The organism is Thiomicrorhabdus sp. Milos-T2 (assembly GCF_000702325.1).
In the GTDB taxonomy this organism is placed as follows: Bacteria; Pseudomonadota; Gammaproteobacteria; order Thiomicrospirales; family Thiomicrospiraceae; genus Thiomicrorhabdus.
The window spans coordinates 2,080,250-2,137,920 of sequence record NZ_KL370891.1 but is presented as its reverse complement, the minus strand read 5'-3'; the positions used below and the strand labels follow the sequence as shown (position 1 = coordinate 2,137,920).

The window sequence follows — 57,671 nt, the reverse complement described above, 5'->3', positions numbered from 1 at the left end:
ATAGGCATGACTTAAGATCGTTAGGCTATGATTTTCGAATCACTTTTATTTATTTTTTATCTTCGTGCCTCTGTGTCTTCGTGGTTAATTTTTACAATACTGGATAATCAATCACAAAATACGGATACCCATAAGTTTTAGGTATTTTTTAGGCATAAAAAAACCCGGTCTTTTGAACCGGGTTGGTCTCAAATCTATCTGGGTAAGACTTATTTGATTTTTGCTTCTTTGAACAAGACGTGTTTACGAACTACTGGATCGTATTTCTTGATCTCGAATTTTCCAGCCATGTTTCTTTTATTTTTATCAGTTGTATAAAAATAAGCAGATTCAGTTGACTGTAATTTGATTTTATCGCGCATGGTTAGTCTCCTTAGACCTTCTCACCACGTGAACGCATATCTGCGATCACAGCGTCAATTCCGTTTTTATCAATGATACGCATGCCTGCAGCAGTAACGCGTAACTTAACAAAACGACTTTCAGCTTCAGACCAAAAACGATGCGTGTGCAAGTTTGGTAAGAAACGACGACGTGTTTTACGGTGAGAGTGAGAAACATTGTTACCTACGACAGGACGTTTCCCTGTAACTTGGCATACTTTAGACATTTCACAATCCTTCTTAAAAACAGTTTAAAACCTTTAAATAGGTTTTAAATAAATAAAAATATTCGAATATTTCTATATTTCATTACGTTATGTGGGTAACGTTAAAAATAAGAAGCGGAATTATCCACAAATTAAGCATCGATTGCAAGTTTATATTTCAACTGTTTATGAATTAAGAGGTTTTGATGGAGGGTTTTTAATAGAAAGAATGATGAAAAGCTTACTTTTTCACTAAATAGTAATAATTTAGTGAATGAAATCAGTAGATAATATTCAAATATTTAATCAAGGATTTGTACGCTCTACTTATCGTGCAATATTCTTAATGTATCCAATTTAATTAATGGTAATGGCAATGTTTAAAAAGAATCAGTCGCAAAATCATACACAAAACACTCTATCTCTTTCGGCAGATGAGATCGATGAAATCGTTCGTCCAGCACCTGAGAAAACCGATTTTGATGAGGTCGTTGAAAAAGCAATGTCACGACGTGACTTTTTTAAGGGTGGAGCTTTGTTAGTGGGAACCGGCTTATTTGCAAAATCCACCTTAGTAGCCGCCATGTCAAAAAATCAGAAATCAGAGTTTGATATCTATGCTTTTGAAAATGTACCTGCGAATAGTAAAGATACCATTACTTTACCTAAGGATTATCAATGGAAACCACTTGTTAGTTGGGGTGACCCATTGTGGTCCAAAGCAAGTCAGTTTACTAATACTGAAGATTTTGTAGCAGAAAATCAAGAGTGGGCTTTTGGTGATAATAATGACGGCATGAAACACTTTACGATTGATGGCCGAGAAGTGCTGGCAATTAATCATGAGTATGTGAATATGGCCTCGTTTTTTCATCATCATGAAAGCAAATCGCCTCAAACAAAGGATGATATTGTAAAAACCCAGCAAGCTGTTGGGGTGTCGATTGTTGAAGTGAAAGAAGGTAAAGATGGCTGGCAGGTTGTTAAGGATTCTGAATTTAATCGCCGAATTACTGCGTTAACCCCAATGCAAATCACTGGGCCGGCACGTGGTCACAATTTAATGAAAACTCAGCATGACCCTCAAGGTATTCAATCTTTTGGAACCTGGGCTAACTGTGGTAGCGGTAAAACGCCTTGGGGAACCTATTTAACGTGTGAAGAGAATTTTAATGGCTATTACGGCAGTAAAAATGATTTGGTTAAGGTGAGTGATGAATTAAAGCGATACGGATTGTTTGCAAAAAACTATGGTTACGATTGGCATTTAGCGGATGAGCGTTTTGATTTAGAGAAGACACCAAATGAACCTAATCGTTCAGGTTTTGTGGTGGAAATCGATCCAGCTAATCCAAACAGCACACCAAAAAAACGTACAGCTTTAGGGCGTTTTAAACATGAAAATGCTGAGATGGTGATTGCTGATAATGGCCAAGTGGTGGTTTATTTAGGGGATGATGAACGTGGTGAGTATCTATACCGTTATGTTTCTAAAAATCGTTATCACAAAAATGCTGACATCGATGATTTGATGGAAAACGGTACTCTCTACGTTGCTAAGTTTAATGAGAATGGCTCTGGAAGTTGGATTGCGTTAACTAAAGAGGCAACGGGAATGGATATGGCAGAGATATGCATTCATACACGTCAGGCGGCCTCTAAGGTGGGGGCAACCACAATGGATCGACCAGAGTGGATTGCTGCAAATCCCCATAAAGCAGAAGTCTTTTGTGCTTTAACCAATAACAAAAATCGAGGCATTAAACCTAACGCTGGGGGCGATGCTCAGCCAGTAGGTGGGGTTAATCCTCGTCAAGAAAATCACTATGGTCAAGTCGTTCGTTGGGTACCCAAAAATAATGACCATATAGCAGACAGTTTCAGTTGGAACTTATTTGTGCTGGCGGGCAATCCAACGGTACATAAAGAGGGACTTTATGCGGGTTCCAAAAACGTGAACAGTGATAATATGTTCAATTCACCAGACGGTATTCACTTTGACAGCCAAGGTAAGTTATGGATTCAAACCGATGGTAAAACTTCTAATAAAGATGAGTTCGCCGGTATGGGTAATAATCAGATGTTACTGGCGAATCCAGAAACGGGTGAAATTAAACGGTTTATGGTTGGGCCTCAGGAGTGCGAGGTTACCGGGTTTAGTTATAGTGAAGATGGTAAAACCATTTTTGTCGGTATCCAGCACCCTGGTGACAAAGGAAATTCAACCTTTCCATATGGGGGTGTTGCACGTTCCACTGTAATTGCGATTTCTCATAAAAAAGGTTATCAAATTGCTTAGTGAAAGCCTTGCCTGAGTGTAAGGCGTGAAATCTTAGGTGTAAAAGTTTCAACTTAATCTGACAAGACACCAGCTAATTACTAACCTAGCTTGATGAAAAATTCATTATCAGATTTGAGTTATTTTCTACTTTTGTGATGCTTAATATTGAAGCTTGGGCAAACGCCTTAAGTCCCCTTGTAATAAATGGTACAAGGTTCTTAGCGTAGTGAACGGTAAAAAAACGCTGCTGTTTGAGTACCCCAAGGGCATTTCCTACGGGGCACCAGCGAGTTCAGCGTTTTCAGTTCACAAGCTTAGAACTTGTCCATTTATGGAGTGGGGTTTGTTTTTTCTTGTCTCTGCAGCCAAGTTCTTCGTTTGGTTACTTTTTGCCAAATTGCAAAAAGTAACGGGAAGTCTATGTGACAATATTTAAGGCAAAGATTTATATTTAAAAAGGCTTCTCAATCGCTGTTCTGTCGGATTAAATCTAAGCTTTTACATATTAGGGCATTTGATTATGCTGTGCTAGTGAATGCCAGCGGCCTTTATCGCCAATAATAATATGGTCTAAGGTTCTTACTTCAATCAGTTCAAGTGCCGAGCTTAAAGATTGGGTAAGTAGAATGTCAGCCTGGCTTGGGGTTGGATCGCCGGAAGGGTGGTTATGTGCCAAAATAACGGCTGCTGAATTGGCACTTAAAACCGCTTTTACGACCTCTCTTGCATGCACTTCAGCTTGATTTAGAGTGCCTTCAAAGAGTATTTTCAGTTCAATCAACTGATGTTGTTGGTCTAATAGTAATATGGCAAAACGTTCTCTTGTTTGGTGAGAGAGTTCGTGTGATAAATAATTTGCGACGAGCTCTGGACTGGTAAATGCATCACTTTTTTGTAATCCTGATTCAAAGTGACGGCGTGACATTTCTAACACAGCGCGCATTTGAACATACTTGGCTTGACCAAGCCCTTTAGCTTTACAAAACTCAGTTTCATTGGCATTAAGCAGGTTATGCAAGCTGCCAAATTCATTTAGTAGGTCTTGAGCTAAATCTACGGCACTTTTTCCTTTGACGCCGACTCTTAAAAAGATGGCTAATAATTCTGCATCTGAAAGATGTTGTTCTCCAAACTTAATCAGCTTTTCTCTTGGTCGGTCATTTTCGTGCCAATCGGTAATTGCCATCTGTTAATTCCACATTAAAACGGATTTTGGTAATATGTAGGCCGGTTTTCCAAACTTTACCAGGCCTGGTAAGTCGTCGTTATTCATAGTCGACTAAATATAACCCAAATCAATGTTAGGTAAAAGAGCGTATTTAAGCAATGTTTAAAATAGAGATGATAGTTCGTGACTACGAATGTGATATTCAAGGTGTGGTAAATAATGCCGTTTATCAAAATTATTTAGAACACAGTCGTCATGATTATTTGCTCGCTAATAATGTCGATTTTGTGCAGTTAGCCAATGCTGGGATTCATTTAGTTGTAGTGCGTGCCGAGTTAGACTACAAGCAATCGCTTAAACCTGGTGATGTTTTTTATATTACCGTTGAAATGGAAAAAGAGTCACGAGCTAAGTATGCCTTTATACAAAAGGTTTACCGTAGTGCAGATGATAAACTCATGTTGCAAGCGCGCACTTTAGGGGTGGCGTTAAATGAGCGTGGTCGACCAACCGCTTTTGAAGCCTTAGACAATATATCATTGTGATACCTTTGCACGATACTACTAACTCGGCATTAGCCGAAAAACAATCAACACATAAATAACAGCTATAATCCTCTATCTTGAGGCTAAACAATCTAAAGAATTCTCTCTTGCTTTGTGCACTCTTGCCCCATGTAATATGCAAAGTGTAAATAGCAATAAAATTCAAACCATCTCACCAACCCTCTTTTATTTAGGACTGATTTTACAATGATAGCGGTTTATTCGTATTTTTAGAATGACGGAACTGCGCCCTAATTTTGGGTAAATAGATACATACATTAGGGGCTCTTGGTACATTTGTCCTGTAAGACATTTGCCCACTATTCTTTGGGGTTTTAATCTTCTAAGATTGAGTCAACTTTTTAAAAAAGTGAACATGAAAATCTTAATCCGAATAGTTAACAAATTTTAACTGACCTTGTTTGTTACTGCATTAGACAAGAACTATTTACTCAGTTGGTGGTAATCGTCGATACGAAACGCCTTCGGAAATATTCTTGTGAAAATAATGCCAGTCACAACAGCAGAAAAAATTCAAGAAACATTCGGGTTGAAATTAAGGAACGGTTATGAAACTTTATAAAGCCCCATTTATTTTATCCAGCCTAACCATGGCTGTAATGTTAGCATCATGTGGCGGCGGTGGTAGTGATTCAACTACGACATCGACATCTACATCTACCTCAGCAAGTGTTGTAACGGGTACCGTGCCAGGTACTCTGATTGAAGCATTTTGTGCTGATGGAACCTTTTACTCGGAAAATTCTACAAATAATGGTACCACTAAGCACCCATTTTCAATCTCTTTACCCAGTAATGTAGATTGTAGATTGGTGATGACAACCAACGAAAATGATCCCGTTAAACGTGTGGTAACACCCATTAATTTAGATAACAATGGCACGATTAGTGGCCTGATAAACTTATCTGGCGATATCGATTTAGGCCATGTACCTCTTGCGCTGAATGCACCTAACGTCGATTTAAACCACGATGGAGTAGAGGATACACCTTTAAAGGTCAGCATTAGCTCAGCTTCCGTTACCACAAAACAAGTGACCTATGACCCGTTAGATACCGATGGTGATGGGATTCCAAATGTCTATGAAGATGATGACAAGGACGGCGTTAGTAATCATTATGATAATGATTACCTAAGCAGTCGCAAAAGGGATGACCGTGATGGCGACGGAATTAATGACCTTTATGATCGCGATAATGATAACGACGGTTTAACCGATGATCGCGATAATGATGATGATAATGACGGCATAAAAGATTCAGAAGAAGTCGATCATGACGATAGTCAAGATACCAACGCCTCCACCAGCACTGTTCCAACTCCTGTACAAAATTACACCGCCACAACTGGGCGTTTATTGGTATCGCAATGTGCGCAGTGTCATGGCACTAATGGTCAATCTGTGACTAGCTGGGACAGTATTACTGGCGAAGCTAATGAATTGGCAAGCGAAATGTTTGATCAGGGCGGAATTATGCTCGCTCAAGCACATGGTTATTCATCAACTGAAATTCAAGCGATGGCAGCATGGTTAGGCTCACAGCCTAATGCTTCTAATGACCAAGATAACTAATAGAGGATTGCAGTAATGATTACACGATTATCACGTAGAAGTTTGTTAAAAGCACTGGGTTTAGGGGTGGTTACAGGTTCAATGCCAGGTTTGGCGCATGCTGTAACGGCTAATATCCCTCATGTTATTGTTGTGGGCGGTGGATTTGCTGGTGCAACGGCGGCTAAATATTTAAAAATGTGGGGTGGTTTAGGCGTTCAGGTTACGCTGATTGAAGCCAACCCTACTTATGTATCTCCGATTTTAAGCAACCTGGTGTTAAACGGTCAAAAAACGACCTCAGGGTTAAGTTTTGGCTATGCTAGTCATAATCAAAAATATGGGGTCAATATCATCCATGCCACGGTAGATTCTATTGATAAAGTTAACCAAACCGTAAGTCTATCAAACGCGCAAAATTTAGCTTATGACCGTTTGATTTTAGCCCCTGGAATTGAATTTGATGCAGTTCAAGGCCATGACTTTAACAAGGTTCCACATGCTTGGAAAGCGGGTGCACAAACGAATCTATTAAAGACACAAATTGATGCTATGGTTGATGGGGATAACTTTGTTATGACTATCCCATCCGCACCTTATCGTTGCCCTCCCGGCCCTTATGAACGTGCTTGTGTGGTGGCAGATTATTTACAAAATACCAAAGGTTTGAGCAATTGTAGCGTAACGGTTTTAGATGCCAATCCAGCCATTACTGTTGAAGCCACAACTTTTGGCAACGCCTTTACAAATTATGGGGTAACTTATATTCCTAATGCGGTTGTGCAATCTGTCGATTCTAATAATAAAACGGTTACTTATAGTGTAAATGGTGGAGCAGCGCTAAGCCTTTCTGCAACAACCTTAAATGTCATACCCAATCAAAGAGCAGGGCAGATCATTTTTGATACGCAGTTAAATAACGGAAAGTGGGCTCCCGTGAACCCATTAAACTATGAATCCACTTTAGCCAGCAATATTCACATTATTGGTGATTCTCAAGCTACAGGGCAACCTAAAGCGGGTCATATTGGTAATTCAGAAGCCAAAGTATGTGCCGATGCAGTATTGCGTAGCTTGAAAAACATAGCACCTGACCCTGCACCCAAAACCAATTCGGCCTGTTACAGCCCGATTTCATCTAATACCGCGTCTTGGTTAACAGCAGTTTATCAATACAACAGTGGTACCAAGCAGATGGAGTTAGTGCCTGGAGCAAGTTATCCTGCCTCAGAAGGTGCAACAACAGGCAATTACAGCAATATGTTTAACTGGTCTGGGAATCTGTTTCAAGATACTTTTGCCTAATTTATCTAACCTAATTTATCTAATTTGGGGTTTTTATCTTAAGAGACCTTCGCACTTACTCGTGCAATGGTCTCAATTATGAGATTCCAATTGTTTTGTTTTTTTGTGTTAGTAAACATTGAGCCTTGGACAAACGACTTGATTCCTATTGGAATGAATGGTGCAGGGTTCTTAGTGTTGTTAAAGGTTAAAAACTCTGAAGTTTCTCGTCTCTACAGCCGAGTTTTTTAATTCGTGAAAAGGTCTCTGTAAATATCTTTTAAAAGGTGCTACACAATCAACAAATCTTCAAAAAAGTACGCAACTAGTTCATGTCGTCCAGCTATTTTGGCTTTTTTATAAAGGTTTGACGCTTGCTGGCGAACCGTTTTCTCTTTGGTCTCTCTTACGGTTGCAATTTCATCCAAAGAGAGCCCTTTTAATAACAGTAGTGCTACCTCTTTTTCAGTTTGCGTAAAATTCCACTCTGCGAACTGAACTTGAATAATTTTAGAAAATTCCCCCATCAACTTTTTGGTTTGATGTTGAGCATTATTAAGGGCTTCTTTTGTTTCTGAAAGGTTAGAATCTAACTCTTGAATTGCCCTTTTTTGTTTCCAGGATGTAAAGATTAATATCGCGAATGCAGATAAGGACATTAAGCCCATTATCAATTCCAAAGTAATGCAAAAATTTAAGCCACCCTCCTCAAAAAAATCAATAAAAAAAATCAATAAAAGAGATGAGAAACATGGCGATAAATACCAATATACTAAACCGGGTTGCATTCATAAGTTAATGGTCTTATTTTAAATATTGTTGACAGAAAATCAGTCTTTTTATTTAAAACTGAGTATCATAAAAACTGTTGGGCATCTCAATTAACTTAGTGAAACACAGAATTTGGCGTTACCTAAATTCATCAAGAGCCGTTAATTGTTCATTCTACCTTTTAAACCTGAAACGAGTCTTAAAAAAATTATGAAAATACTTATAGGTGTTACCGGCGGCATTGCAGCCTATAAATCTTTAGAACTGACTCGTCTGTTTATTAAGGCAGGGCATGAGGTTCAGGTGGTGATGACGACGGGTGCTAAGGAGTTTATTCAGCCTTTATCGTTTCAAGCTTTATCTGGCAACCCAGTAAGAGACAGTTTGTTTGATGCCAATCAAGAAGCAGGGATGGGGCATATTGAATTAGCTCGTTGGGCAGATGTGATTGTGGTGGCGCCAGCTTCGGCAGAAACCTTGGCCAAGTTTAGAATGGGACGCGCAGACGATTTGTTAACGACTTTGATTTTAGCAACCGAAAAACCTATTGTGTTAGCTCCCGCTATGAACCGTTTAATGTGGAGCAATGCAGCTACCCAAGAGAATGTTTCTATCTTAAAACAGCGTGGTTGGACTTTGTTGCAACCGGGTTCAGGAGAGCAAGCTTGTGGTGAGATAGGTGAGGGCAGAATGCCAGAACCGCAAGAGATATTTGATGCGGTAATGAATGTTGATCAACAACAAAAACAAAACTACCAGGCCTGGTTAAATTTAAAACAATTTTGGAATGGTAAATCTCTACTCATTACCGCAGGGCCAACCTACGAGAATATTGATCCAGTGCGTTATATTGGCAATAGAAGTTCAGGAAAAATGGGTTTTGCCATTGCTGAAATAGCGGCTAGAGCGGGAGCTAATGTCACCTTAATTGCTGGGCCAGTTCAATTAGCAACACTTGATAAAGTAAAGCGTATTAATGTGCGTTCTGCATTAGATATGTTTGAGGCTGTTAAGAAAGAGTATGCTCAAAACAGCTGTTTTATTAGTGCGGCAGCGGTTGCAGATTTTAGAGTGGCAGAGATTGCTGAGCAAAAAATCAAAAAGCAGGCTGATAATGAAAATATGACGCTTGAATTGATTAAAAATCCTGACATAGTTGCGTGGGTGGCTCAACAAGCAGACAAACCATTTGTAGTAGGGTTTGCCGCAGAAACTCAAAACGTCATTGAGTACGCCAAAAACAAATTAAAGCGTAAAAATTTAGACATGATTTGTGCTAACCAGGTGGGTGAAAATCAAGGTTTTGAATGTGACGATAATTCACTGACTGTTATTACCGATTCTCAGCAACAAACATTTCCAAGTTCATCTAAGTATCAACAAGCAATCGCTTTGTTAAACTCTATTTCTGAAAATAATTAAGATTATATTCCCCTCTCTCCTCTCTCTATAGACCCTACGGACACGCTGTCTAATATCTGTTTTTAGGGTTTTCGGCACAAAACTTTAAGTTTAGTACGTTTGAATACGAGGTTTTGATTTGTTATGGTACAAATGTTGATGGCATTGCCAGTAAACAGAAAACTACCCGTTATTCGTTTGAAGTGGGCCGCACTTCTGGAAACTGGAGGTATTACTTAGACGCCACTTGGGCAGATTCAAGCACCAAAGGTAATATCAATAATATGATTGCCCCCTATGATGGTCCTGGTTGGATTTATGCTGAATACTTAATTCAAAATCGTTATGGCGATGTGGTAAGTGACAAATATATGAGTTTGGTGCTCTTTATCTTTCTATGGATTGGCATTACTAATACATACTTTTTGTTTTTAACGTCATATTTTTTAGAAATTTTATTTTATAAAACCAGTATTAATTGGTTTTAATTTACAAGGGCGGAGAACGCCCAATAGCAACAAAGCAAGCACAAAGGTAAATCCAATGAGTGAAGTCGAAAAAGTTGAAGCCGCAAAGTTAAATCCAGCGGTGTTTTTTAGTGCCTCTGGTATCATCGTTTTATTATTAATTTATACCTCTTTTATGCCTGAACAAGCAGGTTCGTTTTTTAAAACTTTACAAAGTTTGCTGGTTGATAACGGGGGTTGGTTTTATATTCTGACTGTTGCCATACTTTTTATTACCGTTGTATTTTTAGGCTTGTCTCGTTACGGTGAAATTAAACTGGGGCCTGATCATTCCACTCCTGACTACACGGATATTACCTGGTTTTCAATGCTGTTTTCTGCGGGAATGGGAATTGGTTTAATGTTTTTTGGTGTGGCTGAACCCGTTATGCATTTTTTGGCTCCTCCAGTCGGTGATGCCGGCACTGTAGAAGCGGCTCGAGAGGCTATGCGAATCACATTTTTTCACTGGGGACTTCATGCTTGGGCTATTTACGCTATTGTTGCATTGATTTTAGCCTTTTTTAGTTACCGTCACGGTTTACCGCTAACTCTACGTTCGGCCTTGTATCCGCTTATAGGTGAAAAGATATATGGTCCAATTGGGCATGCGGTTGATGTGTTTGCGGTAATAGGAACCGTATTTGGTATTGCAACCTCTTTGGGTTACGGCGTTCTGCAAATGAACACGGGTTTAAACTATTTATTTGGTATCCCTGTGGATACGCTTTCGCAGTCATTGTTAATTTTGGCCGTCATGTCATTGGCTGCAGTGTCGGTTGCAACGGGGTTGGATAAGGGAATTCGCCGTCTTTCTGAATTGAATATGAGTTTGGCGGTTCTGTTGATGTTATTGGTGCTAGTTTTAGGATCTACAGTCTTTTTACTGCAAGCGATGATACAAAATGCAGGTGCTTATTTATCAGATATTATTAGTGCGACTTTTAATCTTTACGCCTATAAAAAGACGGATTGGATAGGTGGTTGGACTATTTTTTACTGGGCTTGGTGGTTAGCGTGGGCTCCTTTTGTTGGGTTATTTATTGCACGCGTTTCTCGCGGCCGTAGCATTCGTCAGTTTGTTATTGGCGTATTATTTGTACCAGTAGGCTTTAGTATGATCTGGTTTACCGTTTTTGGTAATTCCGCTATTGATATGATTCTTAATCAAGGTTTAAGCAGTCTTGGTGACCAAGTGTCTAGTGATGTTTCCCTAGCGTTATTTGTATTTTTAAATCAATTTCCATTTGGTTCCGTGCTGTCGGGCATTGCCATTGTTATGGTGATAATCTTCTTCGTCACCTCGGCAGACTCGGGTGCATTGGTCACCAATATGCTGTGTTCAAATGGTCGTGATGACACACCAATGTGGCAGCGTATGTATTGGGTCGTTGCTATTGGATTGATTGCAGTGATTTTATTGATTGTGGGTGGTTTAGGTGCCTTGCAAACCATGACTATTGCCAGTGCTATGCCGTTTTCGATTGTATTATTAATGACCACTTACGGATTGATTAAGGCTCTACGTGTAGATATTGCTAAGCGAGATAGTTTACTCTCAAATGTCTACCCTGTTCCAAGTGAAAATGGTGATAGTAGTTGGAAAGATCGTTTACATAATATTGTAGATTATCCAAGTCGCTCTGCAGTAGGGCGTTATATTCAAACAGTTGTTAGTTCGGCCTTTAATGACGTGGCGAAAGAATTAAAAGAGCAAGATCTAATTGTGGAAGTCGAAAATGAAAAAGACCTTGATAGAATACGCTTGATTGTTCGCCATGGTGAAGAGATTGATTTTATCTATGAGGTACGCAGTCGTTCACATTTACGTCCTGAATTTACTCAAGAAGAGATACCATCAGATGAAATGGATGAGAGTGCACATTATTATCGTGCTGAAATTCATTTACGTGAAGGTGGGCAGGATTACGACGTAATGGGGTGGTCAAAAACCGCTATTATCAATGACATTATTGACCACTATCATAAGCACATGCACTTCTTGCATGTATTACGATAGCTTGCTTGCGAGAATTTATGTTCAAGAACTCATTGTATTAGCGAGTTAAATCAGTGTTGATAAAACCTCAAGTCATAATAATCTATTGGCTTGAGTTTTTTAGGTTAGATTCTTTTGATGATATCTAGTGATTTGGTCAAGATTGGTAAAATGATTGGGCTGAGTTAATCAACACTCCACCCAGGTAACGGCTAATCCTCCTAAAGAGGTTTCTTTGTATTTGTGAGACATTTCATCGCCGGTTTTTTTCATGGCGGCAATGCATTTATCTAGTGGCATAATATGTTCACCATCTTCACGTAAAGCAATGCTGGCGGCAGTAAAAGCTTTAATGGCACCAAAACCATTACGTTCAATGCAAGGAACTTGTACCAGGCCTTTTACGGGATCGCAGGTCATGCCTAAATGATGTTCTAATGCCATTTCAGCGGCCTGTTCAATTTGCATAACCGTGCCGCCGCGTACCGCACATAAACCTGCCGCCGCCATCGCAGAGGCAGAACCGACTTCTCCCTGACAGCCAACTTCAGCGCCAGATATTGAACTTTTATGTTTAATTAATCCGCCTATGGCGGCTGCGGTAAGTAAAAAGTTTTTAATATCTTCTGGCGAGCCATTCTCATGATTTACAAAATAGTATAAAACTGCGGGAATCACTCCGGCCGCTCCATTGGTTGGGGCGGTTACGACCATATGGCCAGCGGCATTTTCTTCATTGACAGCCATTGCATAGGCACATAACCAATCGTTAGAACTGACTGGGTTATCATCATCTAAAAGGTGCTGGTATAGATTTTTGGCACGACGTTTTACGTGTAATCCACCGGGTAAAATCCCTTCTGTTTTTAACCCATTTTCAACACAGTTATTCATGGCTTGCCAAATTTGGTTTAACTGGTTGTTAAGTTCATTTAAAGACGTTTCACAAACCTCATTGGCTTGTTTCATCTCTGCAATACTCATGTTATGTTCTTCAGCCATTTCTAGCATGGAAGCGGCCGAGTTAAAAGGGTACTTAAATTGACTTGCAGGTTGGCCTTTAATAGGGGCTTCTACCTTATCAATCTCGGCTAAAGTAGAGATAAAACCACCACCAATTGAAAAATACGTTTCACTTAAAACTAGCTGATTATCTTTATTAAAACATTCAAAAATCATACCGTTTGGGTGCTGCGGTAAGGGGGCTTTGTAATCAAAAATAATGTCTTTAGGTGGGTAAAAACCAATGCTGATTCGATTGTTTAGGGTAATGGATTGGGTTTCCCAAAGTTCAGAAATTAAGTTTTGTACATTAGTTTGCGCTAAGTTTTCAGGCAGGTAGCCATGCATACCTAATGCCACCGCTCGATCCGTGGCGTGGCCATGGCCAGTAAAGGCTAAAGAGCCTTTTAAGGTACACTTAATTTGCAGTGAATTTGCAGTATTTAATGCGGAATGGTTTATTTCGTCTTGTACGGTGTTTAAAAAGGCTTTTGCAGCCACCATTGGCCCCATTGTGTGTGAGCTGGATGGTCCTATACCAATTTTAAAAATATCTAAGGCACTAATAAACATAAAAAAACCAATCTAAAAGTAGGAAGTTACGATTTATCATACATGGGCAGTAAAACGATGAAAAGAAACAAAACGTTATGCAGGTTATAAGTGATTGCTAAATTTTATAGAATTGGTATAGGGGTATGAATAGCAATAGGAATCTTCTTAGTAATAATGTCTTTAGCAAAGTCTTTAGTAAAGTCATTAGTAAAGTCATTAGTAAAGTCATTATCCCGGTTGGTATATATAAGTGGTGTCTCTTCCTTTGTCTTTAGCTTGATATAAGGCTTTGTCTGCATGGTTAATGACATCTTCTAAGCCATCATTTGGCTGTTGTAAGGCAACACCAATACTGGTGGTAAATTTAATGACTGTATTGCCATCTTGCTTTGAGATAACTTCTGCTTGATGTATTTTTTCGTGAATACGATTGGCGACATCCAATGCTGACTGGAGATTGGCTTTGGGTAAAAGAATAAGGAATTCTTCACCACCCCAGCGACTAATAATGCTCTCTTCTCGGTTATTTGATAATAATATTTGGGCCAGTGTTTTTAGTACTTGATCTCCGGTTGCGTGGCCGAACTGATCATTAATGGTTTTAAAAAAGTCTAGGTCTAAAAGAAGGACGGCATAACCTTTTTTATCTCGTCTTAAATGTGCAATAGGCTTTTCAGCAAGTTTAGCAAATCCGCGTCGATTGTATAGTTTGGTTAAGGAGTCAATCAGCATAAGGTTTCTATTACGAATTGAAACACAATATAGTTCTATGGATAGAAAACTGAGAACTAATCCAAGCATAATTAAACTGAATTGAAAAAGGGATTTTTTTAAAGCTTCTAGCCAGAGTTGTGATTTGGTTATTTGGTGGACAATATAGAGCTCATTATTAATGACTGAGGTCATATAAATTAGTTGGCTATTATAGGAAAACCATGCGCTTTTATCCTGGGTTTTATTGCAACCCAGAGAGGAGCCTATCTCGCTTGCTTTTATGCTGGCAGTGATGATGTTGTTTTCATCAACCAGTATAGAGCTCTTGATAGTTGAATCAACGGCGAGTAATGCATCCATCTGTTGGGTGCTAATATCAATAGCCGCGATGCCTTTGAATTCGTCATTGTGAAAAATGGGATTGGAAAGAGTGATCATCATACCTTTGCCAGCGCCATCTTTATATACATCACTAATAATCATACGGTGTTTTGGATTGTTTTCTGGTATTGCCTGCACCCAAAACGGTTTTGTGTATTGCTCGGCATTAAATTGAAAGTCTTTTAGACTGTGCTTGGGTGAGATGTATAGAAAATGGTTTTTAGAAATGTAATAAGCCCAAGCGGTCAATTTTAAATTATAGGTAAGCGGCTTGAGAATTGGATCCATGGACAAACTTGCCGCAATTTCTGACAAAATTTCAGGATTTTTTAGGTCAATATCCTTCAAAACGTGCAGGGTTCCAGTTGAACGACTCGCGTTATTTATATCTAAACTATAAAGATTATATTCTGGATAGAAGCGCAGTTTTTTGGCTATTGATGTTTGTAGAGAAAGCTGATTCTTAGAATTTAGTAGGCTTTCAATACCGAGTTTTAGTGAATCGCTTGAAACACTCATAAAACTCATATATTGACGTAACAGGTCAGCACGGTTATCTACCGTAATCTGGTTTTTTGATTTAATCAGTTCGACTTGCTTAAAGAAATTTTGAGTGCCAAGCATAATGGCAAGTAAGGTTAACCCTAATGGAAAATACCATTTTTTTTTGGATTGACACAGCGACATTCAATGAGCCTTAAAAAGAAAATCTTAGAAGAATTTTAAATTGCAATCTTATCAGAATATATAGAACGATAGTGAATTAAATAAGAATAGGAGTAGAAATGTAACGGGCTTGCATAAGCCCGTTATTTAGAAGTGATTTCTTGAGACCTATCTCATGCAAAGGTCTCTTATTATTAGGTTGTTATTAATTATCTCGGGTTAATTTAACGATTACGGGGGCAAGTACCAATAAGGCAATTAGGTTTGGAATGGCCATAAGCGCATTTAAAACGTCCGCTAATATTAATACCGTATTAAAGTAATCAGACAGCGCGGCACCCGCAAAAACAGCAATAACCCATAACACGCGATAGCCAGTAATGACTTTTGTTCCTGCAATATATTCGGCACATTTTTCACCGTAATAACTCCAGCCCACTAAGGTCGTAAAAGCAAAGATCGCTAAACCAACGGCAACAACGACTGCACCAAGATCAGAACCTAATCCGGTAGTAAAGGCTAGAGCGGTTAACGGCGAACCCGTTTCGCCACTAGTCCAAACCCCCGTTACCATAATGACTAATGCAGTCATGGTACAAAGAATAATGGTGTCAATAAATGTTCCAAGCATAGCAATATGACCTTGCTCTACCGGATTATTCGTTTTGGCTGCCGCGTGAGCAATTGGCGCCGTTCCTAAACCGGCTTCATTGGAAAATACACCTCGTGCCACACCAAATTGAATGGCTAGGATAATGCTTGCTCCTGCAAAACCACCAGCCGCAGCACTGCCTGTAAAGGCACTTTTAATAATGGTATTAAAAGCACCAGGAAGAGCATCGGCATGCATAATTAAGATATAAAGTGAAAAACCGATATAAAGTACTGCCATAATCGGCACTAATGCGGTGGCTGTATGAGCAATACGTTTAATACCACCAAACAACACTAATCCAACCAATACCATTAATACCAGGCCTGTTAGTTGATTATTTATATCAAAGGCACTTTGCATGGCTCCAGCGACAGCATTGGCTTGAACCATATTACCAATACCAAATGCGGCGATGGTTCCAAATAAGGCAAATGCAAAACCGAGAGGTTTCCACTTTTCACCCATCCCGTTTTTAATGTAATACATGGGGCCACCAACATGGCAACCTTCGTCATCCACTTCACGATATTTGACGGCCAACACTGCTTCACTGTATTTAGTAGCCATACCAACTAAAGCGGTCATCCACATCCAAAAAATTGCGCCAGGCCCACCAATAAATAAAGCCGCAGCAACACCGGCAATATTACCGGTACCTACCGTGGCGGCCATGGCGGTCATTAAGGCGCTGAATGGAGTAATGTCACCTTCTTCTTTTGATTTTCGGCTTTTCCAAAGTAAGCTAAAAGCATAAAAAAGATGACGAAGTGGCAAGAACTTAAGACGAATCGTTAGATATATGCCTGTACCTAATAACAATACGAGCATGGCAGGCCCCCAGGCCAAACTGCTCGCGGTAGAAAGAATGCTGCTAATGTTTTCCATAAAAATCCTAAATCTTTTGGGTTTGTTGATTTTTTGTAGTTTGCTTTGGTGTCTATTTGAGACCTTTTCACGAGATAGGTGCGAAAGAAAAATGAGAGAAAATTTGCCTGATTGCGGCGGAAAACGCAGGGAATAGCTAGCTATTCGCAAGTTTTTCAACAAAAATCGGGTGAATTTTTACCCTCAAGGGGCACCTAGAACCATTTTTATTCGTGCATACTCTCGTGCAAAGGTCTCTTTTTACAAAACACCAGAATCTTTATCGTCGTTGATAAGTTTAAGTAGGGAGAACTTTTCAAAGGTCTTAATAGGAAATGAATTTACGCCATGACCCTATTACTTTTTACCCTAGTACGGTTGGTGTTACATAAGTTGGGTTAGCATACCACACCGCAAAGAAATGGCTAATGCTGCCGCCTAATACAAATAAATGCCATAAGAAGTGACCATAAGCCAGCCTAGTGTCGGTAAGGTAAAAAACCATGCCCAAGCTATATGAGATACCACCGGTCACAAGCCAAAACATACCGATGCTTGACAGGTTGTTAATGAGTGGTTCAATGGCAATAACAATTATCCAGCCCATGACTAAATAAAGAATGTTGTCAAAAATAGGTCGGCTCATTGCTCCGCCAAAAACTTTTAAGCTAATCCCCAATGCGGCTAATCCCCAGGTAATACCAAAGAGAGACCAACCCCAGCCACCAGGTAAAACGCCAAGAGTAAACGGGGTGTAAGTTCCGGCAATTAAAATAAAAATCATTGAATGATCAACAATCTGAAAGGCGTTTTTTAAACGTCCATTAGGGACGGAATGATAGAGAGTCGAGCCTAAATAGAGCAGTATCATGCTAGCGGCAAAAATACAGACCCCGACAATGTAGCCCGTTTGTTCGCTATCTACAGCGTGAAGAATTAAAAAGGGTGTGCCCAGTATTATGGCTAATAATCCTAGGCCATGACTTAAGCTATTAGCCAATTCTTCACCATAGGTTTGCAGTCTATTTAGAGCGTTTTCAGGTGTGTGAATTTTAAACAAAACGTTTCCTTAACAATTAAGTGCGGTCTATGCATCTATTGATTGTAATTCAATTTACAGTAATGATAATCATAGTCAAAGCCAGTGTATAGGATTACATAAAATTATCCAATTAGGCTTCCTAAAAAGCGTCGCATTGCAGGGATTGTGTCATGTAAAATATAGGATATTGCACACTTCATTAAATATAAAGGGTATCCATATTTTGTGATTGATTATCCAGTATTGTAAAAAATTAACCACGAAGACACAGAGGCACGAAGATAAAAAAATAAATAAAAGCGATTCGAAAATCATAGCCTAACAATCTTAAGTCATGCCTATAAGCTCTGCATTTGTAAAGTTTAAAAGCGATTAATTTATTACGTTTAGTTTGGTTATTCGTTAAATTTAAGCTGGTATTAAATATTAGAAATCTTCGTGCTTTCGTGTCTTCGTGGTTAAAAGATTTATTTAAACAATCATAAAATACATATACCCAATATAAATAAATGTCTCAAGGAGACAATAATGACCATTCAAGTTGAATATAAAATTTTAGATAAACGTTTAGGTAATGAAATTGAAATGCCTCATTACGGTACCAAAGGTTCTGCCGGCTTAGACTTGCGAGCTTGTATTGATGAGGAGATGATTATTGAACCTGGTCAAACGGTATTGATTCCAACGGGAATGGCAATTCATTTAGATGATGCCGGTTTAGCCGCGATGCTATTACCTCGTTCTGGATTAGGGCATAAGCACGGAATTGTTTTAGGTAACTTAGTTGGTCTGATTGATTCAGACTACCAGGGCCCTTTAATGGTTTCTGTTTGGAACCGTAGTGATAAATCTTATAAAGTAGAAGTGGGCGAACGAATTGCACAGATGGTAATCGTGCCTGTTTTACAACCGGTGTTTACCCAAGTGGAAGAGTTTGGTGACGCTACTGAAAGAGGTGAGGGTGGGTTTGGCTCAACAGGGACCAAGTAGAGAGAGTGTTACACAAACTTCTTTCATACTACGTTCTTAATTATTTAGAGCGGTCAAAGATGTCTAAAGAAGCGTGTTTTCACGTTGATGTATAGCATAGAACTTTTCAAACTCTGTTGCGGGAAGCGATTCAGAAAATAAGTAACCTTGAAATGCTTGGCAGCCCGATTCATTTAAAAAATAAGCTTGGTATTTATTTTCAACGCCTTCGGCTATCACTTTTTTGTTGAGGGTGGTGCCAAGCTGAATGATGGAATCAACCAGTTTTTTCTTTTCTTGATTAGGTTGAACATAATCAATAAAGCTTTTGTCGATTTTTATGCCTTCAATAGGCAGTTGACTCAAATAACTAATCGATGAATAGCCCGTTCCAAAATCGTCTAAGTAGAATCTAAAGCCTGCTTCCTGCAGTTTATTTAAATCCTTAATGGCAACTGTTTTAGACTTAATTAATTCATATTCAGTAATTTCAAAGATAAAGCCGTTTAAATCTATGTTTAACTCTTCAATAATATGGGTCATTCTCAGATAGAAGTTGGCGGATAGAATATGTTTTACGGAAAGGTTTGCCGAAATCGTGATCGGTATATCCAGTTTTTCCCATTCTTTTTGCTGCATTGCCGCGGTTTTTACGACCCATTCACCAAATTCTACGGTGTGATAACCTTTTTCTATAAAACCAATAAAATCGACGGGCATGACTAAGCCTTTTTCTGGATGATTCCATCTTACAAGGGCTTCAGCGCCTATAATGCGTCGGCTAATTGAGTCTATTTGAGGTTGGTAATAAAGTTCAAATTCATCATTTTCAATGGCGGTTTGAATCTCTTTATCCATTGTATGCTCTAACTTAATTTGAGATTCTAATTCTTCATCAAAGAAGGCAAACTGATTTTTACCTAGATTTTTGGCTTGATACATAGCAATATCCGCAGACTTAATTAAGTTCTGCATAATATCGTTATCATCTTTATTATCTTTATTATCTTTATTATCTTTATCATGCGCTAGCCCAATATCTTTAGGGTAATTGGCTATTCCAATACTGGTGGTCACGTTAAACATGGTGTCGTTTATTTGAGTTGGCTGGGCAAAGCAGGCGTGGATGCGTGACATTACCGCTATTAAGGCGTGTTCATCAGTATGCTCGTTAAATAGAATAAGAAACTCATCTCCTCCTAACCGTCCAATTAAATCTTCCTGACGAATAATTCTTTTAAAATCATTTACGCATTTTTTGAGGAGTTCATCTCCCGCAGAGTGCCCCAATAAATCGTTAACATTTTTAAAGTTGTCTAAGTCGATTAGGGCAATGTAAAAAGAGTCTTTAGTTCTTCGACAAAGCTTAATTTTATTTTCAATCGCATTTTCAATATTTTTACGGTTGGCAATCTTAGTTAATGGATCGATATAAGCTAAACGCTGAAGTTTGTTTAGATTAGAGTCTTTTAGGTTTATAAGTTGGCGTTGTTTAAAACTAAACCAGAGACTAATGAATAACAGACCAATAAAAGAAAGTGTAAGAATTTGGTATAGTTTAATTTCTTTATAGCCATTGGTTTTCAACTCGATATAGTTTTGTTGAATATCTTTTGATGTTTCGTGTTCAAATTTTTTGGCTAAGTCGGATGTTTGGTTTATTAAATCGGTAAATTTAATAATGTCTTCTTCAGTTGGAGTCAGTTTTTGTGTGCGAATAATGGTTGATGCTTGTAATAACTGTTGTTTAGCTTGAACACTAAATTGAGTATTTTTGAGATAGTCTATTTCTGTAAAAGCTAATGCGTTATCTAAATAGTCAATGGCACTATTTAGTTGGTCTTCTTGCTGGTTTTTTAAGGCTGCAATATAGGTAGTTAGGCTTTTTTGGGCAAGTAAACTCATCTTAAAGTTTAAGTCTAACGTATCAACATTAATAATGTTTTTTTGAGACTGTACAACTTTTTCAGGTATTTGTTGTAGAGAGTATTGATAGTAAGCAAATAGAGGTGCCAATATCGTGATGATTAACAGTGGGGTTAGGATAGTATTCTTTTTCATTCTAGAAATTCTATTTGAGTCATCATCCATGTCCACAAAAGTAAATTACTTTCGTACTCTTTTATAGAGACCTTTGCACGAGAGTATGCACGAATAAAAATGGTTAAAATTCACCTGATTTTTGTTGAAAAACTTGCGAATAGCTAGCTATTCCCTGCGTTTTCCGCCGCAATCAGGCAAATTTTCCCTCATTTTTCTTTCGCACCTATCTCGTGCAAAGGTCTCTTATAGTTAAAAATAAAGAGGTTTCCATCTTATCAACTTAGGAGCAAAAGGGATAGGATTACCTTAAAAAAGCAATTCCTAAATAGTTAAACCTGAATAACTCAGAAGCATTTATTGTTAGTGGGTTAAATACTTTGATTAATCGATTTACAAAATTCGCTAATTTTTTTAACGGCCGCTTTTAATAGAGGTTCATCACAAGTGTACGCTAGGCGAACATGTTGATTGGCTTGAAAGTATCCAAAGTCTTTGCCTGGTGTAATAGCCACGCCCGTCTGCTGTAAAAGCTCAGCACAAAACTGTGCACTATTATCACTAAATTCTGAAATATCCCAATAAAGGTAAAAAGCCCCATCAGGAATCAGTTTGGGGGTGAAGCCTGCTTGTTGCATAGCGTTAATTAACACATTTCGACGCTGTTCAAAAACCGAGCGGCGAGCTTCTAAAGCTTGCAGGGCATCTTTGTCGAGTACTCTTAAAGCACCATATTGAGAGGGGGTAGGGGCGGCTAAAAATAGATTCTGTCCAAGTCTATCTAAAATAGGCATTAAAGGGTCTGGAGCGACTGTCCAGCCTAAACGCCAGCCGGTCATACCAAAAAATTTAGAAAAAGAGTTAATAACAATGACGTTTTGGGGGAGGTGCTGATTGGCTAAAATGCTTTCAGCAGGGCGCTCATAAACCAGGCCTTGGTAAATTTCGTCTACAATAAAATAAACATTTTTTTCAGCTAAAAAATTAGCCATGGCAATCAGTTCAGACTGTTCTATCACCGTTCCCGTTGGATTTGCTGGGGAAGCGACCATAACCACTTTAATTCCAGGTTGCCAGTTGGCTTTAAGTAACTCTAAATTAAGCTGATATTGTGTTTCATGTGAAACCGGAATGGCAAGTAGTTCGCCGTGCAGTAAGTTTACAAATTGACGATTACAAGGATAAGCAGGGTCTGCTAGTAAGACTTTATCTTTGGGATTTAATAGCGCTGTTAAGACTAATTGCAATGCGGTTGATGACCCTGGCGTTATCATAATATTTTGTGAATTAACTTTAGCGTGATAAAAATCAGCATAAAAATTCGCTAATTTTTCTCTTAAAGCAGGCAAACCCATAGTGGGTGTGTAATGAGTTAAGCCTTGTTGCATAGCTTGGTCTGCAGCTTGATGTATACAATTTAAAGAAGGGAAGTCTGGTTCGCCAATTTCCATATGAATGACCTCCACACCCTTGGCTTCTAGTGCTTTGGCTTCCGCTAATATTTTCATAACGTGAAAAGGTTGAATGGCTGAAGCGACTTGAGATACGTTTGGGTGAAATTCAGTTTTATTAGGCATGGTTTTTTGGTACAAAATTGAGTGATAGAACTGAATTATAAAGCTTATTGAGACCTTTGCACGAGAGTATGCACGAGTAAAAATGGTTAAAATTCACCTTATTTTTGTTGAAAAACTTGTGAATAGCTAGCTATTCCCTGCGTTTTCCGCCGCAAACGAAGAACTCGACGCCCGAAGGGGTAAGTCTAGAATTAGGTAAATTTTTTACCCTCAAGGGGTACTTACGCCTATTTTTCTTTCGCACCTATCTCATGCAAAGGTCTCTTAGTGAATAATGATTTATCTCATTTTGAGATATTTCTCACCTATCTCGAACATATCTCGAACCAATTTCTTGTAAAGCTCTCTGAAAGAATTCTTTCACTTTTTTCTTACATCCTCGACTCGCACAAAGGTCTCAAGTGGTAAAATAATAGAATTATTTTAAATTTAAAACCTACCAGGCCTGGTAGGGTTATTTTGGAGAGAATATGCCTTCTTTTGATATTGTTTCAGAACTTGATAAACACGAACTACTAAATGCTTTAGATCAAGCAAATAAAGAAGTGACAACACGTTATGACTTTAAGGGAACCGATTCTGAGTTTGAACTGAAAGGGACGAATGTCACCATGAAAACGCAGTCAGACTTTCAGTTAGACCAAATGTTTGATATTTTGGTTCAAAAAGCGAATCGTCGTGGTATTGATGTTAAGTGTATGGATCGTAAAGATGCGGATATTCAACTTAAAACCGCTAAACAAGAAATAGAAATGAAAGAGGGCTTAGATGCGCCTTTAGCTAAAAAAATTATTAAAGCGATTAAAGATTCTAAAATCAAAGTTCAATCGTCTAACCAAGGTGACAGTATTCGTGTTACCGGTAAAAAGCGTGATGATTTGCAGCAGGTGATGCAAATGTTAAAAGCAATGGAAGATTTAGACTTGCCACTACAGTTCAATAACTTTAGAGATTAAATCTAAGCTAGCCCTAAAAAACTTTACCTTAAAAACTTCACCTTAAAAAACTTCAGTAACCGGTTATAAAAAATCGATTGAGATAAAAGTAAAAATGAAAGTACAAAAGACTATGAACTTAAATAAAGAACAAGCTCAAAACATTGCTTCGGTATTAACTGAAGCTTTGCCTTATATTCAGCGTTTTGCCGGTAAAACCATTGTTGTTAAATATGGTGGTAACGCGATGACTGACGAAAAGTTAAAGCAAGGTTTTGCACGTGATATTGTGCTCATGAAATTAGTGGGAATGAATCCCGTTGTCGTTCATGGGGGTGGCCCTCAAATTGGTAACTTGCTAGAACGAGTTGGTAAAGAGTCCGAGTTTATTCAAGGAATGCGTGTTACAGACACAGAAACCATGGATATTGTTGAAATGGTTCTAGGTGGCCTAGTTAACAAAGAAATAGTAAACCTGATTCACCAAGCGGGTGGTAACGCCGTAGGTTTAACCGGTAAGGATGGTAATTTAATTTGCGCCACTAAAATGAAGATGAAGCGCAATGCAGCAGAATTAAAAGCACCGGAAATTATCGATTTAGGCCACGTTGGTGAAGTGGGAACCATTAATACAAAAGTGCTTGATATGTTGATTCAAGATGACTTTATTCCTGTTATTGCTCCAGTAGGCGTTGATAAGACCGGCCAGTCTTACAATATTAATGCCGATTTAGTTGCCGGTAAAATTGCAGAAGCTTTAAATGCCGAAAAATTAATGTTATTGACCAATACCCCAGGCCTGTTAGATAAAGAAGGTACATTATTAACTGGGTTAAATACGGAAAGTGTCGATAAGCTGATATTGGATGGTACAATTTATGGTGGTATGCTACCAAAGATTCAATGTGCTTTAGAAGCGGTACAAAATGGTGTGCACACGGCTCACATTGTTGATGGACGTGTTGAACATGCGGTTATGCTTGAAGTCTTTACGGATGAAGGTGTTGGAACACTTATTACTGCTCAGTAGAGTAAAATTACGATTTATAAAAAATAAAGGAAAGGAAAGGTACGATGGACTTAGATATTTTATTGAATGATTATGCCATGCCATGGGTCATTAAGGCAGTGATTGCCATTGCAATTTTTGTGATTGGTAGATGGGTTGTTAAAGTTATTGTAAATCTAGTGAAGAAACTCTTAAATCGTTCAGAAACAATGGACGAAATGTTAGTTAACTTCATCGGTTCTATTATTAATGCAGTGCTAATCTTATTTGTTATTATCGCTTCATTAGACCAGTTAGGTGTGGATACAACCTCACTAGTCGCATTAATCGGTGCTGCAGGTTTAGCGATTGGTTTAGCGTTACAAGGTTCAATGCAAAACTTTGCCGCAGGTGTGATGATTTTAGTGTTCAAACCATTTAAAAGCGGTGATTTTATTGATGCCGGTGGTGTAATGGGTGTGGTTGAAAACGTACAGATTTTCAGCACAACGATGCGTACGGGTGATAACAAAGAAGTGATTGTTCCAAACGGTGGTATTTATGGTGGAGCAATTACCAACTTCTCAGCACGAGATACTCGTCGTGTAGATATGGTTTTTGGTATTGGATATGACGATGACATTCGTCAAGCAAAATCAATTTTAGAGAAGTTAGTTGCAGAAGATGAGCGTATCTTAAAAGATCCTGCTCCAGTAGTCGCACTTTCTGAGCTAGGTGATAGTAGTGTTAACTTTATTGTTCGTCCATGGGTCAATTCAGGTGATTATTGGAATGTACTTTGGGATATGAATGAAAAAGTTAAAACCGAGTTTGATGCGGCTGGAATTTCAATTCCTTACCCTCAGATGGATGTACACCTTCAAAAGTCAGAAGATTAACGTCCACTTAAAAAAGTGTTATTGACTAAAGAAGCCACTCAATTTGAGTGGCTTTTTTTATGTCTGAAATTCAATCTCTAATGTAGATGTCGAATACAATAAGCACATGGACATATTTGAACAACTAATCTTATTTATTATTTCGCTAGTAGCGAATTTATTCTCAGCATTAGCAGGTGGTGGAGCAGGTTTACTTCAATTGCCTGCGCTTCTATTTTTAGGCTTGCCTTTTGGTACTGCCTTAGCAACTCATAAAGTCGCGAGTGTCTTTTTAGGGTTAGGAGCAACAGCACGGCATCTTAAATCATCAGAATTTGATTGGAAGTTTTCGGTTTACATTTTAGCAACGGGTTTGCCTGGAGTAGTGGTTGGCGCAAGTATTATTCTGCAAGTAGATGACAGAATTTCTCAAGGTCTATTGGGCGTATTAACTTTAGGTTTAGGTTTGTACTCTTGGTTTAAACCAAGTTTAGGACAAACATTAGATACAAAAAATAGAGACTTACCAGGCCTGGTAGTTGGTGGTTTAGTTCTGTTTTTAATTGGAGGGTTAAATGGTTCATTAACCTCTGGTACCGGATTGTTCGTGACCTTATGGCTAGTACGTTGGTTTGGTTTGGACTATAAAGCTGCAGTGGCCTACACATTAATATTAGTAGGGATTTTTTGGAATGGTTCTGGGGCAATTACTTTAGGATTTTTAGGTAATATCGAGTGGAGCTGGTTGCCAGCACTCATTTTAGGTTCGTTAATTGGTGGTTATCTAGGGGCGCATTTTGCCATAGTAAAAGGCAATCAATTAGTTAAACGTAGCTTTGAAGTGATTACGATTTTAGTTGGAATTTCGCTAATGCTTAAGGCAATAAGTTAAGTTGTGAGTTAAGTTATGGTTTAAGTTATTAAGTAAATCAGTAATATTTAGATAAAAAAATACCCGCTTAAAGCGGGTATTTTTTTCAACCTATGCCAGGTTTTGAAATGTTAAATTATTTAACAATTTCAACCTCAACACGACGGTTTTCAGCGCGACCAGCTTTGGTTGCGTTGTCTGCAACTGGTGAAGACTCACCCATGCCTTTAACCATCATGCGGTCTGCAGAAATACCTTTACCAGCAAGGTAGTCAGCAACATCTTGTGCACGCTTAACAGAAAGTGTTTGGTTATAAGCTTCAGGACCAGTGCTATCAGTATGACCAGTAATTGCGATTTTGCTGTCAGCAACTTCGTTCATGTAAGCTGCAAAAGTATCTAATTCAGGTACTTCTTGAACATCTGCTTTGTCAAAGTCGAAGTGACCAATGAATTTAGCTGGAGCCATAGGCGCTGGAGCAGGAGCTGGTGCTTCAACTACGGGTGCTGGTGCTGGAGCAGGAGCTGGCACAACTACTGGTGCTGGCTTAGGCTCAGCCCAACCTTCACATTTAGCGATGGCAGTGTCTTTGCTCCAGTGAATTGAACGTACACAACGGTTTTCGTTGTCACGAACGATACGACCCCACGAGTCAACAACATAGGCAGAAGTTCCGTCTGCCATGATGTCACCTTTTGCTTCAACAGAAGAGTGAGCTTGAACAGATCCAGCAGCGGCTAGAGAAATAACAGCAACAAGAGGAAGCAATTTAGTCTTCATTTTTGTATCCTTTTATATATATAAATTAAAAATTTTTACTTTTTCTAAATATAACATGTAATTTTGCCAAAATATAGTTATATGTGCTTTAACAATATCAAATTTGGTCTTGTTGTATTTAATATACGGGTTGAAGCGAGTAAAAAAAGGGTTGATTGACCACAAAACTGGTCTTTGCTAGTTTTTATAAGCTGTTTTTAATCTTTTTAGGTGTAATGAATTGTTGTAACTTTCCATCCATTGGCTCTAAGGAAGTCCAATCATTTGGCATGATTAAGTGAGCTAGCCCACAAGTGGGGAATAGTTGAACATGTGATGCATCTGGTTGAGCAACTAAATAGTTAAAAAGTGATTCTAATCCTGGGTTATGGCCAATGAGCATAATGCGTTCCGCAAAGGGAGCTTCAGCTAGAACTTGTTTAAGCTGGTTTATATCGGCCAGATAAAGTGATTCAACCGTAATGGCGGTTGCTGCGCATTCATTGCAAATTCGTCGTAAGGTTTGTTGGGCTCTTAGGGCTGGTGAAACTAAAATTAAATCTGGCATTAAATTATTTTGATTAAGCCATTTCCCCAGTTTAGCGGCATGCTTTTTGCCTTTATCAGATAGAGGGCGGTCGATATCGGCTAAATCTTCTTGTTTCCAGTCTGATTTAGCGTGTCTTAAAAGCATTAATTCACGAAGTTTACTTGCCATTATCTTCACCTGAAAAGAGTCTTTTCTTAAAGCGGTTAAGCATTAACCAATTCCGTATTCTGAACGATAGACTTTCATTGCATCTAAATAGTGTTGGCTTTGCGGGTCATTGGATTCTGCTAAATAGTTGATAATATCATTTAGGGTGATGATACTCATGACCGGAATTCCGTATTCTTGTTCAACTTCTTGAATGGCCGATAGCTCACCTTTACCTTTCTCCATGCGGTCAAGGGCAATGACAACACCCGCAGGTTTAGCGCCATTAGCAGTAATAATATCCATGGCTTCACGAATTGCCGTTCCGGCTGTGATGACATCATCAATAATCAGAACATTACCTTCCAAAGCGTGCCCAACAATATTACCTCCTTCACCATGATCTTTAGCTTCTTTACGATTGAATGCGTAAGGTTTATCAATATTAAAGTCATTGGCTAAAGAAACACTGGTCGTGGCCGCTAAAGGAATTCCTTTATAAGCTGGGCCAAACAAGACATCAAAATCAAAGTGAGATTCTGCGATAGCTCCGGCGTAACCTTTGGCAAGTTTGGCTAGTTGACCACCTGTATTAAAGAGGCCAGCATTAAAGAAATATGGGCTAATACGTCCCGATTTAAGCGTAAATTCGCCTAATTTTAAAACGCCAGTTTGCATGACGAATTCGATAAATTGATTTTTGTTCATTGAATGGATATGTTTTGTGTGAATAGAAGGTTATCTTACTCCATTCATTTTCTATGTCGCAAGTAGTATCTCTACGCAAAAGGAATCAGTCATACTTTTTTCTTACATCCCTGACGCCTGCAAAGGTTTTAGCCAGTTCTCTAATTCATCTTAGCCCAATCTTTAAGTTGCTGTATTTCATCTGCCCAAATGGATGGGTCAATGGTTTCTAATGTCATGGGGATATTATCAATACGTTTATCCTGCATTAGCTGTTTAAACATGTCCCAGCCTATTTCACCTTGACCTAAGCTGTGGTGCCGGTCTAATTTTTGACCGAGTTTGGATTTAGAGTCATTAATGTGCATACCTTTTAAATATTCAAACCCTACCACTTTTTCAAAGTCTGCCATTACACCTTGGTAATCATTTTTTAAATCGTAACCCGCCGTATAAGCATGGCAAGTATCAATGCACACTCCAATACGAGATTTGTCTTCAACCTTGTCAATAATATAAGCCAGTTGTTCATGTTTGTAGCCTAAGTTAGAGCCTTGTCCTGCCGTATTCTCTAAAACAGCAATAACGCCTTGTGTTTGGTCTAAAGCAAAGTTAATCGATTCGGTAATAAAGTCCATGCATTGTTCTTCAGATATTTCTCGAAGATGGCTGCCAGGGTGAAAATTTAAGCGATTAATGCCTAACTGTTCACAGCGTTGTAACTCATCTATAAATGCATTGAGTGATTTTTGGCGTTTATCTAAATCGGGATGACCTAAGTTTATTAGATAGCTGTCATGGGGAAGTATTTGATTTACCCCGTAACCAAATTTTTCACAGTTGTTTTTAAAGGAGTTTATGCTTTTTTGAGTAAGTGGTTTAGCGACCCACTGTCTTTGATTTTTAGTAAATAAGGCAAAGGCCGTTGCACCAATTTCATGAGCTCTAATAGGAGCATTTTCAACTCCTCCTGCTGCGGAGACATGAGCACCAATATATTTCATAATTATCCTAAGTTGGGAGTCGGGTTTAATGAGGCTTTAATGAGGTTTCAAGGAGATTCTAACAAAATTATAGTGATAAATTCTAAGTTGGCATATTTTCTGCATACAAGGTTTTACAAATAGAATAATAAAAATAACGACAAAAAACTGACAACTCTATGAGACTGTGCAAGTAAATATGGTCTCAAATATATACATAAAAAAGAGTTGTAGTAAAAGCACACAAGGATTAAAACCATGGCAATTGATTTAAGACAGGTGGAGCCACTGGGTTCAAAGAGTGTATTATTAGAACAAGCAATGCGCCGTAGTCGTGCAAATAATGGTTCTGATGATCGTTATGAAGACATGGATATGTCCGATATGATTACGCCTGATTTTGAATGGTTAAAAGAAGACAAGACCGCAATTGAAGCTTTAGTCAAACAGATGGATGCTTCAATAGGCCAACTAGCGGGTCAAATGCGTGATATGGATGAGCAAGCGAAAAAATCACGTTTTACCATCGAAAAAGAACAGCAGTTACTGTTTAAACAAATTAAGACATTAAATAGTTTACTTAAGCGTCAAGTAGAGGTTTTTGTGTCTGTAGAACGCCAAATGGCCGCTGTTGAAATGAAACAGAATAATTTACTTCCGCAAATAGGAATTGGTTTAATTGCTGGTTTGATGTCTGCCATTACCATTTTAGCAACGGCACCTTGGCTAACCGTTTTTGTGGAAAGTATTCGTTAAAATTTTCTCATAACGGTGTTGATTTAAACCTTTATTATTCTAGGTGCATAACATTAGTTAAAATATCAAAGTTTAGATATAATCTGACAGTACGGAAGTTGAGAAGCCTTTTAAATATTGAACCTTTGCCTTTAATTTTGTCACTCAGGCTTCCCGTTACTTTTTGCAATTTGGCAAAAAAGTAACCAAAAAACAAACCCCACTCCATAAATGGGCAAGTTCTAAGCTTGTGAACTGAAAACGCTGAACTCGCTACGCTCAAACAGCAGCGTTTTTTTACCGTTCACTACGCTAAGAACCTTGCACCATTTATTACAAGGGGACTTAAGGCGTTTGCCCAAGCTTCAATATTAAACACCTAAAAAATGCGAAATAACTCAAGCCTCATAGTGATTTGTTATTAAATTAGGTTAGTAAAGGACTGTTGTGCAGCCTGATTAAATTCAATTTAATACAGTTAAAATCTTTCAATTAACTGTAATTTAAGAAGTTTAGAACGGACTTTACGAACCTAATTTTATGAACCTCATTGTTAAACAAAACACCTGTATAACGCCTCATTCCAAAGAAAAATCTATCTTTTATCTAACGTTCTCAGCATTAGATGATAGTGAAGGCTTTAATTACCAGCCTGGTGATTGGTTAACCGTTCAACCACAAAATACCTCATTAATGGTTCAAGCCTTATTAGCCGCACTTAATTTACAGGGTGATGAACTCCTTGAATTAAGACGTGCAGGCCTGGTAACGGTTAAACAAGCTTTACAAAGTCATCTAGAGTTAACTCAATTAAATCCGGCTATTTTAAATAAACTTCAACGTCAATTAGGTTTGGGTGATTGGTCTGATAGGCAGGCTATGATGGATTATGCCTATGGGCGAGATATCTTGGATTTGTTAGAACTTTATCCTCAGTTAGCCGAAAAGGGCGTAGAGTTCTTAAACTATTTATCGCCATTAGCACCACGTTATTACTCGATTGCTTCTGCCGATGCGGGTAAAAATGAAGTGTCAATTTTATATAAAGCGGTGGAGTATTTAAACTTAGGGCGTCAACGATTTGGAGTCGCTAGTTATTTTTTACAGGAGGCACAACCAGGCCTGGTTGTTTCTGGTGAGTTAAAATCTAACCCTACATTTAAACTTCCTCAAGAAGCTAATATTCCCATTGTAATGATTGGTGCGGGTACGGGGTTGGCACCCTTTATAAGTTTTATGCAATACAGAAATTTGCAAAAATCAAACGGCCAAACAATAGGTGAAGCACTGCTGTTTTTTGGAGAGACTCATCAAAAGACAAATTGTCTTTTTTGTGAGGAAATTCAAGAATGGCAAAATCAAGGCTTAGTAGAAGCTTTTTATGCCTTTTCTCGTGATCAAGCTAAAAAAGAGTATGTGACCCAACGTTTATTGGAGCAGTCAGAAAAGCTTTGGACGTTAATTCATAACCAAGCTGAAATTTATATATGCGGTAGCCAAACCACGCTAGCGGTATCGGTTAAAGAAGTGTTTATACAAATCTTTCAACAGCAGGGAAATATGGATGAGGAAGAGGCAAATGCTTTCTGGAAAACACTTAAGCAAACTAAACGTTTGCAACTAGATGTTTATTAAGCTTTAAGAAAAGCTACCAGGCCTGGTAGCTTATTTTTAGCGTCTTGAATGGTCGGTTGAATTACCTTGTTTTTATTCTAAAAAGAGGGTAAATCCAAATTTAGAGAGGTGTTTGGCTTCCGACTCTAAATCTAAACGGGTTAGGGGGTGTTCAGCTAACCAATTTTGGTTAAATTCTATGTGTAACTCTTTATCATCGATAATACGTAATATGGGTTCTACTTGCTCTAAATCACGGCCACGATGAATTCGTACTGAAAGTCTTAATAAAACCGTAAGGTAAGGCATTAATGGTTTAATGCTGTCATCTATTTCTTCAAAATATTCTTCGCTATATTTTCCACGTTGGTTAACGACCAAAGCGCTTAATATCTGTTTTTCTTGCTGGTTAAAGCCAGCCATATCCGCTTGCGCAATTAGGTATGCACTATGGTGGCGTGACCGTTTAAAACTGATAGAAACCCCAATTTCATGAAGACGACAAGCCCATTTTAATATGCGTTTTAAATCATAATCATCAGAATGTAATTTCCAAGTGTTATGACTTTGTCTATATAAGGATTTGACCGTTTTAGCCACGGCATTAGCTTGCTCAATGTCTACTTTCATCCATTTTTGCATGGCTATAACGCTTATTTCGCGTACATCTTCTGCTTTTAGACGCCCTAAAGTATCAAAAATCAACCCTTCGCGCAGAGCATTAGAAGAGACTTGCATTCGTTCGATATTAAGCTCCATAAAGGTTGCGATTAGGATGGCTAAGCCACCTATTAGTACCGGACGGCGTTCATCTTTTATGCCTGCTAACTTACTGTTTTCTGCTGACCCAGCTTTAATCAGTTCTTTACTTAACTCAATCATACCTTGCAGGGTAATTCCAGATTCTGTCCAGCTATTGATTTCTAAAATAACGCCAATAGATTTAATTGTGCCTGAAGCGCCAATGGCGATATCCCAGCCTTTTTTACGCAATGTGCTGCGGTGAGGGCGTAATATCTGGCGACATTTAGAAACGGCGTTATTAAAATATTCTTCGGTAATTTTTCCTTTAGGAAAATAGTTTTGAGAGATGCTAACACAGCCCATTTCGGTACTGGTTAAATGGCTGTTTTCAAACTCTTTACCAATGATATATTCAGTACTGCCACCACCAATATCCATCACTAAGCGTTGTTCATTACTTGGTGGTAATCCGTGAGCAACACCAAGATAAATTAAACGCGCCTCTTCTTGCCCAGCAATAATTTGAATACTGTTGCCTAAAGCTTGTTTTGCTTGTTTTAGAAATTCACGACTATTGGTTGCATTGCGCAGTGTATTTGTGCCTACTGCTCTTACATTACAGGTAGGAATGTCTTTAATACGTTGTCCAAAACGTTCTAAACACTCAATACCTTCCTGAAACGCTTTATTGGATAGTTTGCCATTTTTATCTAAACCTGCACGTAAACGTACCATCTCTTTATGTTTATCAACGACTTGCATTTGTCCATGGGCTTCACGAGCAATAATCATATGAAAACTATTGGAGCCTAAATCAATGGCGGCAAATAAATCAGAGCTTGAGTGGTTTGGTTGATTAGAGGTTGTGAAGGGTTGTGTCATAGGGATATTCAGTATCTTATTTGGCTATGTTTGTAGACTTTTTTGATTTTGGAGTAGTGTACCGTTTTTGCTCAGGGTTGTCTTTATAACCCTCAATCAATATTCTTTATGATACCTTTGCTCCTACTATGTGTTTATGCCCGTGGGAGCAAAGGTCTTAAAAAGTTTGTATTGTTGGTTATTGGGCACTGTATTTTTCAATTAATAACGATTGAGCATTATAAGGCGCATCATGGTCTGCTGTTTTAGCCTGGTAACTTCCATCGGGCTGGAGAATCCAAGCACCGGTGTTGTCTTGTAAATACATGGCTAAACCTTCGGTATAAACTTGCTGAAAGCAGGTATCATCTAATATTGGAAAACAAGTTTCTACTCTAGATAATAAGTTGCGTCGCATCCAATCAGCACTTGAGCAGAATAGTTCTGGTTTACTACCGTTGTTTTCAAAATAATAAATTCGGTGATGTTCTAAGAAACGACCAATAATTGAGGTAACGGTGATGTTTTCTGACAGGCCTGGTATACCAGGTCGTAAACTACAAATTCCACGCACAATAAGGTCAATTTTTACACCGGCTTGAGAAGCTTTGTACAGGGCGTCAATCATGCCTTTCTCTTCTAAACCATTCATTTTGGCAATAATTCGTGCAGGCTTTCCTTGTTTGGCATTATTGGCTTCGCGCTCAATTTTTGAAATCATGCCACTCTTTAAAGTAAAGGGGGATTGTAGAAGCAATTCTAAATCTTTAGTATCGCCTAAACTGGTGAGCTGCTGAAAAATTTTAGACGCATCTCGACCAATGATTGGGTTGGCGGTAAATAAGCCAAAGTCTGAATAGAATCGCGTTGTAATATGATGGTAGTTACCTGTTCCCATATGGGTGTAATAACGAATACGGTCGTCTTCACGGCGCAACACTAATATCATTTTAGCGTGCGTTTTATAACCAACTACACCGTATACAACATGCACACCCGCATCTTGTAAGCGAGTAGCTTGTAAAATATTATTGTCTTCATCAAATCGCGCTCTCAGTTCAACCACCGCAGTAACTTCTTTACCATTTTGAGCGGCTTTCTCGAGTGCTTTAATAATCTCTGAATCTTCACCCGTACGATATAAGGTCATGCGAATGGCCAATACATCAGGGTCAACGGAAGCTTGTTTTAAAAAATCTATAACAGGGGCGAAAGAATCATATGGGTGGTGCAATAAGATGTCTTTTTGTTTGATTTTATCAAATAATTTTTCGGATTCTTTATGGCGCGTAAAAATTTTAAAGGCGTTTTTAGACGGACGTTTTTTAGTGGTTAATGGTTTTTGAGAGTAAGGTTTAAACAATAAGTCTGGGCGATTCGCCATGCCAGGTACTGCATCTAAACGGTGTAAATTCACTGGGCCATTAACTTTATAAAGCGACTCTTTATGTAAATTAAAACGGTCAAGTAAATAATCAATGAGGTGTTGTGGGCAATTGTCGGCAACTTCTAAACGAATGGCACCACCATACTGACGACCTGAGAGTTCTCCTCGTAAGGCGCTTAAGAGGTCATCCACTTCTTCTTCATCAATAAATAGATTTGTGTTGCGAGTAACTCTAAATTGATAACAACCCGTTACAGTCATGCCAGGGAAAAGTCGAGAGACATTCGCGTGTAATATGGATGATAGGAATATAAAGTCGTTTTCCCCATCAGTCGCGTCACCAGGAAGCTTGACTAAACGCGGTAATGAGCGTGGAACGGGAACTATCGCTAAACCATTTGAACGACCAAAGGCGTCTTTACCTTCTAAGGAAACAATAAAGTTTAAAGTTTTGTTGAGTACTTTTGGAAAAGGGTGTGAAGGATCTAATCCCACTGGGCTAAGTACTGGTTGAAGTTGGTCAATAAAAAACTTACTGATCCACTCTCTGTGTTGTTCCGTCCAGTGGTTACGGCGGACAAAACGAATATTTTCTTTTTCAAGTGCTGGAATAAGAATGTTGTTTAAGGTGTGATATTGTTCTTCAACAATCTCATGTGAGGCCTTTAATAGACAGTCTACAACTTGTTGAGCGGGCTGTTGGTCTGGCTGAGTTAAGGCATTAGAGTCTTTTGCTAGCTCCATTAATCCGGCTAAGCGAACCTCAAAAAATTCGTCCATATTACTACTGGAAATACATAGATATTTAACGCGTTCCAGTAATGGAATTTCTGCTTTGGTCGCTTGTGCTAACACTCTACGGTTAAATTCTAGCAAGCTACGCTCACGATTAATGTATTTGGGGAGCTCAGAGCTGATTTCAGCGTTTTTAGGAGTTTGGGAATTTTGAGTTTCTGGCATGGGTATCTCTAAAAATTTAAAACAATAGAATAAGCTGAATATAATAGGTAAATATAATAAGGTAACTAAGACCTATATTCTATAAGACCTACCTTGTAAGACTTTCATCGTACAAATACAGCTTTTTATTTTAGCTTGTTTAGAGTAAAAATGTGGGTTAGAAAAAAGAATTTATTATGACATTTTGGGATTACCAGGCCTGGTCGGTTTAATAATGAGTGTTCATCTACATAAAAAGTTTTAATCGTTAATCGAAGAACTGGAATCAGGTGGTGTGGAATCGGGTTGGTTTTTTTCACATTGCTTTTTGCAACCACAAGTGGGTACAGGGTCAACGCCTCCGGGGTTTGCAGGGTGGCAACGTCCAATACGTTTTATAGCTAGCCAGCTTCCGCATATCACGCCATGGGTTTTTATCGCCTCAATGGTGTAGCTAGAACAGGTTGGGTAAAAACGGCAACGTGGTCCAATAACCGGGCTAATAAACAGTTGATAAAACCGCACTAGAGCAATCAGAATCCAGGCAAAAGGGTTTGGAAAATTATTGAACATTGTTAGAATCTGTAAAAACTTCATATTGGAACTGGCAGTCATTGTCTTGTAGCCAGGTTTCTAAATCTGCAATCGCTAGAGGTCGGTTAATGTAATAGCCTTGAGCATAATCACAATTTAAATCTTTTAAAAAGGTGAGTTGTTCTAAGGTTTCAACCCCTTCCGCAACCACTCGCATATTTAAACTATGTGCTAGATTGAGTATCGCTGTAGCAATACTAATATCTTCCTCTTCTTGGGGTATGCCATCAACAAAGCTTTTATCTATTTTAAGAACACTCAACGGAAATTTTTTAAGGTAGCTTAACGAGGAATAGCCTGTACCAAAATCATCCACGGATAACCCAAAGCCATTTGCACGAATATCGTTAAATCGGTCTATATTTTCGGTAGCGTTACTCATAACGGTACGTTCTGTCAACTCAATTTCTAATAAGTGGTTATGAAGTTTAGACTCTTGCATAAGCTCATTAATAAAGACTAAGAATTGTGGGTTTTCAAACTGTACGCTACTAACGTTAATTGCAATATGTAATTGATTAAACTTTGTGTCTTTCCAAAGATTAAGCTGTTCTATACTCTGCTGCGCAACCCATTCACCTATTGATAAAATTAAATTGCTTTCTTCAGCAATGGGAATGAATTTATCTGGCGGAACAAAGCCTAAGGTAGCATTGTTCCAACGGATTAAGGCTTCTACACCAATAACTTCGCCAGATTGTAAGTTGACTTGTGGTTGATATACCAGTGTAAATTCATTGTTTTGAATTGCTGTTCTTAAGTGCTTTTCAATTGAAATGCGTTCAGCTAAATCTTTTTCCATTGATTGGTGGTAAATGGAGTAGGTGTTTTTTCCAACGTTTTTGGAATGGTACATGGCGGTATCAGCATGCCGTAATAGGGTGTCTATATCATTTCCATGATCAGGATAAAAAGCAAGACCGATACTTGCTGATACGCGGAGCTCATCATTATCAATTTTAATCGTACGTTCAATTTGGTTAAGTAATCTTAAAGAAATTTGCGAGGCAGCGTTTTCGTCAACTTGGCTAAGCATAACCACAAACTCATCACCACCAAATCGGCAAATATGCAGTATGGTTTGATGGCTGCGTAAGGTGCTTTGAATTCGTTTTGCAATAACTTTTAACAGCTCATCTCCAACGCTGTGGCCTAAAGAGTCATTGACTTCTTTAAACCCATCTAAATCCATGAATAACAGAGCAATCGTTTCATCAGGTTTATCTATAATATGTTTTTCTACCGCTTGTTTAAAGAAAGTGCGGTTTTCAAGTTCGGTTAACGCATCATAATAGGCCATTTTGGCAATGGCTTCTTCTGCTTGGCGCTGATAGGAGATGTCTTTAATAAATAAGCTAATTTCAATTTTATGATTGACTTCCATTTTTGAGACGGTTAACTCGGATGTTATTTTTGAGTGATCCCTATTTAATAGATTGATTTCAGTTCGATTAGGTTTGTCTTCAGCCTGTGCAAGTTCTAATGCTGCGTAAAATATCTCAACTAAAGGTTCTTGGTCCCTCAACTTCTTACCTTCTGGAAGATACGTGTCTAAGTCAAAGATTAATATTACTATGCATTGATTTAAAGCTTCCTCTTTGGTGTAACCAAATAGTTTTTCGGCTTCAGGGTTCCAGTCAAGAATATAACCATTTTCATCGGTAATGATGACCGCATCTTGCGAAGTTTCTAATAGCTGAAATAGACGAGTTTTAAGTTGTCTTAAATTTTGTGTATAGGTAATAAAAAACAGAATAATTAGGGTTACTAATATATAAGCCATTAACCCTATGGTTAGCGTTTTAATCAATTCAGATAAATTGATTTGGCTGATATACCAGCTCTGAATTACATTAATATTGGGTGTTGAAACACCGGGTAAAATGGGTAATCTAAATTGGGTTTTTAAGTTAAGCAAATCGTCAATAGGGGTTTTATGGTGCTGATTGTTTAACAAAATGTTAAAACTGTTCTGTTGGGTTTCAACCATTGAATAACTTAAGTTATCAAAGTTGAAAAAATGATTAATTTCTTCTTTTAGGTTGGTTAACGCGGGCTGTAAAATAAAAACGATACCGCGAGTTTGTTTAAGTCGTTGGACATGCGTCAGCTGGGCTGGAGAATTTAAATAAATTGGAACAAAGCTCATTTTATAAAGTTTTTTATCACTTATTCGGTTTAAGAGCAGGCTTTTAGGTTTATTACTTTTTACAGCTTCAGTAAAACTGTTTATGATTTGAGGAATACTGAATAAATCCTCTGATAAATAAACTGAGTTTGCTGGTGTAAGCGGAATAATCGATGTGACGGCTAAAAAACCATACTTCTCATTTTTAGTTTCTTCAGAAAAAAGGTGAGAGTTTGAAATCTTAAAAGATTCATAGCCCATGTTGTATTGTTCTTTCTCAATCTCAGTTTGGCGTTTTCGTGAAATAAGCTCCGCTAATCCAATAATATGGTGACTCTGACTCTCACCGTTTTTTTGTATACCTAATGCAAATTCTCTAAAGGCGGGAAACGATTTAACGGTTTGGGATGTATAAAATTCCGAAAGCCCACTTAGCAATGTTTCGGTGCGTTTTTGTTCAATTTGTAAGTTTTGGGTAATCGCTTGGGCTTTGTTTTGAATAATGTTTTTTTCGCTGTTAAATTGCGAAGAAATATTGAAAACACCCAGCGCAATAAGCCAAATTAATCCTATAGCTACCATTGCCAGTGTTTGGCTTTTTTTAATTTTGGGAGAGGCAGGTCTTGATATAGCGTTCATTTATTGCCCAATGAATCATAGATAAGAGCGTGCGAGAAAGTATTCTCTGGTAATAGCTTTTTAAATGGTTTAGCAATCTCCGGATTAATCCATAACTGGAAGTTTTGATTTGGAACGACGGATATTTTACCAGGAGCAACGCCATTTAAAATAGCGATAGCGGCTTCTCCAGACCAGGTTCCCTGTTCACTTGCGATTTTGTTCATTCCTAAGGCGACATACGGCATCATAAAGTCTTGCGTGGTCACTGAGATTTTATGGTTATGTGTTTTAATCCATTCTAAATTCTTATTATGGTCCCAAGTTTTGAGTGCTGCTCGATTTGAAAAAAGGATAATATCCACATTAGGGTCTTCTTGAAGTTGTTTGTATACACGGCGCCACTCTTGCTCTGTTTTGATGGCAAAGGTTGAGCCTTCAATAGACCATTTTTGTTTAAATTGGTTAAAGTTAGCAATGTCTTTTGCGGCGGAAGTTCCCTGTGTTGTTAAAAATGCGATATGCGTTTTGGAGGGTTGAATGCTGAATAACAGTTTAAAAAGACTTTCGGTAGGGTTTTTTTCAACCATTCCAGTGGTGTTTTTATAAGGTAGCCCATAATGAGCTCCAGAATGATTTACACCACAAAAAACAAAAGGAATAGCGCTATCTTTATAGTAAGGTTCTAATACATATCTAACCGCATTATCATCTGAAACAATAACCACCTTGGGAGATTGTGTTTCAATAAATTTTTTGGCCTCTAAGCCTATATTTTTTAAGTCAACCTTATTCGTTACTTTCTTACTATTCATAAAAAAGGTTTTAATTTTACAATGGCTTTTGAGGGTATTGGTTAAGCCTTGTTGAATGCCATCTTGCCAACTATAACCTGGTGCGTAACTAGCAATATAGACGCAAACAGGAAGGCTTTTGTTGCCCTTAAACTCTATAGGCTGTGCCCCGTAAGCGGAAAAACTTAAGCCGAATGATAGCGATATTATTAGACAATAACGATAGTAGTTGCTAGCTCTGGAGGCTAATTTATGAAAAGTGTATGGCATAACGGTCATTGTATATAAAATAAGCTCATTTAAATATCTAATTTAATGATTTTAAAGATTTTGAAATGAGAGTGTTAATCTTTTTGGTATAAATGTTTTATGAGTTGAAAACATCTCAAAATATTGGCTTGATTCAAGCTAAAATAGCAAATTAATGCTCTCTATCAACAAAATGCACTGTTAAAGGAATTTATCTATGTCTCAGGCTAAGCTCAAACGAATATTAATTTCTCAAGCTACAATGGTTAACGAAGGGTCCAAGTCGGTAGGAGATGTGTTAATCGCGGACGGACGCATTATTAAAGTTGCAGCTAAGATTGATGAGCAAGCTGATCAGGTCATTGATGCTAAAGGTTTAACGTTACTTCCTGGAATGATTGATGACCAAGTGCACTTTCGTGATCCAGGGTTAACGTCTAAAGGGGATATTGCCACTGAGTCTAAAGCTGCAGTCGCAGGTGGAACCACCACCTTTATGGATATGCCAAATGTAAAACCAACCACCACAACAATTGAAAACTTAGAAGCTAAATACCAAATAGGGTCTGAAAAAGCCTGGACTAACTTCTCTTTTTATTTTGGTGCAACCAATGACAATTTAGAAGAACTTAAGCAAGTGAATCCAAATACAGTCTGCGGCGTAAAGGTTTTTATGGGGGCGTCTACTGGTAATATGTTAGTGGATAGAGAGCAAGCTTTGCGTGATATTTTTACCTACAGCCCAACTTTGATTACCACTCATTGTGAAGATACGCCGATGATTAAAGCGCAAGAGGATAAATATAGAGAAGAGTACGGTGAAGACATTCCAATGTCAGCTCATCCAGAAATTCGCTGCCGAGAAGCATGTTATAAATCTTCATCTTTTGCGATTGAATTGGCGAAAGAGACTGGAGCTGATTTGCATGTATTGCATTTAACGACGGCAGAGGAAATGGCGTTGTTTGAACCCGGCCCGGTCGAAGGTAAAAAGATTACCGCCGAAGCATGTGTGCATCATTTATGGTTTACTGAAGAGGATTATGCAACGCGTGGTACCTATATAAAATGTAACCCTGCTATTAAAAAACAGTCTGACCGAGATGCCATTCGACAGGCGGTAAAAGAAGGGCGTATTGATATTATTGCGACTGACCATGCTCCGCATACCGATGAAGAAAAACAAAACAGTTATTTCATGGCACCTGCGGGATTACCTCAAGTTCAGCAATCTCTGACGGCACTTTTAGACATGGTTCATGAAGGGGTGTTTGATATTGAAACGGTCGTTCAAAAAACGGCCCATAACGTGGCAATACGCTACCAGATAGAAGACCGTGGCTATATCCGTGAAGGATATTGGGCTGATTTAGTCTTGGTTGATATGAACAAACCGCATACTGATGATAAAGCGCATAATCTCTATAAGTGTCAGTGGTCTCCTTGGGAGGGCCACACATTTAAATCGTCTGTGATTAGCACACTAGTTTCGGGTGAACTTAAGTATCACCAAGGTGAATTTGCCGAGTTTACTCCTGGCCACCGTTTGCTATTTAACCGTCGTTAACAGCATAATTTGGTTTGGTTAGTGTAATATCGTAGAATTAAAAGGCGAAAACGCTCAAACTTAACTGTGACCGTATGATACAAAGGTCTCTTAACTATATAAATAAGCGGGATAAAAAATGTCAGAAGTGTTTATTGGAAGGCAACCTATTTTAGATAGAGATATGCAGGTTTTTGCCTATGAACTTCAGTTTCACCAAGGTTTAAACCCAAATAAGCAGACGTTGCAGTCTACACTTGAGCTCATTAAAAAAACCGAAGAAGAGATTGGCTTTCAATCGATTGTTGGTAACCATAATGCTCTCATTCATCTTCCTAAAGAGCTTATTAATAAAGACAACTTACCGGTTTTTGATAGCAATAATCAATTAGTTTTAGAGATTCCAAACAATGTTTCTAAAGACGTGAATGTTTTACGTAACTTAAAAGAGTTAAAGTCTGAAGGTGCGGGAATTGCCCTGCATGACTTTATTGATAATGAATCAAGTATTAAATTGGCTACGATTAGTGATTATGTAAAGATTGACACAGAATCTGTTTCTGAAATTGCGATGAAAACAATGCTGGAAACACTGCATAAAAAAGGCATTAAGGTTATAGCGGAAAAAGTCGAAACGGAGGAAATGTTTGAGCACCTTAAAAAACTTGGGTTTGACTATTTTCAGGGCTATTTCTTTACCAATCCGATTATTATCAATGGTCAAAAATTAAGTGGCAATAAGTTAACCTTGTTGCAACTCTTGGCTAAGGTCAATGACCCTAATACTGACTTTGAAGAGTTGTCTATGATTATTAGTCAAGACGTGGCTTTAAGTCATAAGTTATTAGTCGCGATTAATAACCCAGCGGCAATGATTCCGATTAGGGTTGAAAGTGTGGCAGATGCATTAAAGTATATGGGCTTAAAGCGTTTAAAGTTTTGGGTCAATATGCTGATGTTGTCAAGTATGGATGAAGTACCACAAGAGCTGTTAACCACTTCATTAATGAGAGCTAAGTTTTGTGAATTATTGGCCATTGCTTCAGAGCATGAGAGAGATAAAGACAGTTTCTTCTTAGTCGGGTTATTTTCAACTTTAGGCGCATTTTTTAGAATGCCGATTGCTGAAATTGTCTCTGAAATGCCTTTGGCTGAAGAATTAAATGAAGCGTTAATTAATAAAGTCGGGCCTATGGGAGATGCTTTAAAAGTATTGATTGCCATTGAACAAGCTAATACAACTTTAAAAATGCTGCACTATGATGGACTAGAAATTGGGCAAATTGGATCTAACTTTATGGCCGCTAATGCGTGGGCGCAACAGGTTATCACAAGCTAGTTATCACAAGCTAAGTAAGTCATAGAAAGTTGTACGAGTTCTACTCGTACAAAGGTCTCATCGTTAATCTTTTTTTTCATCTAATTAATTGTTAAACATACCAAATTGAACATATTTTTATAGGAGAATTATCCATGACCATGCAGTCTATTAACCCTGCAACAGGCGAGTTGCTTGTTGAATTTGATACCTGGGATGAAGAGACATTAGACTATTCATTAACCCAAGCAGGGTATATGTTTGAAGACTGGTCAAAACTAACGCCATTAGAAGACCGCTGTTTAATGATGAAGCGTGTTGCTGAGGTGCTAAGAGATGATATTGAACCTTTGGCAGAGTTAATCACCATTGAAATGGGAAAAACCTATAAAGAAGCACAAGCCGAAATTGAAAAATGTGCGGTGTTGTGTGATTTTTATGCTGAAAATGGATCAAAGTTCTTGGCCGATGAAATTGTTGAAACCGATGCTTCTAAAAGTTATGTTGCCTATTTGCCATTGGGCGTAATATTAGCGGTTATGCCATGGAACTACCCTTTCTGGCAGGTTTTTCGTTTTGCGGTGCCAACGCTCATTGCCGGAAATGTCGCTGTATTAAAACATGCCTCAAACGTTCCACAATGCGCTTTAGCCATGGAAGAGGTTTTTCGTAAAGCCGGTTTTCCGGATCATATTTTTTCAAACTTAATGATTGGTTCTGATTTGGTTGAAAACGTTATCCGACATCCCGCTGTAAGAGGGGTTGCATTAACTGGAAGTGAACATGCAGGTCGTCAAGTGGCAAGTATCGCAGGCTCCGAACTTAAAAAAACCGTGCTTGAACTCGGTGGATCTGATGCTTTTATTGTTTTAGAAAGCGCTAATATCAAAGAAGCGATTGATGGAGCGATACAGGGACGTTTTCAGAATATGGGGCAAAGTTGTATTGCGGCTAAACGTTTTATTGTTGATCAATTTATTGGCGATGATTTTATTGAGCAATTCAAAAACGCTATAGAAGCGAAGTTTGTAGCGGGAGACCCGATGGATGCTGAAACAACCCTAGCGCCTATGGCTCGTCAGGATTTGCTTGATGAGTTACATGAGCAGGTTATGGCCTCTGTTGAACTGGGTGCAAAGATTGTGACAGGAGGTTATCAGTTAGACCGTCCTGGATGTTATTACGCACCGACGATTTTGACTAATGTAACGAGTAATATGCCCGCGTTTAACGAAGAGTTTTTTGGTCCAGTGGCTATCGTGATTAAAGCCTCTGAACCTGCTCACGCTTTAGGTCTAGCCAATAGTGTTGAGTTTGGTCTAGGTGGTTCTATTTGGACAGACGATTTGGCAACAGCAGAAACCATGGCCAGAGGGATGGAGTCTGGTGCAACCTATATTAATCACATCAGCTTTTCAGACCCAAGATTACCTTTTGGTGGAGTTAAAAATTCAGGTTACGGTCGTGAATTATCTGCACAGGGTATTCGCGAGTTTACCAATATAAAAACCATTTGGATTAAATAAAGAGACCTTTGCACGAGAGTATGTACGAGTAAAAATGGTTCTAGGTGCCCCTTGAGGGTAAAAATTCACCTGATTTTTGTTGTACCCCAAGGGCACTTCCGTTGGGCGACAACTTGCGAATAGCTAGCTATTCCTTGCGTTTTCCGCCGCAAACGAGGAACTCGACGCCCGAAGGGGTAAGTCGAGAATCAGGCAAATTTTTTACCCTCAAGGGGTACTCACGCCTATTTTTCTTTCGCACCTATCTCGTGTTTATGCCCTTGGGTGCAAAGGTCTCATAAAGAAGCTATTTTCAATAGAAGCGTCCTAATGTCTTAATAACGAGCTAAAGAACAAGCTAAAGAACAAGCTAAAGGCAAAACATGTTTGATTTATTATTAAAAACCCTTTCTGATTTAAAAGAACCCGCTATTTTATGGCGTTTATTTGTCCCATTTGTGGCGGCGATTATCTTAGTGTCTTTAATGGGATATGGCTTGTTTGGCGTGTTTTTAGTAAGTGATTTTGTAACTCAAAACCCTGTAGTACATGATGTGGGGGTTTGGACAGATGAAGCACAGCAAAGCATTGGTGCGATTCCATTTATTGGTGGAATTCTTATTTGGATTTTAGGCACGGTTGTGGCTGTGATTGCTGGTGTGTTAGGGGTGTTGCTAGGTAGTTATTTAATTTTAATATTTGCCATGATTATTACTGGGTTTATGACAGATAGCTTAGTTAAAGCGGTTCATGATAAACATTACCCTAATACCGATTATTCTGGACACGGAACTATGCTCGGAATGATTTGGAAACTATTAGTGTATGGCTTTTTGTTACTGTTGCTCTTTATTGTGACCATACCAATGCTCTTTATTCCATTAATTAACATTGTCTGGTTCTGGTTATTAGGCTTTATGTTTTTTAGATATTCTGTGGTGTTAGATGTTGGCCAAGTGATTTTGCCAGAGAAGCTTTTTAATGAAGTAAAACACATGACAAATTGGAGCCCAACCTTAGCCGTTGGAGCTCTGTTTCTAATGAGTACTTTACCTGTTGTGGGCTTATTTATTCCGGTATTAGCGGTTATTGCCTTATCACATTATTATTTTGATTATCTGTCGACGATGCCAGTAAGAGAAGAGATCTAAGCCTGCTATGTAAAATAAGATACCTACCAGGCCTGGTAGGTTATGTTTAACGTTTCTTTTTCGCCGCTTTTTTGGCGCCACTTTTATTAGCGGTTTTCTTCGGTTTTTTCTTGGTAGTCGCTTTTTTAAGCGCTTCTTTTAATGTGAAGTTTGGCTCGAGTCCAGCAATCTTTTCTACGGGTAGATTTTGTTGTAAGTGATATTCAATACGCTCTAGGTTAACTAAATCATGACGTTCTACCAAGTTTATGGCAACACCAACTTGTTGGGCGCGTCCGGTTCTTCCTATACGGTGAATATAAATATCTCCCCTAAAAGGGATGTCGTAGTTAATTACATGTGTAATGTTAAGCATATCTAAACCACGAGCTGCAACGTCTGTTGCTACCAGTATTTTGATTTTTCCATTTTGGAATTTTTGCATTTTCTCCATGCGCACGGCTTGAATAAAATCACCATGTAACACTTGAGCGGAGAGGTTCTTTGACTGTAAATAATCAGTAACCTCAATAGCGCGCTCTTTTTTATTACAGAAGACAATGGCACTATGGCAACTGGCATCTTTTAAAATGCTAGTCAGTAAAGCTTGTTTGTGGGCTTTATCATTAGCGAGATAAACCAGTTGTTGAACCTGTTCTGATTTTTGATTAGGGGCATCAATTTGCACTATTTCCGGTTCATCCAAAATTTCAGATGCAAACTTTTCAATTCCAGAACCACTTAAGGTCGCGGAGAATAATCCTGCTTGAAAGTCTCCAGGAATCGCTTCAATTAATGCACGAACGGTTGGACCTTGCCCCATATCGAGCATTCTGTCCGCTTCATCAATAATAAGCATTTCTATATGCGACAGATCAACCGCATCTTCTTCCATTATTTTGGCTAAACGCCCAGGGGTGGCAACTAAAATATCACAAGGTTGGTCTAGTAAATCGGTTTGCTGGCTCATTTTAAACCCACCTGTCACGATAACAGATGGGAACTCACAGTAGCTTCCAAGTTGTTTGACGACCTTATGAATCTGAAATGCCAGTTCGCGAGTGGGGGCTAGAATTAATACTCGTGGCTGATTACTGCGTTGTGGTTCATCTAAAAGATATTGCAGTGCGGGTAAAACAAAAGCAGCGGTTTTACCTGTTCCCGTAGCGGCACCAGCGAGAATATCTTGGCGTTCCAATAAAATCGGAATCGCAGCCTCTTGAACTGGTGTTGGTTTGTGGTATTTTTGCTGTTCAATCGCTGAAAGCAATATGGGATCTAAATCCAATTCTTCAAATGTCATGCATGTCTCAATCTGTTTGCCTGATGAAACTTACCAGGCCTGGTGGTAGCGTAAATAGCCAATTATTTGTGTATTTTATAACAAGGTTGGTATTCGCTGGTGTCTAGTTTCATACGTTTTTGTTCAACAAAGCTTTCTAACAGGGTATCCATTGCTTGCATGATTTTTTTGTCGCCATGCAATTCAAACGGCCCGTGGCGTTGAATCTCTTGTATGCCTTCTGCTTTTACATTACCGGCCACAATACCTGAAAAAGCTTTTCGTAATTGACTTGCTAGAATATGTACCGGCTGGTCTTTATGTAGACTCAGTTTAGCCATGTTTTTATGCGATGGTATAAACGGTTTTTGATGCTCTAACTCTAAGGTTAAGCGCCAGTTGTAATAGTAGGCATCACTGCTTTTCTTGCGGTCTTGTCTAACAGCTTCCATCTGGGTTTTCATGTAGCTTGCTACGTCTCGAGTTTGGTTAACGAATACTTTCAGTTTGTTGGTTGCGACTGATCCTAGCGTTGAATTCAAAAACGTCATAATGCCATCAAAATAGCTTTTACTGTTTTCATTACCGGTTAATACAACCGGTAAGGTTAGTTCTTTATTAGCTGGGTGTAGCAATATGCTTAGTAGATAAAGGAGTTCTTCCATTGTGCCTGGGCCACCCGGCATAATAATAATTCCATGACCAACACGCACAAAGGCTTCCAGGCGTTTTTCTATGTCGGGCATGATGCATAGTTCACTGACAAATGCATTAGGTGCTTCAGCGGCAATAATGCCAGGTTCGGTCATTCCAATATAGCGACCATTTTTATAACGTTGTTTACCGTGACCTAAAATAGCGCCTTTCATTGGGCCTTTCATCACGCCAGGGCCGCAACCTGTGCAAATATCTAGATTACGCAAACCAAGTTCATAACCTAAATGTTTACTGTAGTTATATTCCGCTTCGGGAATAGAGTGCCCACCCCAGCAGACCACAATGTTGGGTAACACATTGGGTTTCATTAATTGCGCATTACGGGCTATATGAAATACCGCATTGGTGATGCCGTGTGAAGTATTTAAATCTAGGCGGTTACTTAATAACACTTCATTGCGTGAATAAACCAGGTCGCGTATGACAGAAAATAGATGTTCTTTTAAAGCGATAATTAATTGGTTATCAACAAAAGCATGGCGTGGTGCATTTTTGATAATGAGTTGAACACCACGACCTTTAACCGTCACGTTAATTGAAAAGTTAGGATAACGCTCAAGCAAAGCTAATTCATTGTCTGCTTCTGAACCGGTGTTTAGTACCGCTAAAGCGCATCGCATTAAAATGTCATTAAGACCTACATCCGAGGCATCACAAAGCTGTTGAGCTTCTAGATAAGATAAAATTTGTAGAGAGCCTTCTGGGCGAATAATGACTTCAGCTATATCGGTATTCATGGTAGTGTACACTCAATTATTTTTATTATTAGTTTTGCTCATCAACGACGTTTATAAGGACGTTTTTTGTGAGCTATATGGGGTTTATTATGCGTGACAATGGTCCTTATGAGGAAGGTTTTTTAATCATTTTATTGATTTTGGCTTTGGTCGGAATCATTTGGTTGTTTTCGCCATTTTTAGAGGCGTTGTTTTTTGCCATGATTTTAGCAACGGCGAGTTACAAGGGTTATCAAATGTTATTGCCGCATTGTAAACAGTCGCCTACTGCAGCCGCTTCAGCAATGAGTTTGCTCGTGTTTGTAGGCGTTATTGCTCCGGTTACCTATTTATTGGTTGAAGTCAGTTTGCAGGTAGGGGGCTTCTATAGCAATGCCCAGGCCTGGTTAAATGCCCAGGATGCAGAAAGTTTAACCAAGCTGAATCAAAGTGTTTTAAGTTACTTGCCTATTGGCGAAAGTGCACAACAAAGTGCCTTGGTTCAACTTAAGGAAAACTCACAAAAAATTCTAAGTTTTGTTCAGCAAGCAACGGTCTTTTTATTAGAAGGTATTTTGGGTACGACCTCATCATTTATTACTTTTATTGGTTTATCCGTTTTTGCGCTATTTTTCTTTTATCGTGATGGTCATGCGATTGCTCATCATTTAAAAGTGCTATCACCACTGGATAATTATTATGATCGAATGATTATGAATCGCTTTTCCTCATTATCTACCGTTTTAACCTTAAGCGTCTTGGGTATTGCGCTTATGCAAGGGGTGTCATTTGCTCTTGTTTCTTGGCTATTAGGGCTTCCAGGTATGTTTATCGGTATGGCAATTGCCGTGACCTCCTTTATTCCCGTTGTGGGCGCAGCCTTAGTGTGGATTCCCATTGTGATATACGCGCTTATTCAAGGCGAATACCTGACCGCTGTCGTGATTGCATTTTGGGGGATAGTCATCACGGGGTTTGTTATTGACAATATTATGCGTCCCTTAATGATTAACCGTCTTACGCAAAGTTTAGGTGTGGCTGGAGAGGGGTTAAAAGTGGCTAATCACACGCTAATAACGGTATTATCAACTTTTGCAGGGTTAATTCATTTTGGTGTTATTGGTCTATTTTTTGGGCCGGTAATCGCTGCTATGGCCATCACTATCTTTGATGTGTATGAGCATAAAAATTCTCACTATTTGGATAGAAGTTAATGATGAGGATTTTTGTCATCTTGGTGTTATGATTAGAAAATAGTCAAAGAGGACAGAAGACATGAAAAAAATATTAATCACGGCAATTTTATCAACCTTAGCCATGAATGCATCTGCGCAAGACAATGCTCAGTCAGATTTTTATGTTGAGGGATTTGAAGCTTGGGCTCAAGAACTTAAAAAAATGGGTGATGATATTTCTGCTCATGCCACGGAAGCCTATGTAAAAGATGCCTCTGGCGTTATTAAAAAACAAGGTTATATTGGCGCTGAGCTGCCGTTGCCTAAAGCCACAAAAGTGGCTGACGGGGTATATACCATTGTCGGTAGCCAAATTTGGCATAATCCATCAAACTTTGGTCTAAATAATAATATCTCATTTATTATTTTTAAAGATGGCGTATTTGTTTTTAACGCCGGCGCCAACCCGGCAATTGCCTATAGTGCACATCAGCAAATTAAACGCATCACCAATAAGCCGGTTAAATGGTTAGCCGTAGAAAATAACCAAGGGCATGCCTATCTAGGTGCCAGCTACTGGGTAGATGTTGGAGTTAAAAATCTATATTCAAGCGCCGAAGCAAACGACGTTTTTGATCGTGCTTTTGATAGAGAATACCAAGAGTGGGGTGAGCGAGTTGGTAAAATTCTGACCCATTCAGCACGAAATGTTACCGATAAATTCACTACCTTTGAAGGTAAAATGACCGTCAATGTAGGTGGCGGTGAGACCTTTGAGTTGATTGATTTTGGGCCTGGTCATACTCCAGCATCTACCAGTGTTTATGTGCCAAGCCGCAAACTGTTTTTATCAGGAGATTTAACGTTTAATGAACGCATGCCGGTTATGTTCAACTACACCAATAGCTTTGACTGGATGAATTCATTTGAAAAAATGATGAAAATTATCCCCGCAGATTCTAAAGTGATTCCAGGTCATGGAACGCCAACTGATATGCAAACGGTTAAAAAACAAACCTATGATTACTTTCGTTATTTACAAAAAGAGATTAAACAAATTGTAGAAAATGGCGGAACAGTTGAAGAAGCTGAAGCCGTTGATCAATCAAAGTACAAAGATCGCCCTGTGTTTGAACAGGCGGCTAAGAATAATGCTAGAGAGATATATAAAGAAATCCAAAACGGTTACTTCTAATTTGAACTTAATTTGTCTTACTTTGCTCTTGAGACTTAGTAAAAAACAACCTGTTTTGAGTAACGATTTATCTTGGAAATAGCTTTAAAATAAAGGCCTACAAGACTTACCAGGCCTGGTAGGTTAGTTTAAATATAAAAAAGCCGCTTTAAGAATTATGCTTAAAGCGGCTTTATTGTATTTATGGCCTTTGTAATGGCTTAAGTGGATTACTTAGGTTGACTGCATTTGGTTGATTACATTGGATCCATTAGGTTTGGATCATCAATATAGCCATTCTCAATACCTTTAGTTACAACAGAAACCGCATCATGCGGATGCAGGCTTTCTAGGTGATTAATTCTAATCCAGAAATCTAGGTAGTCAGCATTACTTTCAAACGCTTGTTGTAAACGACGACTCGCATCTTCACAAAACATTAAATTAGCTGCATTTAAACGTGCAAATTCTTGTTCATCTTCACGTTTTACCACTGCTTGAACAGGGGTTTTTAGAGCGTTTTCAATGTGGTTAATAATGTTTGAATAGACTAGTTCATCGGCTTCAGAGACTTTAACTTTTACCTGAGCATAAGAACGCTGGCTATGCGGCGTTGCGCAAATACCTTCTGGAGTACCTAGCCATTCTAAAATCGTTTGATAATCCATTTTTTGTCCGGCAAATTGCTTTTCAAACGCTTCTTGAATTAACTGGCGTGACAATGCCGCAGAGCATGGGCAGGTTGAAGAGTAAGGGACTTCAATAGATAATTCACAACTAAACTGACCGTTACGAATTTCACCACGTAGTGTCGCAGGGTAGTGCTTCCAACCACTATTGTCGCTTAATAAAGAGTTGCGACGCTCATAGTAGTCAAACTTAAATTCAACAAATGCTTGAGTACTTAACCCTTGGTGCGATTCTATAAATGCTTCTAAAATAGCTTTAACGCGATTGGGGGTAAGCACTTCATTACTGGCCATTTGATCTAAATGCAGATATAAACGAGACATGTGAATACCCTTGCTTTCAGGGTCATTCAAGTTTACATAAGCTTGAGCTTTAGAAGAAAGTCTAACAATTTGTTGTTTGTCTAAACCTTGTTGAATAAGAATTGGGAGCTCTATTCCGCTCATTCCTACCCAGTTGAGTTTACCTTGTGGACCGTGATGAGGCTGGCAAGCGATATCGGGCATGTGCTTTGTCATGCAATTTCCTTCGTCTTTGAGTGAGTTTTGAGATAAGCTAATTTAAGCGAAAAATCTGTAACTAACTGAAATTATTAAAAGTGACTGGAAATTTTATCAAATAATTGACTAAAATGCTTGGTTAATAGTGTGACTGTCGGAAAATAATTTAAGAATTTTAGGTCGTAAAATTACCTGGTTAAGTAATGTCACTTACCTTAATCGATGGGTCAACAAAATGGATTAATAAGAGACCTTTGCACGAGATAGGTGCGAAAGAAAAATGAGGTAAAATTTGCCTGATTCTCGACTTACCCCTTCGGGCGTCGAGTTCTTCGTTTGCGGCGGAAAACGCAGGGAATAGCTAGCTATTCGCTAGTTGTCGCCCAACGGAAGTGCCCTTGGGGTACAACAAAAATCAGACAAATTTTAACCATTTTTACTCGTGCATACTCTCGTGCAAAGGTCTCAATAAGTATGTATGGTTTTGATTAACTGTTTTTCGAGTTGATTAGCCGTAAAACTAGCTGTAAAACTAGCGGTACAACTAGCCTCCCCATATTGATCATCAAACAAGCATTCTAAGCGACTATCTTCTCGCCAAGCAATGTCTTCAAAACTCAATTGACCTTCGCTCCAATTAATTAACTGCCATTCATTGCCTGTTTTTAAAATGCCTTTGGCGCGTATGAGTTTTGGCGCAATAGCTTCAAAAAAGGTTTTAATCTCTGTGCGTTTAAATTGAACGCTAGGTGCCCAAATCCATCCCATATTAAGGGGGGTTAATGTTTTATTGGTGCTTAGAAAGCACTGTAAGGTGTTTGGGATGGCAGAGGTGTAATTTTTTTGTATATTGGCTGTTTGTATTGTGTGACTAGATTCTTCCTCATGTACAAAATGAAGAGTATTCGTTGTGCTTTGAGATAAAAGAGTTAAGCCTTTTGGTTTGCGAGATTGTAATAAACAATCAATTTCTACAGCACTGTGTTGGGTTTTAATGACTTCATTTTTTGGAGGGTAGCACTCTGTTAATATCTTTAATGCTTGGGATTGTTCATCCTCACTACTTAAATCGGTTTTATTTAAAATAATACAGTCGGCCAACTGCACTAAATCACGCATAACAGCCGATTTTTGCCAGCGTTGTGGCGTTAATTGTTGTGGCGTAATAATGCAGCTTATTTTTTGTAAATCTAATGGTTGTACAAAAGCGCTATTTTGTAATGCATCTATAATTTTTGCAGGGTGGCCTAAGCCTGTTGGTTCAATCCAAATTCGGTTAATACTTTGGTGAGCTTGGCTTAGCACCTGGTTGAGGGTGTTTACTAAACCTAATTGAGCGGTACAGCAAATGCAACCACCCGATACGGCTTGAATATTAAGGGATTGTGACTGAGTGGCGTTGTCTGCAACTAGGCTGGAAAGTTGGCTTGCATCAATGTCAACCTCCCCAAATTCATTGATGAGAATTAACCAGTTTTCACTAGATGGTTTTTGTTGAATGAGGTGTTTTAAACAGGTGGTTTTACCACTTCCTAGCAGGCCAGTCACAAGGTGAACAGGAAGTGGATTTTTTGTCATGGTTTCGAGTCGAATGGGTTAATTATTTAAGTTGAACTATTTAAGTTGAATTATTTAAGCTGAACGTGGAATATCAGTGCCGCCAAGTAAGTCGTTAACAACCGCATCTCTATCAAGCTCAATACCTAAACCTTCTGCAATAATTTGTGCATCACGATAAGCATTTCCTAAACAAGTCGTTGCCCCTGGAGAAGGGGTCATATTAAAGATTAGGTTCTCATTTTCAGGCACAATGCTCGCTTCACCTAGTTTAAGCTCCATGGTAGTTTTATCAATAACTTGAGGGCGTAAACCACCAATTCCTTGCGCGTACTCTAAATCTTCTGGCTTTAAGCTTGGAATAATTTTACTGGCATCTTTAGCAAACAGTTTTTGACGTAGTTTAGGAACTTCAAACATAAAATTTCTAAAGATATAGTTACGAATCGTGCTGTCTTTCATTAAGTCCCAGAATACTTTAATCACTTTAAAATCTAGCTTTAAGCTCTTCCAGAAATCCCAATAAGTCCCACCGGTATAACGCTCTAATTTAGGCAGAACTAAAGCCGTTGGCCCTAAGCGAGTTTTGTTAAGTTCAATTAAGTCAGGATCACCATGCAAAGCGGCAAAAGGGAGTTTGTCATTTTGCATAGTGTAAACTTTACCGTTTAGCATTTTAGGGACGTAATAAAAACTTCCGCCCATCGGTAATATAGACATATCCATACCGTGCCCAAGTTGGTTAGCCAGTAATAAACTGTGAGCCCCTGCAGAAACCACTACAAATTTAGCTAAAAACGTCCCTTGAGGAGTGGTTAGTTCATAGTGGTCATCAAACTTTGCAATTTTTTCAACTTCACAACTTAGAGAGACATTAATTTCTGTATTGCTGTTACGAGCGCTATTAATGAAAGATTTTGATAGATTGCCGTAATTTACCGCTGAATATTCATCGGTACAGCCAGAAGCAATAATTTTTTCTGGACGCGGTTTACCATCAATTAAAGCTACCGCAGGTTCTACTTCCACAATACGTTCAGCATCCCAAAGTTCCATATAGGGAAAGCCTTCGGCAAATTCATGATGACGTTTTTCAAGTCTTTCACACTCTTCGTCACCGACGGCTAGAATCATTTTGGGAAACTTGTACAGGAAGTCATTTTTTTCAACTTGGTCAGCATAGTGCACAATCATATTGGCTTGCTGTTTAACTAATTTAGCCTTTTCAAGCGTGTAGTTAGTTTCAATATCACCGCAGTGTAAGGTTTGGCTATTAGAGCGTGCATGTGAATTTAACGGTGCTAAAGAACCGTATTTTTCTAACATGGCAACAGAACCGACATTGGTATACTTTGAAAGCATATAGGTTAGGGCACTTCCGGAAATTCCGCCGCCAACAATCACAACATCGAATGTACGATTTTTCATTTATTCTGTTTCTCTAGGTTTAGTTTGATATGCATTGATATGCAAAAATATTTTGATAACTTAGTATTATATAATATTAAAAGCTTTAATGCAGGGTAAGGAAAAGTTGTGAGTGTGCCCTTAAGAAGAATAACAAACGGTATAGGGTATTTAATTGTACAAGTTATGAGATGTAAAAATAACTGCAAAAATGAAGCTGCACTTAATATGCGAATTCAAGGATGTTTAAAATGACCAATAAATATGAAGATGCCGTATTCATTACCGGAGCTGGGCAGAGAATAGGGGCTTTTTTAGTTCGTCAGTTTATACACAATACCGATTTTCCGATTGTTTTTACCTATCGTAGTCACCGTGCTGAAGTGGATGAATTGATTGCATTGGGTGCGATTGGTATTCAAGCCGACTTTAATGATTTAACAGAGTTACCAGGCCTGGTAGAACAGGTTAAGACGCATTGTAAAAGCTTAAGATTAATGATTCATAATGCATCACTCTGGCTTAATGATGAACAGGCGCCACCCCTTTCTGAAAAATATGCAGAACTATTTAAAGTGCATGTAGAAACGCCTAACTATCTTAATCAACTTTTACAGCCTCTTTTACAAGCTTCAAGCAGCCCTTTAAAAGATATTATTTCTTTATCAGATTACAGCGTAAACAAGGTGCAAGAGACTCATATTGCTTACTTATCGAGTAAGGCGGCCTTACAAAATTTAAGTATGGGGTTTGCTAAAAAGTTTGCTCCAGAAATAAAAGTTAATGATATTGCCCCGGCGTTAATTAAATTTAATCAAGGAGATGACGAGGACTATAAACATAAGCGTTTAGCGCAGGCTGCTTTGCCGATAGAACCGGGTTATGAAGTGGTTTGGCAAGCAGTACAGTATTTAATGAATAGCCCATACACTACGGGCACTAGCCTGCAATTAAATGGTGGTAGGCATTTGCTCTAAACAGCTTAATTTACAGAGTCTTTAAGAGCCTTTATAGGGGCTTTATAGGGTCATTTAAAAAGGGCAGCCCATTGCTTTCGCATTTTCTTTTACTGTTTTACGCTCGTTTTGATCATCTTCAGCATTAAATTCATCACGTTCATACCAGCCTTGAGTGTGCTGTAAAACTAAGCTTGCTAATGCATTCGCATGGTCAGCTCGGTCATTTAAACAGGTAATGTAGCTAAACTTTTCGCCACCAGCTTCTTCAAAATATTCACGATTTTCTTCACCAATTTCTTCAATGGTTTCTAAACAGTCTGCTGAAAAACCAGGGCAAATGACCTGAATATCTTTAATGCTATCACCAGGCAAGGCTTTCATTGTGGCATCGGTATAAGGCTTAATCCACTCTTCTTTACCAAACAGAGATTGAAAGGTCACCTTGTATTCTTCTTTAGATAATCCTAGCTCTTCAGCGACTAAACGAGAGGTAACATGACATTCGCAATGATAAGGGTCGCCATTATCTAAATAACGTTGCGGCACACCATGATAAGACATCACTAATAGCTGTGGCTTACCGTGAATAGCTTGGTGTTCTCTTATGCTATTTGCTAAGGCTTTAATATAGCCAGGATGGCGGTGGTATTTATTAATAAATCGTAATTCGGGTAACCAGCGCCAAGTTTGAAGCTCAGCTGAGACAGCATCAAATGTTGATGCTGTGGTTGCAGCGGCATATTGTGGGTATAACGGTAAAACCACAATGCGTTGGCAACCTTTATCTTGCAACTCTTTTAATGCGCTTGCAATAGAAGGGTTACCGTAACGCATACCTAAAGCAAACTCGACACGACCTGTAAAATGAGGTTTTACTCTCTCGGACACGGCATCCACTTGGCGTTGCGCAATATTTAATAGCGGTGCGCCTTCACCCTCACTATTCCAAACCGTGGCATAAGCCTCAGCAGACTTAGCAGGCCTGGTATTAAGAATAATGCCATTTAAAATTAAACGCCATAACCAACGTGCAGGAGGGGGCTCAACCACTCGAGGGTCCATTAAAAACTCTTTTAAATAAGGTTTTAACGCCTCTTTAGTTGGGGCATCTGGAGTACCAAGGTTGGTCAGTAAAACACCTGTGGCGCTCTCTGAGCCATGTGCAAAATTTTGAATTCCTTGATACTTCACAAAAACGTCCTTTTAAAAATAAGCTGAGAGCCTATTTTAGAATAAAGATCAAGGATTGTGGAGTAGATATCAATAAAGGATAAAATTATGGGTATATGTATTTTATGATTGATTAAATAAATCTTTTAACCACGAACACACGAAAGCACGAAGATTTCTAATATTTAATACTAGCTTAAATTTAACGAATAACCAAACTAAACGTAATAAATTAATCGCTTTTAAACTTTACAAATGCAGAGCTTATAGGCATGAGTTAATATTGTTAGGCTATGATTTTCTAATCGCTTTTATTTATTTTTTTATCTTCATGCCTCTGTGTCTTCGTGGTTAATTTTTACAATACTGGATAATCAATCACAAAATATGGATACCCAAAATTATTAAGTGTCAGTAATGGCTTAATGAGACCTTTGCACGAGAGTATGTACGAGTAAAAATGGTTAAAATTCACCTGATTTTTGTTGAAAAACTTGCGAATAGCTAGCTATTCCCTGCGTTTTCCGCCGCAATCAGGCAAATTTTACCTCATTTTTCTTTCGCACCTATCTCGTGAAAAGGTCTCTTAATAAATCTACCAGGCCTTATATGTTGAAAGTGTTCTCCAGAAGTGGAGAATTTATTAAGGACGCTTAGTAAAGGGATAAAGAGATCTTGCTACCAGGCCAATGACACCCAGAGTGATCCAGGTTATCAGATTAAGACCTTTATCCCCACACACTATAAACTGAACGGTATCTTAGGCAGGACAAGACTCCT

At 38.6% G+C, this 57,671-nt stretch carries 47 protein-coding genes; 22 read left to right on the top strand and 25 right to left on the bottom strand.

The window, feature by feature from the left end:
- Positions 1 to 209 precede the first annotated feature (209 nt).
- Together rpmG and rpmB are read right to left on the bottom strand one after the other, a co-directional pair.
- Positions 210 to 362, bottom strand: coding sequence for a 50S ribosomal protein L33 (gene rpmG / locus BS34_RS0109655; protein WP_029408319.1), 153 nt, complete (start codon positions 360 to 362; stop codon positions 210 to 212).
- A gap of 11 nt (positions 363 to 373) precedes the next feature.
- Complete coding sequence (gene rpmB / locus BS34_RS0109650; RefSeq protein WP_029408318.1) at positions 374 to 610, bottom strand: 50S ribosomal protein L28; 237 nt, start codon at positions 608 to 610, stop codon at positions 374 to 376.
- A gap of 355 nt (positions 611 to 965) precedes the next feature.
- Between rpmB and BS34_RS0109645 the strand changes: the two genes are divergently transcribed.
- Positions 966 to 2,888, top strand: a complete 1,923-nt coding sequence (locus tag BS34_RS0109645; RefSeq protein WP_029408317.1) for a PhoX family protein — start codon at positions 966 to 968, stop codon at positions 2,886 to 2,888.
- Positions 2,889 to 3,375: 487 nt separating this feature from the next.
- Here BS34_RS0109645 and radC read toward each other — a convergent pair whose 3' ends face one another.
- Positions 3,376 to 4,056 carry a RadC family protein gene (gene radC / locus BS34_RS0109635; protein ID WP_029408315.1) on the bottom strand — a complete coding sequence of 227 codons (681 nt, stop codon included), beginning with the start codon at positions 4,054 to 4,056 and terminating at the stop codon, positions 3,376 to 3,378.
- Positions 4,057 to 4,196: 140 nt separating this feature from the next.
- Here radC and BS34_RS0109630 point away from each other — a divergent pair, with 140 nt between their 5' ends.
- The 4 genes from BS34_RS0109630 (at position 4,197) to BS34_RS13165 (ending at position 7,693) form a co-directional block, all read left to right on the top strand.
- Positions 4,197 to 4,583: an acyl-CoA thioesterase gene (locus BS34_RS0109630; protein ID WP_029408314.1), complete on the top strand. Its 387-nt coding sequence runs from the start codon at positions 4,197 to 4,199 to the stop codon at positions 4,581 to 4,583.
- A gap of 569 nt (positions 4,584 to 5,152) precedes the next feature.
- Positions 5,153 to 6,178 (top strand): c-type cytochrome, encoded by a 1,026-nt coding sequence (locus tag BS34_RS12685; RefSeq protein ID WP_051640787.1) that lies wholly within the window; start codon positions 5,153 to 5,155, stop codon positions 6,176 to 6,178.
- A 15-nt stretch (positions 6,179 to 6,193) separates the two neighbouring features.
- On the top strand, positions 6,194 to 7,462 hold the full coding sequence (locus tag BS34_RS0109620; protein WP_029408312.1) for an NAD(P)/FAD-dependent oxidoreductase: 1,269 nt from the start codon (positions 6,194 to 6,196) through the stop codon (positions 7,460 to 7,462).
- 105 nt (positions 7,463 to 7,567) lie between these two features.
- A complete protein-coding gene (locus BS34_RS13165; protein WP_255327154.1) occupies positions 7,568 to 7,693 on the top strand; it encodes a hypothetical protein in 126 nt (41 codons plus the stop codon).
- Positions 7,694 to 7,731: 38 nt separating this feature from the next.
- On the opposite strand, the gene BS34_RS0109615 is transcribed toward BS34_RS13165, so the two are convergent.
- Positions 7,732 to 8,109, bottom strand: coding sequence for a helix-turn-helix transcriptional regulator (locus BS34_RS0109615; protein WP_051640786.1), 378 nt, complete (start codon positions 8,107 to 8,109; stop codon positions 7,732 to 7,734).
- 313 nt (positions 8,110 to 8,422) lie between these two features.
- On the opposite strand from BS34_RS0109615, the gene coaBC reads away from it, so the two are divergent.
- From coaBC to betT, 3 genes are all read left to right on the top strand, one after another.
- Positions 8,423 to 9,634 carry a bifunctional phosphopantothenoylcysteine decarboxylase/phosphopantothenate--cysteine ligase CoaBC gene (coaBC, locus tag BS34_RS0109610; RefSeq protein ID WP_029408310.1) on the top strand — a complete coding sequence of 404 codons (1,212 nt, stop codon included), beginning with the start codon at positions 8,423 to 8,425 and terminating at the stop codon, positions 9,632 to 9,634.
- Positions 9,635 to 9,747: 113 nt separating this feature from the next.
- Complete coding sequence (locus tag BS34_RS0109605; protein WP_029408309.1) at positions 9,748 to 10,101, top strand: hypothetical protein; 354 nt, start codon at positions 9,748 to 9,750, stop codon at positions 10,099 to 10,101.
- Positions 10,102 to 10,156: 55 nt separating this feature from the next.
- A complete protein-coding gene (betT, locus tag BS34_RS0109600) occupies positions 10,157 to 12,139 on the top strand; it encodes a choline BCCT transporter BetT (protein WP_029408308.1) in 1,983 nt (660 codons plus the stop codon).
- Between the two features lie 168 nt (positions 12,140 to 12,307).
- Here betT and BS34_RS0109595 read toward each other — a convergent pair whose 3' ends face one another.
- From BS34_RS0109595 to BS34_RS0109580, 4 genes are all read right to left on the bottom strand, one after another.
- Positions 12,308 to 13,693: an L-serine ammonia-lyase gene (locus BS34_RS0109595; RefSeq protein WP_029408307.1), complete on the bottom strand. Its 1,386-nt coding sequence runs from the start codon at positions 13,691 to 13,693 to the stop codon at positions 12,308 to 12,310.
- Positions 13,694 to 13,903: 210 nt separating this feature from the next.
- Positions 13,904 to 15,457: a sensor domain-containing diguanylate cyclase gene (locus tag BS34_RS0109590; RefSeq protein ID WP_029408306.1), complete on the bottom strand. Its 1,554-nt coding sequence runs from the start codon at positions 15,455 to 15,457 to the stop codon at positions 13,904 to 13,906.
- A gap of 184 nt (positions 15,458 to 15,641) precedes the next feature.
- Positions 15,642 to 16,976 (bottom strand): alanine/glycine:cation symporter family protein, encoded by a 1,335-nt coding sequence (locus tag BS34_RS0109585; RefSeq protein WP_029408305.1) that lies wholly within the window; start codon positions 16,974 to 16,976, stop codon positions 15,642 to 15,644.
- Between the two features lie 343 nt (positions 16,977 to 17,319).
- Positions 17,320 to 18,015, bottom strand: a complete 696-nt coding sequence (locus BS34_RS0109580; protein ID WP_051640785.1) for a PAQR family membrane homeostasis protein TrhA — start codon at positions 18,013 to 18,015, stop codon at positions 17,320 to 17,322.
- A gap of 516 nt (positions 18,016 to 18,531) precedes the next feature.
- On the opposite strand from BS34_RS0109580, the gene dut reads away from it, so the two are divergent.
- Positions 18,532 to 18,987, top strand: coding sequence for a dUTP diphosphatase (dut, locus tag BS34_RS0109575; protein ID WP_369699488.1), 456 nt, complete (start codon positions 18,532 to 18,534; stop codon positions 18,985 to 18,987).
- A 63-nt stretch (positions 18,988 to 19,050) separates the two neighbouring features.
- On the opposite strand, the gene BS34_RS0109570 is transcribed toward dut, so the two are convergent.
- Both BS34_RS0109570 and BS34_RS0109565 read right to left on the bottom strand, forming a co-directional pair.
- Entirely contained in the window at positions 19,051 to 21,027 is a 1,977-nt protein-coding gene (locus tag BS34_RS0109570) for a putative bifunctional diguanylate cyclase/phosphodiesterase (RefSeq protein ID WP_158661002.1), read from the bottom strand.
- 350 nt (positions 21,028 to 21,377) lie between these two features.
- Positions 21,378 to 22,583 carry an aminotransferase class I/II-fold pyridoxal phosphate-dependent enzyme gene (locus BS34_RS0109565; RefSeq protein ID WP_029408301.1) on the bottom strand — a complete coding sequence of 402 codons (1,206 nt, stop codon included), beginning with the start codon at positions 22,581 to 22,583 and terminating at the stop codon, positions 21,378 to 21,380.
- 470 nt (positions 22,584 to 23,053) lie between these two features.
- Between BS34_RS0109565 and BS34_RS0109560 the strand changes: the two genes are divergently transcribed.
- The 4 genes from BS34_RS0109560 (at position 23,054) to BS34_RS0109545 (ending at position 26,276) form a co-directional block, all read left to right on the top strand.
- Complete coding sequence (locus BS34_RS0109560) at positions 23,054 to 23,539, top strand: YajQ family cyclic di-GMP-binding protein (protein WP_029408300.1); 486 nt, start codon at positions 23,054 to 23,056, stop codon at positions 23,537 to 23,539.
- A 94-nt stretch (positions 23,540 to 23,633) separates the two neighbouring features.
- Entirely contained in the window at positions 23,634 to 24,548 is a 915-nt protein-coding gene (gene argB / locus BS34_RS0109555) for an acetylglutamate kinase (protein WP_029408299.1), read from the top strand.
- 44 nt (positions 24,549 to 24,592) lie between these two features.
- Positions 24,593 to 25,405: a mechanosensitive ion channel family protein gene (locus BS34_RS0109550; RefSeq protein ID WP_029408298.1), complete on the top strand. Its 813-nt coding sequence runs from the start codon at positions 24,593 to 24,595 to the stop codon at positions 25,403 to 25,405.
- 106 nt (positions 25,406 to 25,511) lie between these two features.
- Positions 25,512 to 26,276, top strand: coding sequence for a sulfite exporter TauE/SafE family protein (locus BS34_RS0109545; RefSeq protein WP_029408297.1), 765 nt, complete (start codon positions 25,512 to 25,514; stop codon positions 26,274 to 26,276).
- A gap of 115 nt (positions 26,277 to 26,391) precedes the next feature.
- On the opposite strand, the gene BS34_RS0109540 is transcribed toward BS34_RS0109545, so the two are convergent.
- The 4 genes from BS34_RS0109540 to nfo form a co-directional block, all read right to left on the bottom strand.
- Entirely contained in the window at positions 26,392 to 27,036 is a 645-nt protein-coding gene (locus tag BS34_RS0109540; RefSeq protein ID WP_029408296.1) for an OmpA family protein, read from the bottom strand.
- 184 nt (positions 27,037 to 27,220) lie between these two features.
- A complete protein-coding gene (locus tag BS34_RS0109535) occupies positions 27,221 to 27,733 on the bottom strand; it encodes a SixA phosphatase family protein (protein ID WP_029408295.1) in 513 nt (170 codons plus the stop codon).
- A 42-nt stretch (positions 27,734 to 27,775) separates the two neighbouring features.
- Entirely contained in the window at positions 27,776 to 28,420 is a 645-nt protein-coding gene (gene pyrE, locus BS34_RS0109530; protein ID WP_029408294.1) for an orotate phosphoribosyltransferase, read from the bottom strand.
- A gap of 140 nt (positions 28,421 to 28,560) precedes the next feature.
- Complete coding sequence (nfo, locus tag BS34_RS0109525; RefSeq protein ID WP_029408293.1) at positions 28,561 to 29,403, bottom strand: deoxyribonuclease IV; 843 nt, start codon at positions 29,401 to 29,403, stop codon at positions 28,561 to 28,563.
- A gap of 237 nt (positions 29,404 to 29,640) precedes the next feature.
- On the opposite strand from nfo, the gene BS34_RS0109520 reads away from it, so the two are divergent.
- On the top strand, positions 29,641 to 30,138 hold the full coding sequence (locus BS34_RS0109520) for a hypothetical protein (protein WP_029408292.1): 498 nt from the start codon (positions 29,641 to 29,643) through the stop codon (positions 30,136 to 30,138).
- A gap of 519 nt (positions 30,139 to 30,657) precedes the next feature.
- Positions 30,658 to 31,752 (top strand): flavodoxin domain-containing protein, encoded by a 1,095-nt coding sequence (locus BS34_RS0109510; RefSeq protein WP_051640784.1) that lies wholly within the window; start codon positions 30,658 to 30,660, stop codon positions 31,750 to 31,752.
- 72 nt (positions 31,753 to 31,824) lie between these two features.
- On the opposite strand, the gene ppx is transcribed toward BS34_RS0109510, so the two are convergent.
- The 5 genes from ppx to BS34_RS0109485 all read right to left on the bottom strand — a co-directional run bounded on the left by ppx (position 31,825) and on the right by BS34_RS0109485 (position 40,066).
- The gene (gene ppx, locus BS34_RS0109505) at positions 31,825 to 33,357 is read right to left on the bottom strand and encodes an exopolyphosphatase (RefSeq protein WP_029408290.1); all 1,533 of its coding nucleotides are present in this window, start codon (positions 33,355 to 33,357) and stop codon (positions 31,825 to 31,827) included.
- A 178-nt stretch (positions 33,358 to 33,535) separates the two neighbouring features.
- Positions 33,536 to 35,683, bottom strand: coding sequence for a polyphosphate kinase 1 (gene ppk1, locus BS34_RS0109500; RefSeq protein ID WP_084151608.1), 2,148 nt, complete (start codon positions 35,681 to 35,683; stop codon positions 33,536 to 33,538).
- Between the two features lie 240 nt (positions 35,684 to 35,923).
- Positions 35,924 to 36,235: a membrane protein insertion efficiency factor YidD gene (yidD, locus tag BS34_RS0109495; RefSeq protein ID WP_029408288.1), complete on the bottom strand. Its 312-nt coding sequence runs from the start codon at positions 36,233 to 36,235 to the stop codon at positions 35,924 to 35,926.
- A complete protein-coding gene (locus tag BS34_RS12680) occupies positions 36,225 to 39,023 on the bottom strand; it encodes a putative bifunctional diguanylate cyclase/phosphodiesterase (RefSeq protein ID WP_051640783.1) in 2,799 nt (932 codons plus the stop codon). Before BS34_RS12680 ends, yidD begins: the two co-directional genes overlap by 11 nt.
- A complete protein-coding gene (locus tag BS34_RS0109485) occupies positions 39,020 to 40,066 on the bottom strand; it encodes an ABC transporter substrate-binding protein (RefSeq protein ID WP_158661001.1) in 1,047 nt (348 codons plus the stop codon). The genes BS34_RS12680 and BS34_RS0109485 overlap by 4 nt, the downstream gene beginning before the upstream one ends.
- Before the next feature lie 196 nt (positions 40,067 to 40,262).
- Between BS34_RS0109485 and BS34_RS0109480 the strand changes: the two genes are divergently transcribed.
- From BS34_RS0109480 to BS34_RS0109465, 4 genes are all read left to right on the top strand, one after another.
- The gene (locus BS34_RS0109480; RefSeq protein ID WP_029408285.1) at positions 40,263 to 41,612 is read left to right on the top strand and encodes a dihydroorotase; all 1,350 of its coding nucleotides are present in this window, start codon (positions 40,263 to 40,265) and stop codon (positions 41,610 to 41,612) included.
- A gap of 118 nt (positions 41,613 to 41,730) precedes the next feature.
- Complete coding sequence (locus BS34_RS0109475; protein ID WP_029408284.1) at positions 41,731 to 42,930, top strand: EAL and HDOD domain-containing protein; 1,200 nt, start codon at positions 41,731 to 41,733, stop codon at positions 42,928 to 42,930.
- A gap of 134 nt (positions 42,931 to 43,064) precedes the next feature.
- The gene (locus BS34_RS0109470; RefSeq protein WP_029408283.1) at positions 43,065 to 44,435 is read left to right on the top strand and encodes an NAD-dependent succinate-semialdehyde dehydrogenase; all 1,371 of its coding nucleotides are present in this window, start codon (positions 43,065 to 43,067) and stop codon (positions 44,433 to 44,435) included.
- A 362-nt stretch (positions 44,436 to 44,797) separates the two neighbouring features.
- The gene (locus tag BS34_RS0109465) at positions 44,798 to 45,565 is read left to right on the top strand and encodes an EI24 domain-containing protein (RefSeq protein ID WP_029408282.1); all 768 of its coding nucleotides are present in this window, start codon (positions 44,798 to 44,800) and stop codon (positions 45,563 to 45,565) included.
- A 46-nt stretch (positions 45,566 to 45,611) separates the two neighbouring features.
- On the opposite strand, the gene BS34_RS0109460 is transcribed toward BS34_RS0109465, so the two are convergent.
- Together BS34_RS0109460 and ppnN are read right to left on the bottom strand one after the other, a co-directional pair.
- Positions 45,612 to 46,847, bottom strand: a complete 1,236-nt coding sequence (locus tag BS34_RS0109460; protein WP_029408281.1) for a DEAD/DEAH box helicase — start codon at positions 46,845 to 46,847, stop codon at positions 45,612 to 45,614.
- Between the two features lie 62 nt (positions 46,848 to 46,909).
- Positions 46,910 to 48,280 (bottom strand): nucleotide 5'-monophosphate nucleosidase PpnN, encoded by a 1,371-nt coding sequence (ppnN, locus tag BS34_RS0109455; RefSeq protein WP_029408280.1) that lies wholly within the window; start codon positions 48,278 to 48,280, stop codon positions 46,910 to 46,912.
- Positions 48,281 to 48,357: 77 nt separating this feature from the next.
- Between ppnN and BS34_RS0109450 the strand changes: the two genes are divergently transcribed.
- Together BS34_RS0109450 and BS34_RS0109445 are read left to right on the top strand one after the other, a co-directional pair.
- On the top strand, positions 48,358 to 49,473 hold the full coding sequence (locus BS34_RS0109450; protein WP_233993202.1) for an AI-2E family transporter: 1,116 nt from the start codon (positions 48,358 to 48,360) through the stop codon (positions 49,471 to 49,473).
- Between the two features lie 61 nt (positions 49,474 to 49,534).
- Entirely contained in the window at positions 49,535 to 50,629 is a 1,095-nt protein-coding gene (locus tag BS34_RS0109445; RefSeq protein WP_029408278.1) for an MBL fold metallo-hydrolase, read from the top strand.
- A gap of 236 nt (positions 50,630 to 50,865) precedes the next feature.
- Here the strand turns inward: BS34_RS0109445 and folE2 are convergent, their stop codons facing one another.
- The 3 genes from folE2 to BS34_RS0109430 all read right to left on the bottom strand — a co-directional run bounded on the left by folE2 (position 50,866) and on the right by BS34_RS0109430 (position 54,783).
- Complete coding sequence (gene folE2 / locus BS34_RS0109440; protein ID WP_029408277.1) at positions 50,866 to 51,816, bottom strand: GTP cyclohydrolase FolE2; 951 nt, start codon at positions 51,814 to 51,816, stop codon at positions 50,866 to 50,868.
- A gap of 447 nt (positions 51,817 to 52,263) precedes the next feature.
- Positions 52,264 to 53,376: a CobW family GTP-binding protein gene (locus tag BS34_RS0109435; protein ID WP_029408276.1), complete on the bottom strand. Its 1,113-nt coding sequence runs from the start codon at positions 53,374 to 53,376 to the stop codon at positions 52,264 to 52,266.
- 54 nt (positions 53,377 to 53,430) lie between these two features.
- Positions 53,431 to 54,783 carry an FAD-dependent oxidoreductase gene (locus BS34_RS0109430; protein WP_029408275.1) on the bottom strand — a complete coding sequence of 451 codons (1,353 nt, stop codon included), beginning with the start codon at positions 54,781 to 54,783 and terminating at the stop codon, positions 53,431 to 53,433.
- Positions 54,784 to 55,013: 230 nt separating this feature from the next.
- On the opposite strand from BS34_RS0109430, the gene folM reads away from it, so the two are divergent.
- Positions 55,014 to 55,739, top strand: a complete 726-nt coding sequence (gene folM, locus BS34_RS0109425) for a dihydromonapterin reductase (protein WP_029408274.1) — start codon at positions 55,014 to 55,016, stop codon at positions 55,737 to 55,739.
- A 54-nt stretch (positions 55,740 to 55,793) separates the two neighbouring features.
- Here folM and hemH read toward each other — a convergent pair whose 3' ends face one another.
- On the bottom strand, positions 55,794 to 56,912 hold the full coding sequence (gene hemH / locus BS34_RS0109420) for a ferrochelatase (RefSeq protein WP_029408273.1): 1,119 nt from the start codon (positions 56,910 to 56,912) through the stop codon (positions 55,794 to 55,796).
- Positions 56,913 to 57,671 lie beyond the last annotated feature (759 nt).

Coding starts and splice junctions, on each gene's coding strand:
- ppnN (WP_029408280.1), bottom strand. CDS start 48,280: ATGAATACCGATATAGCTGAAGTCATTATTCGCCCAGAAGGCTCTCTA.
- BS34_RS0109520 (WP_029408292.1), top strand. CDS start 29,641: ATGGCAATTGATTTAAGACAGGTGGAGCCACTGGGTTCAAAGAGTGTA.
- BS34_RS0109480 (WP_029408285.1), top strand. CDS start 40,263: ATGTCTCAGGCTAAGCTCAAACGAATATTAATTTCTCAAGCTACAATG.
- BS34_RS0109485 (WP_158661001.1), bottom strand. CDS start 40,066: ATGCCATACACTTTTCATAAATTAGCCTCCAGAGCTAGCAACTACTAT.
- BS34_RS0109560 (WP_029408300.1), top strand. CDS start 23,054: ATGCCTTCTTTTGATATTGTTTCAGAACTTGATAAACACGAACTACTA.
- folE2 (WP_029408277.1), bottom strand. CDS start 51,816: ATGACAAAGCACATGCCCGATATCGCTTGCCAGCCTCATCACGGTCCA.
- BS34_RS0109645 (WP_029408317.1), top strand. CDS start 966: ATGTTTAAAAAGAATCAGTCGCAAAATCATACACAAAACACTCTATCT.
- BS34_RS0109460 (WP_029408281.1), bottom strand. CDS start 46,847: ATGACATTTGAAGAATTGGATTTAGATCCCATATTGCTTTCAGCGATT.
- BS34_RS12680 (WP_051640783.1), bottom strand. CDS start 39,023: ATGAACGCTATATCAAGACCTGCCTCTCCCAAAATTAAAAAAAGCCAA.
- BS34_RS0109435 (WP_029408276.1), bottom strand. CDS start 53,376: ATGACAAAAAATCCACTTCCTGTTCACCTTGTGACTGGCCTGCTAGGA.
- folM (WP_029408274.1), top strand. CDS start 55,014: ATGACCAATAAATATGAAGATGCCGTATTCATTACCGGAGCTGGGCAG.
- ppk1 (WP_084151608.1), bottom strand. CDS start 35,683: ATGCCAGAAACTCAAAATTCCCAAACTCCTAAAAACGCTGAAATCAGC.
- BS34_RS0109535 (WP_029408295.1), bottom strand. CDS start 27,733: ATGGCAAGTAAACTTCGTGAATTAATGCTTTTAAGACACGCTAAATCA.
- ppx (WP_029408290.1), bottom strand. CDS start 33,357: ATGACACAACCCTTCACAACCTCTAATCAACCAAACCACTCAAGCTCT.
- BS34_RS0109545 (WP_029408297.1), top strand. CDS start 25,512: ATGGACATATTTGAACAACTAATCTTATTTATTATTTCGCTAGTAGCG.
- BS34_RS0109445 (WP_029408278.1), top strand. CDS start 49,535: ATGAAAAAAATATTAATCACGGCAATTTTATCAACCTTAGCCATGAAT.
- nfo (WP_029408293.1), bottom strand. CDS start 29,403: ATGAAATATATTGGTGCTCATGTCTCCGCAGCAGGAGGAGTTGAAAAT.
- radC (WP_029408315.1), bottom strand. CDS start 4,056: ATGGCAATTACCGATTGGCACGAAAATGACCGACCAAGAGAAAAGCTG.
- BS34_RS0109570 (WP_158661002.1), bottom strand. CDS start 21,027: ATGAAAAAGAATACTATCCTAACCCCACTGTTAATCATCACGATATTG.
- BS34_RS0109430 (WP_029408275.1), bottom strand. CDS start 54,783: ATGAAAAATCGTACATTCGATGTTGTGATTGTTGGCGGCGGAATTTCC.
- BS34_RS0109470 (WP_029408283.1), top strand. CDS start 43,065: ATGACCATGCAGTCTATTAACCCTGCAACAGGCGAGTTGCTTGTTGAA.
- BS34_RS0109630 (WP_029408314.1), top strand. CDS start 4,197: ATGTTTAAAATAGAGATGATAGTTCGTGACTACGAATGTGATATTCAA.
- BS34_RS12685 (WP_051640787.1), top strand. CDS start 5,153: ATGAAACTTTATAAAGCCCCATTTATTTTATCCAGCCTAACCATGGCT.
- BS34_RS0109590 (WP_029408306.1), bottom strand. CDS start 15,457: ATGTCGCTGTGTCAATCCAAAAAAAAATGGTATTTTCCATTAGGGTTA.
- BS34_RS0109540 (WP_029408296.1), bottom strand. CDS start 27,036: ATGAAGACTAAATTGCTTCCTCTTGTTGCTGTTATTTCTCTAGCCGCT.
- BS34_RS0109585 (WP_029408305.1), bottom strand. CDS start 16,976: ATGGAAAACATTAGCAGCATTCTTTCTACCGCGAGCAGTTTGGCCTGG.
- BS34_RS0109595 (WP_029408307.1), bottom strand. CDS start 13,693: ATGTTTATTAGTGCCTTAGATATTTTTAAAATTGGTATAGGACCATCC.
- BS34_RS0109565 (WP_029408301.1), bottom strand. CDS start 22,583: ATGCCTAATAAAACTGAATTTCACCCAAACGTATCTCAAGTCGCTTCA.
- BS34_RS0109475 (WP_029408284.1), top strand. CDS start 41,731: ATGTCAGAAGTGTTTATTGGAAGGCAACCTATTTTAGATAGAGATATG.
- yidD (WP_029408288.1), bottom strand. CDS start 36,235: ATGTTCAATAATTTTCCAAACCCTTTTGCCTGGATTCTGATTGCTCTA.
- rpmG (WP_029408319.1), bottom strand. CDS start 362: ATGCGCGATAAAATCAAATTACAGTCAACTGAATCTGCTTATTTTTAT.
- BS34_RS0109550 (WP_029408298.1), top strand. CDS start 24,593: ATGGACTTAGATATTTTATTGAATGATTATGCCATGCCATGGGTCATT.
- BS34_RS0109465 (WP_029408282.1), top strand. CDS start 44,798: ATGTTTGATTTATTATTAAAAACCCTTTCTGATTTAAAAGAACCCGCT.
- BS34_RS0109615 (WP_051640786.1), bottom strand. CDS start 8,109: ATGGGCTTAATGTCCTTATCTGCATTCGCGATATTAATCTTTACATCC.
- BS34_RS0109510 (WP_051640784.1), top strand. CDS start 30,658: ATGAACCTCATTGTTAAACAAAACACCTGTATAACGCCTCATTCCAAA.
- coaBC (WP_029408310.1), top strand. CDS start 8,423: ATGAAAATACTTATAGGTGTTACCGGCGGCATTGCAGCCTATAAATCT.
- rpmB (WP_029408318.1), bottom strand. CDS start 610: ATGTCTAAAGTATGCCAAGTTACAGGGAAACGTCCTGTCGTAGGTAAC.
- argB (WP_029408299.1), top strand. CDS start 23,634: ATGAAAGTACAAAAGACTATGAACTTAAATAAAGAACAAGCTCAAAAC.
- pyrE (WP_029408294.1), bottom strand. CDS start 28,420: ATGAACAAAAATCAATTTATCGAATTCGTCATGCAAACTGGCGTTTTA.
- BS34_RS0109450 (WP_233993202.1), top strand. CDS start 48,358: ATGGGGTTTATTATGCGTGACAATGGTCCTTATGAGGAAGGTTTTTTA.
- betT (WP_029408308.1), top strand. CDS start 10,157: ATGAGTGAAGTCGAAAAAGTTGAAGCCGCAAAGTTAAATCCAGCGGTG.
- BS34_RS0109620 (WP_029408312.1), top strand. CDS start 6,194: ATGATTACACGATTATCACGTAGAAGTTTGTTAAAAGCACTGGGTTTA.